General features: G+C 38.6%; 47 protein-coding genes and 1 tRNA gene (2 of these 48 running past the window's edge). 19 read left to right on the forward strand and 29 right to left on the reverse strand.

Annotation, left to right across the window (positions count from 1 at the left end; all coding sequences use genetic code 11):
- From lnb to CZ225_RS18830, 5 genes are all read left to right on the forward strand, one after another.
- A protein-coding gene (lnb, locus tag CZ225_RS18810; protein ID WP_077155008.1) for a lipoprotein N-acyltransferase Lnb crosses the window boundary here: on the forward strand, positions 1-77 show its end. The gene continues 1,108 nt to the left of window position 1, outside the view; 77 of the gene's 1,185 nt are visible here — the last part of the coding sequence; its start codon lies off the left edge, out of view; it ends in the stop codon at positions 75-77.
- Positions 77-1,651 carry an alkaline phosphatase family protein gene (locus CZ225_RS18815; RefSeq protein WP_077155009.1) on the forward strand — a complete coding sequence of 525 codons (1,575 nt, stop codon included), beginning with the start codon at positions 77-79 and terminating at the stop codon, positions 1,649-1,651. Before lnb ends, CZ225_RS18815 begins: the two co-directional genes overlap by 1 nt.
- Positions 1,652-1,756: 105 nt before the next feature.
- Positions 1,757-5,077 carry a preprotein translocase subunit SecA gene (gene secA / locus CZ225_RS18820; protein ID WP_077155010.1) on the forward strand — a complete coding sequence of 1,107 codons (3,321 nt, stop codon included), beginning with the start codon at positions 1,757-1,759 and terminating at the stop codon, positions 5,075-5,077.
- 136 nt (positions 5,078-5,213) lie between these two features.
- Positions 5,214-6,326: a DUF6340 family protein gene (locus CZ225_RS18825; protein WP_077155011.1), complete on the forward strand. Its 1,113-nt coding sequence runs from the start codon at positions 5,214-5,216 to the stop codon at positions 6,324-6,326.
- A gap of 61 nt (positions 6,327-6,387) precedes the next feature.
- The gene (locus tag CZ225_RS18830) at positions 6,388-6,834 is read left to right on the forward strand and encodes a hypothetical protein (RefSeq protein ID WP_077155012.1); all 447 of its coding nucleotides are present in this window, start codon (positions 6,388-6,390) and stop codon (positions 6,832-6,834) included.
- Between the two features lie 95 nt (positions 6,835-6,929).
- On the opposite strand, the gene CZ225_RS18835 is transcribed toward CZ225_RS18830, so the two are convergent.
- Both CZ225_RS18835 and CZ225_RS18840 read right to left on the reverse strand, forming a co-directional pair.
- A complete protein-coding gene (locus CZ225_RS18835) occupies positions 6,930-8,831 on the reverse strand; it encodes a sensor histidine kinase (RefSeq protein WP_077155013.1) in 1,902 nt (633 codons plus the stop codon).
- 113 nt (positions 8,832-8,944) lie between these two features.
- A complete protein-coding gene (locus tag CZ225_RS18840; protein ID WP_077155014.1) occupies positions 8,945-11,584 on the reverse strand; it encodes a valine--tRNA ligase in 2,640 nt (879 codons plus the stop codon).
- 311 nt (positions 11,585-11,895) lie between these two features.
- Between CZ225_RS18840 and CZ225_RS18845 the strand changes: the two genes are divergently transcribed.
- Together CZ225_RS18845 and mazG are read left to right on the forward strand one after the other, a co-directional pair.
- Positions 11,896-12,975: a DUF3810 domain-containing protein gene (locus tag CZ225_RS18845; RefSeq protein WP_077155015.1), complete on the forward strand. Its 1,080-nt coding sequence runs from the start codon at positions 11,896-11,898 to the stop codon at positions 12,973-12,975.
- An 18-nt stretch (positions 12,976-12,993) separates the two neighbouring features.
- Entirely contained in the window at positions 12,994-13,782 is a 789-nt protein-coding gene (mazG, locus tag CZ225_RS18850; protein WP_077155016.1) for a nucleoside triphosphate pyrophosphohydrolase, read from the forward strand.
- 69 nt (positions 13,783-13,851) lie between these two features.
- On the opposite strand, the gene CZ225_RS18855 is transcribed toward mazG, so the two are convergent.
- The 7 genes from CZ225_RS18855 to CZ225_RS18885 all read right to left on the reverse strand — a co-directional run bounded on the left by CZ225_RS18855 (position 13,852) and on the right by CZ225_RS18885 (position 20,986).
- Positions 13,852-14,313 carry a hypothetical protein gene (locus CZ225_RS18855; protein ID WP_077155017.1) on the reverse strand — a complete coding sequence of 154 codons (462 nt, stop codon included), beginning with the start codon at positions 14,311-14,313 and terminating at the stop codon, positions 13,852-13,854.
- Positions 14,314-14,338: 25 nt separating this feature from the next.
- Positions 14,339-14,713, reverse strand: coding sequence for a hypothetical protein (locus CZ225_RS18860; protein WP_077155018.1), 375 nt, complete (start codon positions 14,711-14,713; stop codon positions 14,339-14,341).
- Between the two features lie 47 nt (positions 14,714-14,760).
- Positions 14,761-15,309 carry an RNA polymerase sigma factor gene (locus CZ225_RS18865; RefSeq protein WP_077155019.1) on the reverse strand — a complete coding sequence of 183 codons (549 nt, stop codon included), beginning with the start codon at positions 15,307-15,309 and terminating at the stop codon, positions 14,761-14,763.
- 43 nt (positions 15,310-15,352) lie between these two features.
- Positions 15,353-16,279: a ribonuclease Z gene (locus tag CZ225_RS18870; RefSeq protein ID WP_077155020.1), complete on the reverse strand. Its 927-nt coding sequence runs from the start codon at positions 16,277-16,279 to the stop codon at positions 15,353-15,355.
- A 126-nt stretch (positions 16,280-16,405) separates the two neighbouring features.
- Positions 16,406-18,193, reverse strand: a complete 1,788-nt coding sequence (gene rpsA / locus CZ225_RS18875; RefSeq protein WP_077155021.1) for a 30S ribosomal protein S1 — start codon at positions 18,191-18,193, stop codon at positions 16,406-16,408.
- A 142-nt stretch (positions 18,194-18,335) separates the two neighbouring features.
- Positions 18,336-20,495: a DUF5686 family protein gene (locus CZ225_RS18880; RefSeq protein ID WP_077155022.1), complete on the reverse strand. Its 2,160-nt coding sequence runs from the start codon at positions 20,493-20,495 to the stop codon at positions 18,336-18,338.
- A 125-nt stretch (positions 20,496-20,620) separates the two neighbouring features.
- Positions 20,621-20,986 carry a hypothetical protein gene (locus tag CZ225_RS18885; RefSeq protein ID WP_077155023.1) on the reverse strand — a complete coding sequence of 122 codons (366 nt, stop codon included), beginning with the start codon at positions 20,984-20,986 and terminating at the stop codon, positions 20,621-20,623.
- A 147-nt stretch (positions 20,987-21,133) separates the two neighbouring features.
- On the opposite strand from CZ225_RS18885, the gene CZ225_RS18890 reads away from it, so the two are divergent.
- The 4 genes from CZ225_RS18890 (at position 21,134) to CZ225_RS18900 (ending at position 24,801) form a co-directional block, all read left to right on the forward strand.
- The gene (locus CZ225_RS18890) at positions 21,134-23,449 is read left to right on the forward strand and encodes a DUF3987 domain-containing protein (protein ID WP_077155024.1); all 2,316 of its coding nucleotides are present in this window, start codon (positions 21,134-21,136) and stop codon (positions 23,447-23,449) included.
- A 250-nt stretch (positions 23,450-23,699) separates the two neighbouring features.
- Positions 23,700-24,179, forward strand: a complete 480-nt coding sequence (locus CZ225_RS18895; RefSeq protein WP_077155025.1) for an HU family DNA-binding protein — start codon at positions 23,700-23,702, stop codon at positions 24,177-24,179.
- Positions 24,180-24,245: 66 nt separating this feature from the next.
- A complete protein-coding gene (locus tag CZ225_RS23755; protein ID WP_159106330.1) occupies positions 24,246-24,347 on the forward strand; it encodes a smalltalk protein in 102 nt (33 codons plus the stop codon).
- A gap of 10 nt (positions 24,348-24,357) precedes the next feature.
- Complete coding sequence (locus CZ225_RS18900; protein WP_077155026.1) at positions 24,358-24,801, forward strand: N-acetylmuramoyl-L-alanine amidase; 444 nt, start codon at positions 24,358-24,360, stop codon at positions 24,799-24,801.
- Between the two features lie 90 nt (positions 24,802-24,891).
- On the opposite strand, the gene CZ225_RS18905 is transcribed toward CZ225_RS18900, so the two are convergent.
- The 14 genes from CZ225_RS18905 to CZ225_RS18970 form a co-directional block, all read right to left on the reverse strand.
- Positions 24,892-25,125: a DUF4248 domain-containing protein gene (locus tag CZ225_RS18905; RefSeq protein ID WP_077155027.1), complete on the reverse strand. Its 234-nt coding sequence runs from the start codon at positions 25,123-25,125 to the stop codon at positions 24,892-24,894.
- A gap of 45 nt (positions 25,126-25,170) precedes the next feature.
- Positions 25,171-26,298, reverse strand: coding sequence for an MraY family glycosyltransferase (locus tag CZ225_RS18910; protein WP_077155028.1), 1,128 nt, complete (start codon positions 26,296-26,298; stop codon positions 25,171-25,173).
- Between the two features lie 101 nt (positions 26,299-26,399).
- The gene (locus CZ225_RS18915; protein ID WP_083714672.1) at positions 26,400-27,107 is read right to left on the reverse strand and encodes a WecB/TagA/CpsF family glycosyltransferase; all 708 of its coding nucleotides are present in this window, start codon (positions 27,105-27,107) and stop codon (positions 26,400-26,402) included.
- Between the two features lie 10 nt (positions 27,108-27,117).
- The gene (locus CZ225_RS18920) at positions 27,118-28,260 is read right to left on the reverse strand and encodes a hypothetical protein (RefSeq protein WP_077155029.1); all 1,143 of its coding nucleotides are present in this window, start codon (positions 28,258-28,260) and stop codon (positions 27,118-27,120) included.
- Between the two features lie 34 nt (positions 28,261-28,294).
- Entirely contained in the window at positions 28,295-29,332 is a 1,038-nt protein-coding gene (locus tag CZ225_RS18925) for a glycosyltransferase family 2 protein (RefSeq protein WP_083714673.1), read from the reverse strand.
- 4 nt (positions 29,333-29,336) lie between these two features.
- Positions 29,337-30,317 (reverse strand): glycosyltransferase family 2 protein, encoded by a 981-nt coding sequence (locus tag CZ225_RS18930; protein ID WP_077155031.1) that lies wholly within the window; start codon positions 30,315-30,317, stop codon positions 29,337-29,339.
- A gap of 5 nt (positions 30,318-30,322) precedes the next feature.
- Entirely contained in the window at positions 30,323-31,258 is a 936-nt protein-coding gene (locus CZ225_RS18935; RefSeq protein WP_077155032.1) for a polysaccharide pyruvyl transferase family protein, read from the reverse strand.
- Entirely contained in the window at positions 31,248-32,360 is a 1,113-nt protein-coding gene (locus CZ225_RS18940; RefSeq protein ID WP_077155033.1) for a radical SAM family protein, read from the reverse strand. The genes CZ225_RS18935 and CZ225_RS18940 overlap by 11 nt, the downstream gene beginning before the upstream one ends.
- 34 nt (positions 32,361-32,394) lie before the next feature.
- A complete protein-coding gene (locus tag CZ225_RS18945; RefSeq protein WP_234983078.1) occupies positions 32,395-33,846 on the reverse strand; it encodes an MATE family efflux transporter in 1,452 nt (483 codons plus the stop codon).
- A gap of 107 nt (positions 33,847-33,953) precedes the next feature.
- Positions 33,954-35,063, reverse strand: coding sequence for a chain-length determining protein (locus tag CZ225_RS18950; protein WP_077155035.1), 1,110 nt, complete (start codon positions 35,061-35,063; stop codon positions 33,954-33,956).
- Between the two features lie 7 nt (positions 35,064-35,070).
- Positions 35,071-37,485, reverse strand: coding sequence for an SLBB domain-containing protein (locus CZ225_RS18955; RefSeq protein WP_077155036.1), 2,415 nt, complete (start codon positions 37,483-37,485; stop codon positions 35,071-35,073).
- Positions 37,486-37,502: 17 nt separating this feature from the next.
- Positions 37,503-37,871: a UpxZ family transcription anti-terminator antagonist gene (locus CZ225_RS18960; protein ID WP_077155037.1), complete on the reverse strand. Its 369-nt coding sequence runs from the start codon at positions 37,869-37,871 to the stop codon at positions 37,503-37,505.
- Positions 37,872-37,885: 14 nt separating this feature from the next.
- Positions 37,886-38,479, reverse strand: a complete 594-nt coding sequence (locus CZ225_RS18965) for a UpxY family transcription antiterminator (protein ID WP_077155038.1) — start codon at positions 38,477-38,479, stop codon at positions 37,886-37,888.
- Positions 38,480-38,793: 314 nt separating this feature from the next.
- Positions 38,794-39,738: a tyrosine-type recombinase/integrase gene (locus tag CZ225_RS18970; protein WP_077155893.1), complete on the reverse strand. Its 945-nt coding sequence runs from the start codon at positions 39,736-39,738 to the stop codon at positions 38,794-38,796.
- A gap of 219 nt (positions 39,739-39,957) precedes the next feature.
- Between CZ225_RS18970 and CZ225_RS18975 the strand changes: the two genes are divergently transcribed.
- The 3 genes from CZ225_RS18975 to CZ225_RS18985 all read left to right on the forward strand — a co-directional run bounded on the left by CZ225_RS18975 (position 39,958) and on the right by CZ225_RS18985 (position 45,845).
- Entirely contained in the window at positions 39,958-42,147 is a 2,190-nt protein-coding gene (locus CZ225_RS18975) for a glutamine synthetase III family protein (protein ID WP_077155039.1), read from the forward strand.
- Between the two features lie 128 nt (positions 42,148-42,275).
- Positions 42,276-42,977: a Crp/Fnr family transcriptional regulator gene (locus CZ225_RS18980; protein WP_077155040.1), complete on the forward strand. Its 702-nt coding sequence runs from the start codon at positions 42,276-42,278 to the stop codon at positions 42,975-42,977.
- A 15-nt stretch (positions 42,978-42,992) separates the two neighbouring features.
- On the forward strand, positions 42,993-45,845 hold the full coding sequence (locus CZ225_RS18985) for a bifunctional fucokinase/fucose-1-phosphate guanylyltransferase (protein WP_077155041.1): 2,853 nt from the start codon (positions 42,993-42,995) through the stop codon (positions 45,843-45,845).
- Positions 45,846-45,940: 95 nt separating this feature from the next.
- Here CZ225_RS18985 and CZ225_RS18990 read toward each other — a convergent pair.
- A tRNA-Arg gene (locus tag CZ225_RS18990) sits at positions 45,941-46,012 on the reverse strand.
- Between the two features lie 466 nt (positions 46,013-46,478).
- Between CZ225_RS18990 and asnA the strand changes: the two genes are divergently transcribed.
- Complete coding sequence (gene asnA / locus CZ225_RS18995) at positions 46,479-47,516, forward strand: aspartate--ammonia ligase (protein ID WP_077155042.1); 1,038 nt, start codon at positions 46,479-46,481, stop codon at positions 47,514-47,516.
- Positions 47,517-47,521: 5 nt separating this feature from the next.
- Positions 47,522-48,184, forward strand: a complete 663-nt coding sequence (locus CZ225_RS19000) for a uracil-DNA glycosylase (protein WP_077155043.1) — start codon at positions 47,522-47,524, stop codon at positions 48,182-48,184.
- Between the two features lie 187 nt (positions 48,185-48,371).
- Here CZ225_RS19000 and CZ225_RS19005 read toward each other — a convergent pair whose 3' ends face one another.
- Together CZ225_RS19005 and CZ225_RS19010 are read right to left on the reverse strand one after the other, a co-directional pair.
- On the reverse strand, positions 48,372-51,080 hold the full coding sequence (locus CZ225_RS19005; RefSeq protein WP_077155044.1) for a putative LPS assembly protein LptD: 2,709 nt from the start codon (positions 51,078-51,080) through the stop codon (positions 48,372-48,374).
- Positions 51,081-51,169: 89 nt separating this feature from the next.
- A complete protein-coding gene (locus CZ225_RS19010; RefSeq protein WP_077155045.1) occupies positions 51,170-51,706 on the reverse strand; it encodes an HD domain-containing protein in 537 nt (178 codons plus the stop codon).
- A 75-nt stretch (positions 51,707-51,781) separates the two neighbouring features.
- Here CZ225_RS19010 and CZ225_RS19015 point away from each other — a divergent pair, with 75 nt between their 5' ends.
- Entirely contained in the window at positions 51,782-52,945 is a 1,164-nt protein-coding gene (locus CZ225_RS19015; protein ID WP_077155046.1) for an exo-beta-N-acetylmuramidase NamZ family protein, read from the forward strand.
- Here the strand turns inward: CZ225_RS19015 and CZ225_RS19020 are convergent.
- The 3 genes from CZ225_RS19020 to CZ225_RS19030 all read right to left on the reverse strand — a co-directional run bounded on the left by CZ225_RS19020 (position 52,934) and on the right by CZ225_RS19030 (position 56,250).
- A complete protein-coding gene (locus CZ225_RS19020; protein WP_077155047.1) occupies positions 52,934-54,289 on the reverse strand; it encodes a metallophosphoesterase family protein in 1,356 nt (451 codons plus the stop codon). The genes CZ225_RS19015 and CZ225_RS19020 overlap by 12 nt on opposite strands.
- Before the next feature lie 116 nt (positions 54,290-54,405).
- Complete coding sequence (locus CZ225_RS19025; RefSeq protein WP_077155048.1) at positions 54,406-54,939, reverse strand: GNAT family N-acetyltransferase; 534 nt, start codon at positions 54,937-54,939, stop codon at positions 54,406-54,408.
- Positions 54,940-55,242: 303 nt separating this feature from the next.
- The gene (locus CZ225_RS19030; RefSeq protein WP_083714674.1) at positions 55,243-56,250 is read right to left on the reverse strand and encodes a transporter; all 1,008 of its coding nucleotides are present in this window, start codon (positions 56,248-56,250) and stop codon (positions 55,243-55,245) included.
- An 80-nt stretch (positions 56,251-56,330) separates the two neighbouring features.
- Here CZ225_RS19030 and CZ225_RS19035 point away from each other — a divergent pair, with 80 nt between their 5' ends.
- Positions 56,331-57,584, forward strand: a complete 1,254-nt coding sequence (locus CZ225_RS19035) for an N-acetylmuramoyl-L-alanine amidase family protein (RefSeq protein ID WP_077155050.1) — start codon at positions 56,331-56,333, stop codon at positions 57,582-57,584.
- Positions 57,585-57,591: 7 nt separating this feature from the next.
- On the forward strand, positions 57,592-57,671 hold the beginning of the coding sequence (locus tag CZ225_RS19040; protein WP_077155894.1) for an MlaD family protein. 814 nt of this gene lie beyond the right edge of the window; only the first 80 of its 894 coding nucleotides appear in the window; the start codon lies at positions 57,592-57,594; its stop codon lies beyond the right edge, outside the window.

The raw sequence follows: 57,671 nt of genomic DNA on the forward strand, positions 1-57,671 counted from the left end.
TTGCTGTCGTACCTTTGGCACTCAGTTTGCTGATACGTTCGGCAAGCAACATGATTTTGAATTATAAAAAGAAATAATGAAAGGACTACTAACTTCTCTTATCACCGTACTCACCTTCACAGGGCTACAAGCCCAGTCTCTCCCTACTTCCCCCAAGTTAGTGGTAGGATTGACTATTGACCAATTACGTACGGACTATCTGGAAGCTTTCTCCTCACTTTACGGAGATAGAGGATTCAAACGAATCTGGAAAGAGGGAAGAGTATTCTGCAACGCTCAATTTACTTTTAACAACGTAGATCGTGCTTCTGCGATTGCTGCTATATATACCGGCACAACCCCTTCTCTCAATGGAATTATTTCCGGCCAATGGATGGACGTTTCCACTTTGAGACTGGTAAATAGTACGGATGATACTGCATATATGGGATATTACGGAGACATGACTTGTGCTCCGACAAAGCTTTTGACTTCCACCATTTCCGACGAACTGAAAATAGCCACTCAAGGTAAAGGACAGGTTTATGCCATTGCTCCTAACTGTGACGCAGCCATATTCTCCGGCGGACATGCCGCTAACGGAGCTTTTTGGCTCAACCCGAATACAGGAAAATGGAGTGGAACCACTTATTACGGAGAATTTCCATGGTGGGCAAGCCAGTATAATGATCGCCAAGCTATTGATTTCCGCATCTCCGATATTATCTGGGAACCGGTTTTTCCTAAAATGATGTACACATTCCTGCCAGATTGGCGGGATGAAACATTCAAATATAAATTTGACGACGACCGTCAAAATAAATTCAGAAGATTTATCACAAGCCCTTTTGTAAACGATGAAGTGAATATGCTGGCAGATGAAGTCATAACCAAAGCACTTCTAGGCACGGATGACATTACTGACTTACTGTCACTGACCTATTACGCGGGCAATTATGCGCATAAGTCCGTACAGGAATGTGCCATGGAGATACAGGACACCTATGTTCGCTTGGACCGTAGTATCGCCAGCCTATTGGACATGCTGGAAAAAAAAGTAGGTTTACAAAACGTGCTGATTTTCATCACTTCTACCGGATATACAGACAGTGAATCGACAGACTCGGGATTGTATAAGATTCCTACCGGAGAATTTCACCTGAATCGTTGTGCCGCTCTGCTGAACATGTTCCTGATGGCTACTTACGGTGAAGGAAAATATGTAGAAGCTTATTATGATCGACAGATTTATCTGAATCACAAACTACTGGAAGAAAAGCAACTGAATCTGATAGAAATACAGGAAAAATCTGCAGAATTCCTGATGCAGTTCAGTGGAGTGAATGAAGCTTATTCTGCCCACAGACTCCTGCTGGGAGCATGGACTCCGGAAATTTATAAGATACGTAATGGTTTTCATCGTCAACGCTCGGGAGACCTGACAATCGACGTCCTCCCGGGATGGACCATTGTCAATGAAGACACCAATTCAAGTAAGGTCGTACGTCATTCGTACATTCCTTCTCCGTTGATTTTCATCGGTCATTCGGTGAAACCAGCTATCATACAGACACCTGTAACAATAGACCATATTGCGCCAACTCTGGCAAATTTCATGCGCATACGGGCACCGAATGCTTGTACAGTAGCTCCTATTACCGACATCCGGTAAAAGTTTCTCCGCAAAAACAAGGCGTAAAGTATAAATAAATCAGCATTTTAATGTAACTTTGCGCACGTTATTTCAGTATGATAAATAATAAACATAATAATACAAATGGGATTTAATGAAATTTTAAGCTCGATTTTTGGAAATAAATCCACTCGAGACATGAAAGAAATCAAACCCTGGGTAGAGAAGATCAAAGCTGCTTACCCTGAGGTTGAAGCACTTGACAATGACGCTCTACGTGCCAAAACGCTAGAGCTCAAGCAATATATCTATGACTCGGCTAGCACTGAACGTGCGAAAGTAGAAGAATTGAAAGCAAGTATCGAAAGCATAGAACTGGAAGACCGCGAAGAAGTTTTCGCTCAAATTGACAAGATAGAAAAAGAAATTCTCGAAAAATACGAAAAGGCACTGGATGAGATACTACCGGTGGCTTTCTCTATCGTAAAAGCTACTGCCAAACGTTTCGCTGAAAATCCGGAAATCGTAGTGACTGCTACCGATTTCGACCGGGAACTGGCTGCAACCAAAGATTTTGTACGCATCGAAGGCGATAAAGCCATTTACCAAAATCACTGGATAGCCGGTGGTAACGATACATTGTGGAACATGGTCCACTATGACGTACAGTTATTTGGCGGGGTAGTTCTGCACAAAGGTAAAATTGCGGAAATGGCAACCGGTGAAGGTAAAACCCTCGTGGCTACCCTCCCTGTATTCTTGAATGCATTGACCGGAAACGGTGTACACGTGGTAACCGTAAATGACTATCTGGCAAAACGTGACTCCGAATGGATGGGACCGCTTTATATGTTCCATGGATTAAGCGTAGATTGTATCGACCGTCACCAGCCGAACTCTGATGCTCGTCGTCAGGCTTATCTGGCCGATATCACATTTGGTACTAACAACGAATTCGGTTTCGACTACTTGCGTGACAATATGGCGATCAGCCCGAAAGACCTTGTACAACGCCAGCACAACTATGCTATCGTCGATGAGGTGGACTCGGTATTGATTGACGATGCCCGTACTCCGTTGATTATTTCCGGTCCGGTCCCCAAAGGCGACGACCAATTATTCGAACAACTTCGTCCGCTGGTGGAACGACTTGTTGAAGCACAAAAAGTATTGGCAACCAAATATCTGTCTGAAGCGAAGAGGCTGATTGCTTCGGATGATAAAAAAGAGGTTGAAGAGGGATTCCTTGCATTATACCGCAGTCACAAATGTCTGCCGAAAAACAAGGCATTGATTAAGTTCCTCAGTGAACAGGGAATCAAAGCCGGAATGTTGAAGACAGAAGAAATCTACATGGAGCAAAATAACAAACGAATGCACGAGGTTACCGACCCGTTGTATTTTGTTATTGAAGAAAAGCTGAACAGCGTAGATTTGACTGATAAGGGGGTAGATTTAATTACCGGTAATTCAGAAGACCCGACTTTATTCGTACTTCCCGATATCGCAGCACAGCTTTCTGAACTGGAAAATGTGCCGGGACTGACAGAAGAACAGAAACTACAAAAGAAGGATGAGTTACTGACTAACTACGCTATCAAGTCAGAACGCGTACATACAATCAATCAGTTATTGAAAGCCTACACCATGTTCGAAAAAGACGACGAATACGTAGTAATCGACGGACAGGTGAAGATTGTAGACGAACAGACCGGACGTATCATGGAAGGTCGTCGTTACTCTGACGGATTGCATCAAGCTATCGAAGCTAAAGAACGTGTGAAAGTAGAAGCTGCAACACAAACATTTGCTACAATCACATTGCAGAATTACTTCCGTATGTACCATAAGCTTTCCGGTATGACCGGTACGGCCGAAACGGAAGCAGGTGAGCTCTGGGATATCTACAAATTGGATGTAGTCGTTATTCCAACCAACCGTCCGATTGCTCGTAAAGATATGAACGACCGCGTTTACAAGACTAAACGTGAGAAATATAAAGCTGTTATCGAAGAAATCGAGAAACTTGTCCAAGCCGGACGCCCGGTATTGGTGGGTACTACCTCGGTAGAAATCTCTGAAATGCTGAGCAAGATGCTTACAATGCGTAAGATTGAACACAACGTATTGAATGCTAAACTGCACCAAAGAGAAGCTGATATTGTTGCCACAGCCGGTATGAGCGGAACAGTAACCATTGCTACCAACATGGCTGGTCGTGGTACGGACATCAAGCTGAGCCCGGAAGTAAAAGCAGCAGGGGGTCTTGCCATTATCGGTACAGAACGTCATGAGTCACGTCGTGTAGACCGCCAGTTACGTGGTCGTGCAGGACGACAAGGTGACCCGGGTTCTTCTGTATTCTTCGTATCATTGGAAGATGATCTGATGCGTTTGTTCTCTTCCGACCGTATTGCCAGTGTGATGGATAAACTTGGTTTCCAGGAAGGTGAAATGATTGAACACAAAATGATCTCTAATTCTATTGAACGTGCACAGAAGAAAGTAGAAGAAAACAACTTCGGTATCCGTAAACGTTTGCTGGAATATGATGATGTTATGAATAAGCAACGTACAGTTGTCTATACAAAACGCCGTCATGCCTTGATGGGTGAACGTATCGGTATGGATATCGTAAACATGGTTTGGGACCGTTGCGCAAATGCTATCGAAAACAACGATTACGAAGGCTGCAAGATGGAAATGCTCCAGACATTAGCTATGGAATGTCCATTCACTGAAGATGAATTCCGTAACGAGAAGAAAGAGGCATTGGCAGAAAAGGCTTTTGCAATGGCAATGGAGAACTTCAAACGGAAAACAGAACGTTTGGCTCAGATCGCTAATCCGGTTATCAAACAGGTTTATGAGAACCAGGGACAAATGTATGAGAACATCCTGATTCCTATCACAGATGGCAAACGCATGTACAATATCTCTTGTAACCTGAAGACTGCTTATGAGACTGAATCCAAGGAAATAGTTAAGTCGTTCGAGAAATCAATTCTGTTACATGTTATCGACGAAGCATGGAAAGAGAACTTACGTGAACTGGACGAACTGAAACACTCTGTACAGAATGCTAGTTATGAACAGAAAGATCCGTTGTTGATTTACAAATTGGAGTCAGTAACATTGTTCGACGCAATGGTAAACAAGATCAATAACCAGACAGTCTCTATCTTAATGCGCGGACAAATTCCTGTGCAGGAAGCTCCTGACGAACAAGCTCCACGACGCGTGGAAGTTCGCCAGGCCACTTCGGAACAACGTCAGGACATGAGCAAATACCGCGAACAGAAACAAGATCTTAGTGATCCGAACCAACAAGCCGCCGCTAAACAGGATACCCGTGAACCACAAAAACGCGAACCGATACGTGCAGAAAAAACAGTAGGACGTAATGACCCTTGTCCATGCGGCAGTGGCAAGAAATACAAAAATTGTCACGGGAAAAATGCTTAGTTTATAAATAGCTAATTATGCCCAATTAGTAACTGGAAAAAAGAAAGCCTCGAACGGTTAAAAACTGTTTGAGGCTTTCTTTTTTTCATTTAAAATAGTATCTTTGTTTAAACTTAACTACTAAATATTCGGCACTATGGCAAAATTAGATTCATTGGCATTTGCCTGCATGTTCATACTATTCTTTGGCAGTTGCCAAAGTTTGGAACAAATTCCTATCGAATATGTACATCCTGCGGAAATATCCTTTCCACCTGAACTTCGGAAAGTGGCTATAGTGAACAACTGTAGTACTCCCCCGGACAGTGCATTGATTCTGGCAGCTTCAGCTCCGGGAAGTATATTTAAACTGATGCAAATGAGAGGTGCCTCAGCTTATGCTAACGGCGACCCCCGGATTGTCGCCGAATCTCTCGCTGCAGAAATTGCAAACCAAAACTATTTTGAAACAGTTGTTATCTGCGATTCTGCTTTACGAGCGAATGATAGAATTCCCCGTGAAAATACATTAAGCCAGGAGGAGGTTCGCACCTTAACATCAAATTTAGGAGTAGATTTCATTATTGCAGTGGAAGGTGTACAATTTATAACCGGAAGATCAGTCTATAATCTGGATGATTATGGCACTTATGATGTGGCAATAGATCTAAAAGCATTTCCTACTATAAGAACTTACCTCCCTTCATTAAAGAAACCGATGAACACTATCACAGCTACCGACAGTATTTATTGGGAAGAAATTGGCACGAAAGAACAAATAAATGCACGAATGATTTCGGAAGAACAAATACTAAAAGAAGCTGCTGAGTTTGCCGGTACGATCCCTGTTAAATATTTAATCCCGTACTGGAGGAAAGACGCTCGTTTTATTTATACAAATGGGTCCATACAAATGCGTGATGCAAGCGTTTATGTACATGAAGGCTCATGGGATGATGCCTATAAGCTTTGGCTGGAAGCATTCAATGGTACAAAAAGAAAAAAGAAAAAAATGAGAGCCGCTACCAACATCGCTGTCTATTACGAAGTGAAAGATAGCATTGCCCAAGCAGTGGAATGGGCAACCAAAGCACAAAAACTTGCGGAAAAGATTGATAAGGTAGATCAAATTAAAGATAGTACGAATGTAAACTTGAGGGATATTCCCAATTTCTATCAAACGTCACTCCATGTCACCGAATTAAAAAAAAGATATGACTCATTAACTAAGATAAAAATGCAAATGAGTCGATTTAATGATGATTTTTAAGAAAATCATGCAGCAATTATTATTTTTTTCATACCTTTGAACTAACAAAAAAAGGAATCCCATGAAATTGAGCCAACAATCACTATCTACCATTGAATCGGCTATCCAAAAGGCAGTCGGCAAATATGCATGTGGCTGTGAACAGACAGCCGTAACAGATATTCATTTGCAAACCGACCAGGCATCCGGACGGCTCAACATTTTTAATGACGATGATGAGGAACTGGCTGACGTGATGATTGAGGAATGGGCCACATATGAAGGTGACGACTTCATGGACATTGTAGAAACTACCTTGCGCAATCTTCTTTGTAGGATGAAAAATGCCGGTAATTTTGAACAGGTATCGATTCTAAAGCCTTATTCATTTGTATTGGTAGATGAAGAAAAGGAAACCGTAGCCGAATTGTTACTGGTCGATGATGATACCTTATTAATCAGTGATGAACTACTAAAAGGTCTGGACAAAGAATTGGATGATTTCCTGAAAGAATTATTGGAAAAATAGAAGAAGATCAGACAGAATATAGCGATCGCCGGAAGAAATGTTCCATTGACTTTCGGCGATTTTATTTTTCACTGATCATCCTCTGAACAAAAAGCCTAGCCCCGGCTCACTCTATAAGGCAAAGTAAACCAAAAAGTAGAACCTTTTCCCTCTTCCGACTTTACTCCGATCTTACCACCCAGCCGTTCTACAATCATACTACAAATAGAAAGCCCTAAACCCGTCCCCTGAATAAACGGGTTATATTTTACAAAACGCTCAAAAACATGCTCACATTGTTCATGTGACATTCCACAACCTGTGTCGGAAACATAAAAATAGATATTATTAGCATCCTCTTTATGATATCCCATACGAATAGAACCACTTTCTGTAAACTTGATAGCATTCACAACAAAATTAGATATCAACTGCATCAATCGATTCTTGTCTACATATAAACTACATTCCGGCAAACGTTCAGTAAAAGTAATACTCACTTTATTTCCCTTCAAACGCAATTTCATACTCTGTTCAATCTCTTCCATGACTTGGTTCACATCTATCAATGAAGGATGAAAATCAAAAGTACCCGCTTCAATCTTCGACATATCAAGAATATCGTTTATCAACTGAAGCAGTAGATTGGTGTTTGTTTCAATGATATCAGTATATTCACGCATTTCTTCTCTGTCTTCTACCTCCGGCAACATATTGGCAAAACCCACAATTGCATTCAACGGAGTACGTATCTCATGACTCATATTTGCTAAAAAGGCCGATTTCAATTTATTAGCTTGCTCTGCCTTTTCCATTGCATCTCTAAAATGATCGTATGCTTTCCGAAGAATGCGAATGTAATAAGAAATAGCAACTACCAGAATGAGTATGATCACCAGACAAGATAAGATAGCAGTCCTATATTGTTCAAAGAAAGTTTTAGGTGAGTTGATATAAACAGCGTTATCCGGATAACGATAAGAGGGAATGTTATGAGATTCAAGTACAGGATAACAAAGATACGCACTTGCCTTGCCACCTACACTTTCCGGAATATCCCGTGCTTGCTCACCCGACAATATGCGATTTAATATACCTAACAACGAATCTCCAAAAGACTCTGCCGAAACATAATAACCTCCGGCAAACGTATTATTGGACAAATCTTCGGATGAGAGAAGAAACAGAGGTGAAGGAGTGAAATTAGTAATAATATCCTGAATATGATCGAAAAGATAATTATTATCATCCTTATTATGAGACTCAAACCAAGAATAATATATAATTCCGGTATTCGCTTTATAGCTGCGCAAAGTATCCAACAATAATTCGGTAGACAATTCGGTAGTTGATAACAAATCTAATGTCAACTCAGGGAAGTTTGCCTTTACTGCATCTTTCACATCTCCACGGGTTTCCTCACTGATATAACGATCATCGGAGATAAACGCGAGACGCTCCATATCGGGTATCAACTGATATATCAGGTCTACTGTCTCCTTGACATAATAATGTTGCACTAAAGTGGTAAGATTATATCCCTGCCTCCACTTTTCAGCCGGAACGCTGTTTGTTTCGGTCAATGAAGCATGTGACAGCAGTATTTTCATTGTAGCAGGCAAACGATCGCGAGAATTGGTTATAATTACCGGTACCTCCTTCCATATATCGTCAAACAATTCCCTGCAAACAATCCACCCGGGATCTCCAATGATAACAACTGCCGTAGGAGGATGGGGATATTTTTGTCGTAAATAAGTAACCGTGGCTTTTACTTCCACTGTATCAAGCAAAGCCGGAACAGACAATGATTCAGCTTTTACCGATACACCTTTGCTTTGGAGCTTATCATGTACATACCAGTAAAAATTCTTAGACCAGGGAAGATTAAAATTGATAGAATTCAAAAAAAGTATCTCTTTCTCAGATTGTCCGTTACGAGCAGATGCAGTCAAAAAGGTTCCTTCCAGAAGAAAGAACAACCCACAAAAGACGGCAATTCTCAGTACTTGTTTCATTCGTGTCGTAATAAATAGATTACAAAGATAGTATTTTTTTAATCTAAAAAAAAAGAAAGGTGCCTCAAATTCCTGAGGCACCTCGTATTTACACATTATTAAGTATCAAATAATTATGATTTCTTTAGTGCAGCAATGCTTTCTTTCAAAGAGCTGATAATACTTTCTGCATCTGCCTGTTTCTTACGTTCCAGTTCAAGAACAGCTGCCGGAGCATTATTTACAAACTTCTCATTGCTCAATTTCTTCATAACTCCTTGCAAGAAACCTTCCTTATGCTTCAGTTCGGCTTCCATACGGGCGATTTCAGCTTCCACATCAATCATATTTCCCAATGGTACTGCATATTCGGCCGTTCCTACCATAAAAGAGGAAGCTCCTTCTGCTTTAGAGGTAACCACCTCGATAGATGACAGGTTACACATCTTCTGAATAACCGCATTGAACGCAGCAACCGGATTCTCTCCTACTACCTGCAATTCGAGTGCTTCTTTCTGTGCTATGTTCTTTTGAAGTCGGATCGTTCGGATATTACTAATCACTTCCTTCACCACTTCAAACTGTTGGACAAGCTCCGTATCTACACGAGTATCCAGAGTCAAAGCACTTACCATCAAGCTTTCGCCCTCTTCCGCATTACGTTCATACATCTGTTGCCAGATCTCTTCCGTAATGAACGGCATAAACGGATGAAGCAAATGAAGCAGATTATCTAAGAAACACAAAGTAGCATTATGAGTACAGCTATCGATACCTTGTCCATAAGCCGGTTTTATCATTTCCAGATACCAGGAAGAGAACTCATCCCAGAACAGCTTATACACAGCCATCAATGCTTCACTCAACCGGTATTTGCTGAACAGATCCGCCATCTCGGCTGCTACTTCGTTTTGCTTGGATTCGAACCATTGTGTAGCCAGATTAGCAGCCTCTGTAGGTACCAAAGTATTATCTACCTTCCAACCTTTAATCAAACGGAAAGCATTCCATATCTTATTGCAGAAGTTACGCCCTTGTTCGCAAAGCGCATCATCAAAAAGAATATCATTTCCGGCAGGCGCAGAAAGCATCATCCCCATACGTACACCATCAGCACCGTATTTTTCTATCAGTTCCAACGGATCAGGAGAGTTACCGAGTGATTTGGACATCTTCCGTCCCAATTTATCGCGAACGATACCTGTAAAGTAAACATTCTTAAACGGCATCTTTCCTTCATATTCGTAACCAGCCATAATCATACGTGCCACCCAGAAGAAGATAATATCCGGTCCCGTCACCAGGTCACTTGTCGGATAGTAATAGTTGATCTCTTCATTTCCCGGATGGTTGATTCCATCAAACAGAGAGATAGGCCACAACCAAGAAGAGAACCAAGTATCCAGGCAGTCCTCATCCTGACGGAGATCTTCCATTTTCAAGTTGGCATTGCCTGTCTTTTCTTTAGCCTTCGCCAGTGCTTCTTCAGGAGTCGAAGCTACGACATAGCCCCCTTCCGGTAAGAAGTAAGCAGGAATACGATGTCCCCACCACAACTGGCGGCTGATACACCAATCTTTGATGTTTTCCATCCAGTGCCGGTACGTGTTCTTATATTTTGCAGGATAAAACTTCAGTTCATCATTCATCACCGGAGGTAATGCCATTTCTGCAAAATGCTGCATTTTCAGGAACCACTGCATAGACAGTTTAGGTTCAATCACCACATTAGTACGCTCTGAATAACCTACTTTATTCGTATATGCTTCTGTTTTCTCCAATAAATTCGCAGCTTCCAGATCCTTCTCTATCTGCTTACGGACATCGAAACGATCCATACCGACATACATTCCGGCAGCTTCGCTCAACGTACCGTTATCATTGAAAATATCAATAGTAGGCAGATTATACTTTTCTCCCAGCATATAGTCATTCACATCATGAGCCGGAGTCACTTTCAAACAACCGGTACCGAATTCGATGTCTACATAATCATCTTCAATCACAGGAATGACACGGTTTACCAACGGAACAATCACTTTCTTGCCTTTCAGCCATTGATTCTTTGGATCGTTCGGATTGATACACATCGCCGTATCGCCCATGATCGTTTCAGGACGGGTAGTTGCTACCACTGCATAACGCCCTTCCGGATCACCTTCTACTTTATAACGGAGGTAATACAGTTTGCCATGCTCTTCTTTATAAATAACCTCCTCATCGGAAAGAGCTGTCAGTGCTTTCGGGTCCCAGTTCACCATACGGACGCCCCGATAGATCAATCCTTTATCAAATAGATCGACAAACACCTTAATTACACTTTCACTACGCTTTTCGTCCATTGTGAAAGCAGTACGTTCCCAGTCACAAGAGGCCCCGAGTTTACGAAGTTGTTTCAGAATAATGCCTCCATGTTCGTCTGTCCATTCCCATGCATGTTTCAGGAATTCATCACGAGTCAAATCCGTTTTCTTGATACCTTGGGCAGCAAGTTTATTCACCACTTTGGCTTCCGTAGCAATAGATGCATGGTCTGTTCCCGGTACCCAGCAAGCATTTTTACCTTCCATACGGGCACGACGAACTAAAATATCCTGAATGGTATTATTAAGCATGTGTCCCATGTGGAGCACACCGGTGACGTTTGGAGGCGGAATGACGATGGTGTAAGGTTCACGTCCATCGGGTTTTGAACTAAATAAACGGTGTTCCATCCAATACTGGTACCACTTTCCCTCTACGTCAGCGGGATTGTACTTACTTGCTAATTCCATGTTGTTTTATATATAATATGATAGTTTCGAAAAATAACGGGTGCAAAATTAATAATTTTAATTCAAATCCGGTCACCCTTCGGCTGATTCTGTGGACGGAAAAAGAATTTATATCCCTCATAAACAGCAATTACAAAAAATAAGGCACTCATAGAGGCCCAATTTCATTCTATTTTTCCTGTAGTAGCCATCTTTTATTCCGTTTCTGTTTAACAATCAAATTAGTATTAACAGTTTTTTTGCAAATATAGAGGTATTTTTTCGCGTTACATTTATTAATTGCATATTTTTGTTACTTCAAATCTGAATAAATGATGAAACGGAGGTTAAAAATTAGATATATCATTCTGGGAGTATTACTACTTCTGGTATGGATGACACAATATATTCCTGCTTTGGCAACTATCTATTCCCAGAAAGTTTACCCGGGGATTTCCTATGTTTTATCAGCATTTTCCAACTTATTTCCTTTTGCAATAGGCGATTTATTTATTTTTCTCAGCATTGTAGGTGTCATAGTATATCCTATATACGTCAAAATTCGAAAGAAATTATCCTGGAAGAAAATCTTGTTAAACGACATAGAATATCTGATATGGATTTACGTATGGTTCTATCTGGCATGGGGACTTAACTACTCACAAAAGAACTTTTACCAACGAACCGGAATTCCATATACGGCATATACGCCGGAAAACTTCCAGACTTTTGTAGACGAATACATCACACAGCTAAACCGTTCATATACTCCTTTAAATAACATTAGCCAAGATTTAATTCGTAAAGAAAGTGTACGGTTATACAATCAACTTAGTGACAGCCTTGCCGTTCACCGTCCACCTCACGCTCATCCCAAAGTAAAAACAATGCTGTTTACTCCAATTATTTCAATGGTAGGTGTAACCGGCAGCATGGGACCTTTCTTCTGTGAATTTACTTTAAACGGTGATTTACTTCCAATCAATTATCCAGCTACTTATGCACATGAATTGGCTCATTTACTCGGTATTACCAGCGAAGCGGAAGCCAACTTCTATGCTTATCAAGTTTGTACCCGTGCGCAAGCAACAGGAATTCGCTTCTCCGGTTATTTTTCAGTACTTGGCCATGTATTAGGCAATGCCCGAAGATTACTCTCAGAAGAAGAATATACCAAACTTGCCAAGCGTATCCGACCGGAAATTATTGAACTAGCCAAGCAAAACCAAGCCTATTGGTCAGCTAAATATAGTCCCATTATCGGGGATATCCAAGACTGGATTTACGATCTCTACCTCAAAGGGAATAAGATTGGAAGTGGAAAACAGAATTATTCCGAAGTAGTAGGATTACTGATCTCTTATCAAGAATCATTAAAAGATAAAAAGAAAAAGGTTGAACAGAAAAATTAATCATAAAATAGAAACAAAATGCCACATACCAGACAAGAACAGATGGAAGCTTTCGGACGCTTCCTGGATATTCTCGACGAATTACGTGTAAAATGTCCCTGGGATCGTAAACAGACCAATGAAAGCTTACGCCCCAACACAATAGAAGAGACGTATGAACTTTGCGATGCGATAATGAAAAATGATAAGCAAGATATTTGCAAAGAGTTGGGTGACGTACTCCTGCATGTTGCTTTCTATGCCAAAATAGGTTCAGAGACAGGAGATTTCGATATCAAAGATGTATGCGACAAACTCTGTGATAAATTGATCTTCCGCCACCCACACGTATTTGGAGAAGTGAAAGCCGAAACAGCCGGACAAGTATCCGAGAACTGGGAGCAGTTGAAACTGAAAGAAAAAGATGGCAATAAGAGTGTATTAAGCGGAGTTCCTGCCGCACTTCCTTCACTCATCAAAGCATACCGGATTCAGGACAAAGCACGCAATGTAGGTTTCGACTGGGAAGAAAGGGAGCAAGTATGGGAGAAAGTAAAAGAGGAAATCGGCGAATTTCAGGAAGAAGTTGCCAATATGGATAAAGAGAAAGCCGAAGCTGAATTTGGAGATGTGATGTTCAGCTTAATCAATGCAGCACGCCTCTACAAAATCAATCCAGATAATGCGTTGGAACTTACAAACCAAAAATTCATCCGCCGCTTTAATTATCTGGAAGAACATACCATCAAAGAAGGAAGGAATCTCAAAGATATGTCACTTGAAGAGATGGATGCCATCTGGAATGAAGCAAAAAACAAAGGATTATAACTTAACATAAACGCGTATTTTAATCCATCCGGATCAAAATACGCGTTACCCATATGCTAATATAACAATTTATCGGCCTCTCTTCGGATCATTTCCTCCACGATTCATCGTTTTCAACATTTCTCTGTGAAAACGAGTTTCCGCACGTTGCACAAGAAATATTTTTTTCCAGGACAGAATCTTTTTAAACTTATCCAAATAAGCTTTATCCAAACGATCGGCTTCGATACGGTTATCACAAATCTTTCCGATAATCTGTTCATATTGTGCTTCAGTAGCATTATCCTCTTTCCCCTTACGCATTAAATTCCAAGAATCATCATTCAACTCCTTCTTTTTATCCTGAAGTTCAAAATAAAGCGGGAAAAATTTTGTTGCCTCCTCTTTTGTCAATCCTGCTTGTTCTATAATAAATGCTTTTTGCTTTGCCCTAAATTCATCAGGAGTCAAATGCTGCTCGCATCCGTCGGCTGCCAAAAGAAAGGGAACGAAACTACATAATAAAACAACTAAAGCAATTAATTTCTTCATTTTAAATATTCAAACTTTTAATTAATCATTCTACACTTGCGTCACTCAGATAAACATACAATGAATAGTCATCCAGCATAGCACCTTCTACCGCAAAATCAATCATCTGATCGGATACCACTTCTGTTTCCGCCTCCGGTGCTACCACATCATTATTTACAGGCTTATGATCCGATGAAGCGACCCGGATAATCAGGGCAGCTCCCACAAACATAGCTGCCATATATACTAACGGTTTTAGCCTTGTCCATGTGCTAACGGGCTCTTCCTTAAAAGCAACTTTCTCTTTTTCGGGAAGTTTATCCATTACCTCTGAAGTCAAATTTTCAAAGTATCCTTCAGGAACTTTGAAGGAATGCTCCTTTCCAATCTTCTTCAATAGGATATCTTCTTCTTTCATACGTTTTTCTCCTCTCTTTTTGTTAGACGTCATGCAACTTAAAAGGTTTAATCAATCTCTTCGAAAAACTTTTCTATTTTCTTCACTGCATGGTGATAAGAAGCTTTCAATGCTCCGACTGAAGTACCAAAAATATCAGACATATCTTCATACTTCATTTCCTGATAATATTTCAAGTTAAACACCATCCGCTGTTTTTCCGGCAGAGACAACAACGCTTTCTGTAATAGCAGTTGAATCCGGTCACCGGAAAAGTAAGAATCACTTTCAAGATTTTGCACGCCAATAGCTTCGGGATCATCAATAGCAACCATATTGGCACGTTGTTTATTAAGAAAAGTAAGACACTCATTCAATGCAATGCGATAAAGCCAGGTAGAGAGTTTAGCCTCAGCACGAAAATAATCAATGTTCGTCCATGCCTTAATAAAAGTATTTTGAAGGAGGTCGTTCGCATCTTCATGCGACAACACCATCCTGCGTATCTGCCAATACAGTTGCTCACTGTATTGTGACACGATCATTTCAAATCCTTTCCGCTGCGTACTCTCCTCCTGAAGAAGTTCCAGCACTTCGCGTTCGTTATAAGGGCTCATAATTTCTCGTATTCTGTATTTTTATTTATGGTTTCAATTCTGGTTATTCGTTGTTTCCAACAGAGATACAAAGATTTTCTTTCGCTAAGATTGTCGGCGGAAAAATCTCTGACGCTTCTTTGAATAATATCTGTTCATTTTCATAACGTGCCGAAAAATGTCCGATTACTAATTGCTTGACTGCTGCTGCCCGGGCTATCTCTGCTGCTTGTGCAGCCGTTGAATGAAAAGTCTCTTTGGCTCGCGCCGCTTCATTTTGGGCAAAAGTAGCTTCATGAAACAACAAGTCTGCTCCTTTTATCTGTTCCACTATCTCTTCCCGATAACAAGTATCAGAACAATAAGCATACTTTCGTGCCGGTGATGCGGGACGTGTCAGACGCGAATTGGCAACAATCTCCCCTTCAGGAGTCACATAATCTGCTCCATTCTTAATCCGGTTCAACTCATAGACAGGTACCTGGTAGAAATCAATCATATCTCTGATAATGTGATTGGAGCGTGGCTTCTCTTCAAACAGAAAACCGCAACAAGGGATACGATGCCTCAATGGAATAGTAATCACTGTAACCGAACGGTCCTCATATATCAAAACAGGTTGGTGAGTTTCAAACTCATGAAAGAAAACCTGAAAAGTCAGCTTCTTACAAAAGAACTCCAGCATTGGAGCAAATAATTCTTCCAACCCTTTGGGAGAATGAATATGTAAGTCAGCTGTACGTCCCAGTAGCCCGAATGTAGAAATCAACCCCAACAACCCAAAACAATGGTCGCCATGTAAATGGGAAATAAAAATATGGTTCAACCGGGAGAACTTCAACCGGGATTTGCGTAACTGCATTTGCGCCCCCTCACCACAATCAATCATAAAAAGCTTTTCACGCAGATTCACGACCTGCGATGTTGCAAAGTGGCGGGTAGTAGGCAAAGCAGAGCCACACCCAAGTATATGTAATTCGAATTTTTCCATACTATGCAAATATAGGTGATTTAAACTTCACAGCACCACTAACGAAGCAAAAAAATAATAATCACAGAAAAAGGGCACCCCGAAAACCGGAGTACCCTTCCTCAACTATTAAAACAATTCTTAGAATTAATTCTTTCCTTCCAACTGCTCTTTCAATGCAGCCAAAGCGTCGATATCACCAAGTGTAGTCGAAGCAGCTTGGTTCTGAATCATCGGAGCATCTTCTTTCTTAGTAGTTTTCTTAGCAGTAGCTTTCTTTTCTGCTTTTTCTTCTGCCTTAGCAGCATCTTCGAAGATACGGCTATGAGACAAGATGATTCTCTTAGCGTCCTTGTTGAACTCGATTACTTTGAACTCAAGCTTCTCATCCAACTGTGCTTGTGTACCGTCTTCTTTTACAAGATGTTTCGGAGTTGCGAAACCTTCTACACCGTAAGGAAGAGCTACAACAGCACCTTTATCCAACATTTCGATGATTGTACCTTCGTGTACTGAACCTACAGTAAATACTGTTTCGAATACATCCCAAGGATTTTCTTCGAGTTGTTTGTGACCAAGGCTCAAACGACGGTTCTCTTTGTCGATTTCCAATACCTGAACTTCGATATCAGCACCAATCTGAGTAAATTCTGATGGGTGTTTCACTTTCTTAGTCCAAGACAAGTCAGAGATGTGGATCAGACCATCAACCCCTTCTTCGATTTCTACGAATACACCGAAGTTAGTGAAGTTGCGAACTTTAGCAGTATGCTTAGAGTTTACAGGATACTTTTCTTCGATAGTTTCCCATGGATCTTGTTTCAGCTGTTTGATACCCAAAGACATCTTACGTTCTTCACGGTCCAAAGTCAATACAACAGCTTCCACTTCGTCACCCACCTTCATAAAGTCTTGTGCAGAACGCAAGTGTTGTGACCACGACATTTCAGAAACGTGGATCAAACCTTCTACGCCCGGAGCGATTTCGATAAATGCACCGTAGTCAGCCATAACAACCACTTTACCTTTCACTTTGTCACCAACCTTCAAGTCAGTATCCAATGCATCCCATGGATGCGGAGTCAGTTGTTTCAAACCAAGAGCGATACGTTTCTTTTCGTCATCGAAGTCAAGGATAACAACGTTAAGTTTCTGATCCAATTCAACCACTTCTTTCGGATCGCTAACGCGGCCCCAAGAAAGGTCTGTGATATGGATCAAACCGTCTACGCCACCCAAGTCGATGAATACACCGTAAGATGTGATATTCTTAACAGTTCCTTCGAGAACTTGTCCTTTTTCAAGTTTACCGATAATTTCTTTCTTCTGTTGTTCCAGTTCAGCTTCGATAAGAGCTTTGTGAGAAACAACCACGTTTTTGAATTCCTGGTTGATCTTAACCACTTTGAATTCCATCGTTTTTCCAACGAATACATCATAGTCGCGGATCGGTTTAACGTCGATCTGAGAACCCGGCAAGAAAGCTTCGATTCCGAATACGTCTACGATCATACCACCCTTAGTGCGGCACTTGATGTAACCCTTGATAATTTCTTCATTTTCCAGAGCAGCATTCACGCGATCCCAAGAACGAGTAGCGCGGGCTTTTCTGTGAGACAGAACGAGTTGTCCTTTTTTGTCTTCCTGGTTTTCGATGTACACTTCTACAGTATCACCAATCTTCAAGTCAGGATTGTAACGGAATTCATTCAATGGGATGATACCGTCTGATTTGTAACCGATGTTCACAACTACTTCACGCTTGTTCATTGCAATTACGGTTCCATCCACAACCTCACGGTCGTTTACTTTGTTAAGCGTACCATCGTAAGCTTTTTCAAGATCTTCATGGCTTACATTGGTTACTGTTTCACCATTTTCATAAGCTTCCCAGTTGAAGTCTTCAATAGGAGCTACATTCTTCAAATTTTCCATTAATAAATTAAATTGTTTAATACTTTAATTAAATAAGACACTATATTGCTATAAATCGGCTGCAAAGGTAGCAACATTTTCTTGATTGACAAAAGAATACTGATGGAAAAAAGTAACGATTGTACCTTAAAAACACATAAAACTACCTGTTGAACAACTCGAATGTAAATTTGCATCCGATTTGGTCAAATTTCAGATTCTCACTACTAACAAATACCCCGACATCAAAAATATGTGTGCCAATGCCATATCCCACTTCCAGATAAGGCTGAAGATGGGGCATGGAAAGTGCACTGATATAGATACGTTCATTCTGCACATAACGGGTATATTTCATCAGGTGCTTCAATACAAGGAAAGGAGCTTCGTAGGTAAAGTGTCCGCGAATATACCGGCGGGAAGAGTTATACCAACGTCCATCGAGTAGCTGAAATACTCCGCCGATTTCATCGTTCCAACCGACCGGAAGATTCCGGCGGGAAAAGTTGGCAAAGTCAACGAAATACAACTCATTTTGATTAGTGAACATTCCGAAGCCGAAGCGATAATAAATATTTCTCATCAGCCCTAACCGGATTTGGTGCTGCAAATCGAATTCTACTTTCTCATACTCTCCCGTACTTTTGAATACACCTTTAACTCCCCGTTCGTAATCGGCAGAAAAAGTCGGATAATTCGAATAAAGGTTGATTTTACGCTTCCCGTTCATATAATAATACAGGCATGGAGTCCATTCCAAACGAAAACGAGGAGCGAAACTTATGTAAGTATTCTTAAACCGTTTCATGAATTCGGGTGGAGGCATCGGGTAATTGCCAATCATTTCAAAACGAGAAGGTTGGACTGCCGTTCTTTTATGTGCCGAGAAACCGACACTTACATCCAGTCCGTTTACAACTTCAATGCTATGGCGGAAATTAAAGTATAAGTCCTTAAAATAGTCGAGATGTATCAAATCGAAATTGAAAATGCTATCCGGCATAGCCTTCAATTCATCTAATACCTTACTACTATAAATACGGTTACCATTCCCCACATTCAACCTAAAGAATCCCCGCTTTCGAGGAAAATATTCAAAATCGGCATTCAAAGACCAATAAAACTCTTTGCGGGTAAAATTATATCCCAGTTTAGGTACGATACGAAGCCACTTATCACCACGGAAAAGACGGTTATAACGGAAATCCTGCCGGTATGACAATCCATTACTTCCGCTATAACTGAATAAAAGGGGATTGATAAATGGAGAGAAACGTACGCTTCCGATATTCGACAGGTTGAACTTGTAATCTTCCAACATCAAGTCGCCCATTGTTCCCCAGAACACCTGGCTTTTCGATTTGCTCTGCTTGGCAACCGTATCCTTTCTGACCGTATAATCCTTATACAACAACTTTTCCGCATCCGTCAACGGAATCGGGCGTAACACAGCAAACGTAGAGGCATCTGTTTTATAAGCATTCGTATCACATCGTAAAGAGAAAGATTCCGAGAGATTATACTTCTTTTTTTTCTTCACATCCGTTTCTTTCTCTTTCAATTCAATGGATTTATAGTCCAACGAAGCTGTATAATTCCCATCTATCTTATTACCGAGAAAATTAAATCGGGCATCTACTGCATAATGTACAGGCAGAAACTCATCTTTCTCTCCCTTCTCGCCCATTTTTATGTTACAAGTAAAGGTGATCAGTTCCGACCGCCCGGAAAAACGAATCTCACGTATACTCCAGCCAGTACTGCTAACAATCATATAACCTCCCACCAGCTGGTCGCTTTTGGTTTTAGGAATAAATCGTATCCGGTAATCAAAATTAGCCGGATCTCCCATAATACTATCGATGCGGTATCTATAATATTTACGGCCATTCTTTGCCAAAGGCGATAATAGACGCTCGTCATTGAGCAAAGAAGACGAGTAAATATTCACATTAAAGTACTCTAGCAAACCGGGTAATCCCCTATTTCCTCTTACAGTTCCTTGGGAAGCTTTTACTTTCTGGTCGTAAATATTAGGAGCCGTGTAATGAAGATCACTATATGTTTCCAGTAAATATTCACGAACCCCTTTCTGTAACCGGAACATAGAAGGTACATAACGAAGAATAAAATTCTTCTTCTTGATGTCCATCTTACCTTTTATATAAAGATTAGCCTTATAATCCCTGACAATTGTTTCATAAGCAGGTGCCATATCCATCACACACTCAACAATAGAATCTACAGAGATCCCTTGTCCGATTGACGGATTCACAATATTGCCAGCTGTTCCCTTTATAAAAAAGGAGAACAAGCATAGCATACATAGTATCAATATCTTACCTCTCAATAGTCCAATCTCCTTGCTAATGGGAAGCAAATATAGAAAAGAATATTGAAAAGCAAAGGAATCCAGTCCTAAAAAGAGTTATTGCCAATAGGTTCTACTCACACTTTCACTCCATCCCAGCACATAACAACCATCCACTCTTCCGGTTGGCAATTCCCGTTATTCTTATGGGGAACGACCCCAATCACCAGATCGCTGTGGGTGGTCAGTGCAATCTTCAGTTCTTTCTGGAGCACTTCCATCAAAATGACCAGATGAATCTCGTTCATGATACAGTTTATCACCCGTACATACTGATAAATGCACACATTGTGTCCGTTCTTAACCGCACTTATGTCACGTGCGGACATGTGAAGTTCCATTTCCAGATAAGGATAATTAAGCGACGCATCCACATTCATTAAACTCACCATCATGTTATTCAGAAACTCGTAAGAATCATGTTTTCCTTTTACTACATCCATTTCAGTTAATTATTTATAATTGTTTGTTATATATTTGGTTATTCAATCTGTACCGACTTATGGTACAACCCCTCCAAATAACCTTCTTACTTTTGCTCCCGCTATCCCGATAGTGGGACAGATAATCAAAAAAAATTTCAATATCGTATGAAAACATTAGAAGAAATCCAAGTTTCAGTCTACGAAAGCGTGTATTCCAAAAAGCCCCAAGTGACCTCTTTCCAGGAAGCTATTTTTATGTGTATTAAACCCACCTATGCGAGCATCATTCATTCCATCAGACGCTATCATCAGGATGGAGATCATGAAGCTGCACAACAGATGAAAATCAAACTCCCCTGTTTCACACCTGCCGGAACATTCGACGGGGCACATGCCATTAAGAACTTCCTGCAACCAAGCAATATTATTGGCCTGGACTACGATCATGTGGCCAAACGATTGGAAATCATCCGGCTCTGTGCCGAAGATCCACACACAGTAGCCGCACTCGAAAGCCCGACGGACGGTGTGAAAATCTTCGCGTATGTTGAAGGCGTCGAAGGACGATACCGGGAAGCCCAGCAAATAGTGAGCCATTATTACGACCAACTGCTCAAACTGGAAAGTGACCCTGCTTGCAAAGACGAAAGTCGCCTGTGTTATTTTACTTATTCCCCCAATGGATACATTGCCAGTCTATATCAACCGTTCGAACTGGAATATATACCGGAAACAGGGAATATGAACGCTACCGGCAACTCTTCAGTTTTCAATGAGACGACTGTCCCCGAAATTTCCGAGGAAGAGGTCGGAAGCTTCCTTTCGTCCTATATTTTCTTAAATCCGCTAGTCCCCGGAAAGCGACATAGCAACCTGTTCAAACTGGCTTGCGAAGCCGGAAAGCGACAGTATCCCCAAGAATCCGTATTACGCGGAATTATGGATTTTTTCAAAGGCACCGATTTCACTTCCGAAGAGATAAAATCCGTATTACATTCTGGTTACCAAACTGTTAGCAACGGAAGCAGGAGTTCACATCCTACTTTTCCTCCTTCCGCTCAAAACGACAAAACGACAAAAACGACATATGACGCTTTTGAAGGCAAGGCTGAAGAAGACGAAGAATATTGGCAAGGCGAAGAATATCGGAAAAACACGCCTTGTTTTCCGGAAAGTGTGTACGAAAATCTTCCCAACCTTTTGGAAGGATGTATCCTCGAAGACGAAGGAGAACGCGAAAATGATATTTCCATGTTATCCGTATTTACAGCAATAAGTGCGGCACTGCCACACACTTTCGGAATTTACAATCATAAAAAATACACTCCCCATTTCTATACTGTCATCATCGCTCCGGCAGGAAGCGGGAAAAGCGTGGCACAAACCGGACGTTATCTGCTGGATGAAATCCAACAATACATTCTCTCTCAAAGTGAACATCAGCAGAAAGCATACCAAAAGGAACATATCCGCTGGCAAAAGAGATGCATGAAAAAAGAGAATTGCGAAGAAGAGATGCCCGACGCACCGGAAAGACCGGCCTTCAAAATGTTGTTTATCCCGGCAACCACCAGCTATACACGCATGCAAATACAAATGAGAGACAACGAGGGATTGGGAGGTATCATTTTCGATACTGAAGCCGAAACCCTTACCACCGCCAACCATCTGGATTGTGGTAACTTCAATGATATGCTTCGAAAAGCATACGAGCACGAGAACATTGAATCTTCTTACAAAGCGAATGGAATGACCCCCATTATCATCAAGCATCCCAGCCTTGCCATGTTTCTGACCGGAACTCCCGGACAGCTGGAAGCCTTGTTAGGAAGTTACGAAAACGGATTAACAAGCCGGATCGGTTTCTATACTTTCAGGCTCGATCCGAATTGGAAATCAATGGATGACGACAGCGTGTCGCAGGAAGAAATATTCCACCCGTTAGCACATCAGGTATTTGAGTTATTCAATTTTTGTTTGGACCATCCGGTCTTATTTCATTTCAAGCGTTCACAATGGGATCAGTTAAACAGAATTTTTTCCGGATTATTGAAGGAAGTGGTGCTGGAAGGGAATGATGATCTGCAAGCAGTTGTGAAAAGATACGCTGTATTAGTCATGCGCATCAGTATGATACAGACTCGTATCCGCCAGTTCGAAACAAACGACCTTTCACCGGATATCTACTGTAACGACATCGATTTCCAACGTTCATTAGAAATCGTTCTTTGTTGCTACGAACATAGCCGTCTGTTGCTCTCCCCCATGACGTCCTTAGGCAGGCACCCACTAAAAGATCCTAACATAACAAGAAGATTTATCAATGAACTTTCTGATACATTTACTACGGATGAAGCCATCAAAGCCGGCGCAAATTACGGATTCAGTTCCCGCAAAATAAACAGGTTATTAAAATCACTTAATGGGGTGATAATCACGAAAATATCCCATGGTTCATATCGCAAATTGAGTGATCAATAACGTCATATGTCGTTTTTGTCGTTTTGTCGTTTTGAAACGCTGAAAAAAACATTGAGAAGTTTAAAATAATCTTCTCAATGATTGAATCCAAACATTGGGAAGATTCAATACAAACTTCCCAATGTTTTTATTTTTTTCAGCACGTCAGTGTACGTCATTGTACTTTATGCAGATTCCGTCCTATCGTATCTTTGCTATGTAATCGGTTACAAAACAATTCAAGATTTCAAAACTTAAAATTCTAAATGTTATGGCTCAGAATTATGTGATTATGGCTCGCAAGAACCTGTTGAAACCGGACGAAGCTCCCAAGTATTATGCAGTGGCACGCAGCGGAAAGAAAGTTTCCGTCAAGGAAGTCTGCAAACGCATCACCGAGCGTTCCTCCTACTCCAAAGGAGAACTCGAAGGATGTATCGGAGAGTTCCTGCTAGAGATCGTCAATGTGTTGGAAGAAGGAAACATCGTACAGATGGGTGATCTGGGAAATTTCCGGATGAGTCTCAAAACCGGTATTCCTACAGCAACGGAAAAAGAGTTCAAGGCATATTGCATTGAGAAAGGCAAAGTGCTGTTTCATCCGGGAAGTGATCTTCAGAAATTATGCAAGGCGATGGACTTCACCTTGTATAAGAGTGACAGCAAGACTGATTCGAAAGAAGAGGAACCGTTGCCTGATGGCGGTGGATCTGATCCTGATGAGGGAGAATCTCCTGATCCGACACTGTAATTAGTAAACCGGTGATTCATTATTTTAAATTCAAATGATTCATTTAAAACGTAAAATCGTATGTGTATGAAAAAGCAAGTTTGGAAGAATGTTCTTCAGTTTATCGTAACGATAGCCACGTCTATCATTTCCGCCCTGGGTGTAACCTCTTGCATGGGAAGTTTATAAACAGATGACGATGGAAAATCCAAAAGAAGAGTATCTTCCACGGGAGATTAAGTTGTTGGTGATTCATTGCAGTGCTACGCGCTGCAATGTCTCCTTCTCAGTAGAGCAACTTCGCGAATGTCATCTGCAAAGGGGGTTCAAAGATGTCGGTTATCATTTTTACATAACTCGTAACGGAGAGGTACATCAGTGCCGTCCGGTTTCAGAACCGGGAGCTCATGTGAGGGGATTCAACCGGCATAGTATTGGAATTTGTTATGAAGGAGGACTCGATGAAGAAGGTCGTCCGGCAGATACGAGAACGCAGGCACAACGCTTCGCGTTGATCGATCTGCTGGCTATTCTTAAACATCAGTATCCGGAAGCACAAGTCCTGGGACATTATCAGTTAAGTGCTAATATTCATAAAGCTTGTCCTTGCTTTGATGCAAGAAAAGAATATTCACAAATATAATTGTAGGTATAGTCCTAATACTAAATACGGGAGTCAGCGAATATGCTGTCTCCCGTAACTTTTAATATATCATTTACAATTTAGATTAGATCAGAATTCTCCTGGTTTACCTAAATAATAAGCAATTAAACGTACTTCGCGTACAGAAAAAGCCTTTGTTTTCGGATGGAAATCCGTAGCAAGTATCTCATCCATCAGAGGCTGGCAACGACGCATCCAGCGACGGAGCTTATCCACAGAAGCACGAACACTGATATCAGGAAAATACATTTGGGCAAGTTCTTGTTTGTTGTAGCATTTCACTACAAAATCAGATTGATTCATTATATCTTTAAGTTTGAATTATAGGATATAAAGATACAAAATAAATTACTGATTTACAACATTTTTCGATGATAAATTACTACTAAGTTTCTGTCGTCTTATTCTACTCCACCAAAGATTAAGTCCAATCCATGCGACAACATCTCCCACCAACATTAATGTATTATCAACGTAAGGCATCAATAATATATTCATTCCACTAAACACGCATGAAATCAATAAAATTAAAAGCATTGCTTTTCGGACAGTAAATCCCATTGCTAAAAATTGATGATGAATATGGTTCTTATCCGGTTCAAAAGGACTTTTCCCATGATAGATACGAACAATAACAACACGAACCACATCGAATGCAGGAACAATAAGTGTGCTGAAAGCTATCACAAAAGCTCCTTGCGTAACAGAAATAAATTCTGTATTCTGACTATATTTGATGGCAAGAAAACTCAGTATATACCCCAGAGTCAAACTTCCCGTATCTCCCATAAATATCTTCCGAGCATGCTCTACACTACCAAAAACATTATAATAAAAGAAAGGAACTAACACCCCGAATGTACTGAAAGCAAGCATACTGTAAATCCATAATCCTTTTTCAATAAAGAGGAATCCAAAAACCAGAAGGGATACACTGCTTAACCCCGAAGCAAGACCATCTATCCCGTCAATCAGGTTAATTGCATTTGTAATAAAGACGATAGTCAATATTGTAAAAGGTACACCAAACCAAGCAGAAACTATTCCTACTCCAAATAATCCATAGAAATCATTAATCCAAAGCCCGGCAACAGGAAATAAACTGGCACAGATAATTTGAACAATAAATTTCTGACGATACCGAACTCCTACTAAGTCATCAGCAATACCAGTCAGGTACAAAAGAACCATTCCACAAACTAATACCAAAAATTCCGGTAAAATATATGACGTCAGCATAGCAGATATTCCATAGCCTGTCAATGTACGGATAACTAATACCGAACAGCATGAAAGCAGAATTGTTGGAAAAAAAGAGACTCCACCTAATCGAGGAATAGCACGTTTGTGGACTTTCCTCTCATCTGGAATATCAAACAATTTTTTACGAAATGATATTAACAAAATACGTGGAATGATAAGCCTGGCAACATAAGCAGAAATAGCGAAAGCTATTATTATAAATAAAATGTTCATATTGATTATCTTTTTACATTCTAAACTGTTTTGAGATTAATTATTTATACAGAAACGATCAAAAATTTTAAAAAATCGAACAAATTAATAAATCAGAAGTATTATCTCATTTTCCATAAGAAAAGTGAATATCTAATTATAAAGTATGGATAATACTTCACTATGCGTTTAAAAACATAGGGCTCTTGAAAGATGCGGTACAGTGCACGCAAATTAAATTTATTCACCCAGTCTGGATAATAGTTTATTTTTTCAGTCGTTTGATGGAAAAAACCTCCACAAGTATAAATTGTCCCATTAAATCCGCTATCGTGGAGGTATACAGCAAATTGATCTTGTAAAGGTGCTCCCATCCCAATGACCACAATATCTGGATTACTTCTAATTATAGCTTTAGCTACTTCTTCAAATTGATTTTTTATATATCCATGTCGAAAGCCACTTATATTTAGCTCTGGATATTCTTCCTTTATTGTAAAAATAAACTTCTCAATATACCTTTGTTCGGAGCCTATAAAATAGATATTCAAATCCGTTTTTTCTATCTTTTCAAACAATTCTTTTGCAAACGATGACATATCAAAAGATATACGAGTAGACTTAGGATGTCTCCAGAATCTATTAAGAACAACAGGAATGATACCATCAGAAGCTATATAATCAAATTTCTGATACAATTCTGATTCACCTTTCAGGGTTTCTATATAATATGGATTTAAGAACGTCACCATTTTACAAGTATTATCCGGTAATAGAAGTTCTGACTGAAGAGGAAGTTTTTCGTAAAAAACAGAATATATAGAATACATATTCAAAGAATCAAGACTTAGAAAATATTGTGTGTTTAGAAAATATAGTAATCATTACAATGAGAAAAGGCACAGAAACAGTAGCTAATGTTAAAGATGACAATGAAATGCTTTGTATCAGAAATAATACTATCAGCTGTTTCATTGGCAGATAGCTCGTTTTCATGTATATACGAACTAACAATACAATAAGACCTATGACTAATGGTAAGCCCCAAACAATAGCAAGACGAATATATGTAGAATGAAAATAAAATGGATAACACCCCAGTATATTGTTCATATTTTCAAACTTAGAAATGTACCATTCAAATGAAGGTAAAACCTCGACAAAAGACATGGCCTGACCTGGAAAAATACCTAATAATACACTGGACCAACTACTATCTTTTACATATTCAAAGAATTGTGCAAAAAATATAAATCTATCCACATCATTGACATCCGTAATCCCTCTTCGCATAAAATAAACATAAATAAATATTACGACCAATACGGGAGGAATAATCCAACACAAAAAACGATATTTTCGATTCCGAAAATTATATAAAAATAGAAGAATGCAGATAGTAGCGATTCCAGTTTTCGACCCAGAGAGAAATACTGCAATCAAAAATAAAAAATAATCATAACGGGATTTCTTTTCTTCTTGAATGAAGCAAAAGGGTATCAAAAGTAAGAAAGAATCGTAATTAGACTCAGACAATAGTTCGAAACGAGAATACCCACCTTTCAAAACTATCATAATAAAAAAATATAATATATAAAACAAGCACAAAAAACGACCGGCTTTATACAGAAATTGAACACTTGGAGCACCCACAAACTTCACCCACATCCAACTCAATAATAAATAATAAATATACTTTGCATCAACAAAGACAGCACGCCATACTACATTTTTTTGCCAAATAACAGGAAGCAAATATTTGAAAATGAAAATCAGTAATATTACACTAGCACCTATGCACACAGAACGGCGAATAGGCTGTTGCAATGACAATAAACAAAGAATTCCCCAAAGTCCTATCCACACCACTTCATAATCCAAGTGTCCCTTCCCACCTAATATAACTGTATATATTGCAGATATTATCGGCAATATATAATACACCAAAATTATTGGAATATTTTTAACTTTAAATGTCCCCATCAAGATGTTATACGAACCTATCTGTGGTCCCCGCTCACACTCGGGAAGAAAGATGCGATATTTTGAACTTTTTCTTTATCGTTAGTAAAATGGAGTATTTTATAAACAATAATATTATCATCATCGAAAAGATCTTAAATGTAGAAATTTTGCAACCATTAATTTTTGCATATCTTTTAAAATACATAAAAGCATTTTTTCTATCTTTATTAATAGAAAATTCAATGAGTATTCTTTTATAATACAGGCTCTTATCCTTCAAATAAGGAAGAGATAGTTTCCGTATGAATTCACGATATTCCTCTTCATTCTGATTTTCTAAACAATCCGTCCCATATATAATTCTTTGTTTTGCAAGAAATATAATCACATCATGAATATGACGATCCTGAATAGAAAAATAAACTTTACGGGTTAATGAATTGGGATTAAAACGATAATAATAGCCAATAATATCTATATTGCCGACTTTAAACTGATCCATTATCCGCAAGATCCAATCAATATCTTCGCCAATACAACATCGAATAAAGAAATCACGATAGCCTCCTATTTCGTTATAAACCTCCTTCAAGATCATCACAGAAGCACAACAAAAAGGAAAATCTTCTTTCGGAAAAACAGAGACACATTTCCTTATATCTTGATCAGACAATGGTAAATTTGAGACTTTAACAATTTTACCATTTTCACTCACAGAAGCATAGTTACAACCGCACAAACCTATCTCCGGATATTGCTCCATATAATCAACCTGCTTCTCTATCTTATATTTCTCCAAATAATCATCGGCATCTAAAAAAGCAATATATTTACCTTTAGCTTCTTTAAACAACCTGCTTAAAGTTAAGACCTTTCCTTGATTTTTTTCGTTTGTAAACACTCTGATTCTTGCATCTGTTCCGGCCAGCCTTTTTATGTGCATTAAACTATCGTCAGTAGAGCAATCATCACATATTAATATATCAAGATTAGCATAGTTTTGCTCCAGCACACTTTTTATTGCTTCTTCAATATATTGAGCACAATTATATACAGGAATAAGAATTGATACTAAAGGAGTAGACATCATAAAGCTATTTTTTATTGATATACAAACTACAAATAATCAACTTAAATAAGCTGAAAGGAAGGTTTGACAATACCAACTTCATTTTTACAAATAATGAAGTTTTTTTGTTTATCACATAAGTTATAGGTAACTTTACCCTGAGTGCTGCATAAAGTTTCCGGTCGGGCCTTTGTATAACTATTTTCTTTTGAAGAGAAAGTTTTTCACTCAGCATATAATTAACTAACAATGGATAATCTGCCCACAAATTCTTCTCACTTATGAAATCCATCTTGATAAAAAAGATATCATTACAGCTTATAAAACTCTTACTATAATTTCCAAGGTCAGTCATGATCGAGTTTTTTCTAATTCGATATTTATATGTTTTTGAAAAATTTATTCTCAAATTTTCACAATAAAAAAAGAGAAAAAAAGACCATAAATTGTCTTCATGAATAAGCCCTTCCTTAAACCATAATTTATGACGCAAGAAAAAACTTCTCTGAACTAATTTATTCCAAGCCATTTCATACAGATCATGCGAGATAAAAGCATTGAAAATATCCTTTTGATTATGATAATAATCAATATGGGTATTCAGTTTAGCCACATTTATATCCTCACCTATCAATTCAAAATCGCCCATAATAACATCCGGCGAGTATCCTTCACAAGAAAGCAACAATAACTCTAATGCCTGTTCTGGCAAAATATCGTCAGAATCTAAAAAATACAGATAATCTCCTTTGGCTGCTCTGACTCCTGTATTTCTAGCTGCTGATAATCCTTTATTTTCTTGATGATGTATTATTTTAAATTGAATATTTCCATGATAAGATGACAACACTTGATTCACAATTTCGATACTATGATCTGGAGTACAATCGTCCACTATAATGCATTCAAATTGTTTTTTATAGCTTTGAGCAATTACCGAATATAGACATTCTGCAATATATTCTTCTACTTTATAAACAGGGATTATGATAGAAACACTTACCATTTTAATCAATGAAAATATAAATTATCTAAATCCTCCAACCAAGTCTCATAAAGAGCTTTATTCTTTCCATATGAGTTGTCAAAAAAGACGCAAGTCTTATTTAATAAAATAGATAAAATAGCGACATGCAATCTGGTAGTATATACTTTTTTATATTGACTAAGAAATTTTACTCCCTTTTTCAATAAATACCTTTTCAAATAATTAATAAATAAATAGTTTGCAATTTTATTTAAATGCAAACGAGTTAAGACATCAAATATTCTAAATTGGAATGGAATAGTCTCTATAGTAGGCCAGTCTCTCACTTCAACTTTACTTTTATCTTCCGTAATATAAGCATCGTCATCGCTTTTAAAAAGTTCAATGTCCGTCCGTTTTAAATATAAAATCCGATCAATACAGTTCACACTATTCTGGAGCAGAAAATTTTGATCTATATAAAAAGCCATATCAGGCACTAACAACAAGTTGTTTTTATAAAAGTATGAAGTCAGGATTTCCAACGATTTTCTATCACGAACACAAATAGTCAGATTTGAATGCCTACCCATTAATTCAGCATCTTTTACTAATATATCTTTGTCTTGATAATAAATACTTTGTGGTAAAATTATTATTTTATTATTAGGGTATAGCTCTATTATTTTCAATCTAAAATCTTGATGCATCCGCCACAAATCTCCAAAATTACCTCCTCCTTGTAATAAGATTATAGTATCTTCCGGTAACTTTTTATATTTAAAGGTCTGATACGAATATTTGGACAAACATTGAGTAGGAATATTATTCAGAAAAGACTCGGTTCCTGCCCATATCAAAGTATCACCAATATTTGTATAATAAGGTAAATCCCATAACACATAAGAACTCGAAATTAAAGGAGACAGTTTTTCCTCGATAACACTTCTTAATTGATAAACTTTTTGCCTACAATCCATTCTTTTTTGACTTTACCAATTTAATTAAAGTTTGTCTCACTCTTTGGCGAAGAAAAGGTATTCGTTGTTTACGATTAATCATTTTCTTCTCACTCTGTGTATATTCTTTATTAGATTCACAAAGCTTTGTAGACATAAAGCTTTTCATTTCCGGTCTAAGCCATTCACTTCCGTCAATACATATTCTATTTCTTAATTCTGCATATGTCGGAGCATCTAACTCAGGAATATCTCCTAATACAATGTATGAATGACCATTATAACAATGATATTCAAGACAGTTGTTACCTATTGGACAAAATTTTATAGGTTTCTCCACATCTTCAAATATATTCTGCTTAATCAATGATTTATAACATTGAGTCATCATTCCTGTACCAAGATTCAAATAAAAGGACCAGTCACCAGCATAACAAAACTCTGTTCTTTTGACTTCAAATATTTTCATTTTATATTCAAAAATAGCAGACTTGAACTTACTCCAGACCTTATAATATTCCTCTTTGTTCATATTGGTCAAAATAGGCAATCTTTCGGGGTCTCTCTCATCTCTGGCGATAGTGATATGAGGAATTGCCCCAATCTCTTCTATTGATTTTTTATTCATTTCATCAATGAAAGGGATTAACTCATCGGATGGAGTAACTTCTAAAGTAAAAGAACATCCTGCATCTCTTACTTTCTTTATATTTGAGAAGAAACGATCCAGTAAATTTTTCTCTTTAAGTTCTAAGTAATGATAGGAAAATTTAAAAAACAATCTTTTTAATAACTCAGGTGGAAAAGCAACAATCTCATCAAAACGTTTGGAAATAGTTGCATTAGTAACCACCATAACATAATGCCCTTCCTCTAAAAAAGCACGAACATATTCGAGCAAGTCCTTTGATATCAGCGTTTCACCAGCCGCACAAAAGTTAATCAAACAGGTTCCACCTAATCTTTCTTTAGACAATGCTCGCCTCACTGTTTCAACAGAATATTTCAATTCCGGTACTTTATTCGCAAATAATCCATGCTGGACTATATAACAATAATGACAACGTAATGTACAAGTAGTTATTGGAACATAACAATCAATATACCTCTTTATTTTATCCATATATTTTTAATCTTAATGTTCTGTATTTAGAGTTTTATCTTATAAACTTTTTTATCACATTAGACTTTATAAATACTTTCTCATTACTATTTAGCCCAATGAACCATATACAAAAAAGCGTACTACATATACTGCTTGCTATTACACAAAATACTCTTAATAATCCTTCATTCATGATATAATAAATCCATCCAGGCAATATAAGAGAAAGTAAACTGACGAGTATTGAAACACCTAAGACATCCACTAAAAATGTTTTTATTGATATTCTTATTAATGAACTTAGTATTGCAATCCGAATAATAATAGACATTGTTGATAGCAAAATAGCAATAATAAATACAACATAAGGTAGATACCCTAATTTCAAAAATAAATATGAAACAGGAAGATTTAATAAAAGTAATCCTCCAACAATAATTTGATATATTTTTATTCTACCTGTTGCTTGTACAGTAGTGCCTATTACGTAAGTAAAAGATTCAATTAGTGAATTTATAATAACTAAACGAGTAAACAATATTGTATATTCCGGTATCTGTCCCAACCATACATCCAATATATACTTAGTTTCGAGTATAATAGGCAGGGACAGGAATAAAAGCAGGAAATAAGAAAACTTCGCACCACTATATAATAATAAGAAAACACGCTCGTGATTTTCACAGGCATATGATTTTACTATTTGTGGGTTCATTGCCATTGTAAAATTCTGAGTAAAGCTATTCAATGCTGTATTTACCTGATAGGCAATACCACGTGCAGCATTCACCACAGGACCAAAGAATATATTTAATGTCATATTCACGCCTTGATCTTTTAGCATATATGCCATACTTCCCCATAAACTCCATCCTGAATAACTGAGCATATTCCTGAAAATATTTTTATCATAAAGAACTGCAAGGTTATATTCGTCAAAATTACTTTTACAATAAATGTGATAAACAATAAATAAAATTATTGTTACCGCAAATAAAAGTGAACCATAAATAATAAGTCTATCACTCCCACAAGAACTAATAACAAAAGCTATGACCAACTTACTAATTGCATCAAATATTCCTATATATGCATAAATACCCATTTTTTCATGAGCTATAATCTCCGCATTTAATGGAACCTGCATTATAGTTACCGCACAACTAAGAATGGAGAATTGATAAATTACATTAGCTGCAAATAATCTTTCCACAGGTATAAGTAGCTTATAATTTACAAACCATAATCCTACTGTTTCAGCTAATATAAGAACAAATACCGATAATATTAAGTGTATAGTAAAAGCCGTACGAAAGTTTTTCTTTAATTCTACTGTGTTCTCCCTTCCCAATTCATAAGTTATAAAACGGGAAGTTGCCGAACTTAAAGCACTATTAAAAAAGGAAAATAACGTAATAACTCCAGCTACAACATTATAAATTCCATAATCCTCTATACCTAAAGCTTTAAGAACAACCCTAGAAGTGTATAAATATACAACCATAATGATACTTAATCTAAAATAAAGTATCATTGTGTTCTTGGCTATAAGTTTATTGTTAGAATTAGTCATAAAATAGTATCCTACGCTCTACGTTTTTAGTTCACTTTTTAAAATTTTTTCCAAATATCTTTTATGACTAACAACCAAACTAATGTACCAAATACAGCTATTAAAGGAAATAATAAAGCATATACTTTCAATCCCCATCCAGATGGCTTCAATGGTACTACCGCAGGCTCAACTATAGCTAATACAGGCTTTACCTCTTGCACTTTCGCTCTAGCTACTTGCAACTGATTAGCTACCTGACTATACACCTGATAGGCCAGTCCCATATCATTTTGCAAACGCTCCTGCTCGGCACGAACTACTTGAAGAATAAGGTTATCATGGGTATCCACATAATCCGCATATTTTTTCTGAGCGATATAATATTCCTGACGACGCTCATTAAAAAGTTTCTCTAAATAAGTGCAATCATCTTTTGCCTTAGAAGTACGATAGTTAATGATGTACTCTTGTAATTTACATACGACAGAATCTGCCACCACTGCAGCCACTTTAGGATCTTGTAAGGTAACAGATATGTTTGTGATTGCAGTCTTCTTATCTACTATAGCAAATATATTTTTTTTCAAGAAGTTGATTTTACGGTTTTCTTCAGAAGTCAGTTCTATAATACTTTCCCTTCCGTTGTTATTATTACTTTCATCTTTATTATCTACAAACCAAAGTTTGATCGCTCCCAAAGTCATACCAGGGAATTCAATAATATAATTCCACCAAGGAGAGGATTGTTTATCCAAATAGGACTCCAAAGTCAATGTATCTACCTCAGAATATGGAACTTTCATATTAAACAATTCCAATAAAAAAGGAGTGGAAGAAACAATGTCAGTAGATAAAGAAATATTCAGTGCATCTGCACTTTCTCCAGTAGCATTAGCTCCTAAAAAAGAAGCTGCCAATCCTGCCAAACCATTCCCTTCTTTAGAACTACCCATTTCTGGAGAAAGAGTAACATTGACTGTATATTGTCTGGGAATACTCAATGCTATAATAATACCAATAATTAATCCTACTCCAGCTGCTTTATATAATATCTTACGAATAGCAAAAATTTTATGGAAGACTTCCATCAAGTCAATCTCCATTTCTCCACTCTGAGTTTCACTTGATTCGGAAATTACTTTCTTATCTACTTGTTTTTCAGACATAAGAATATTATTTCTTTATTAAATTAGCAATAGAAGCAATCATCATACCCATTGTGCTGAAAGAGGTAGCATATCCCAAAATTTCTCCTATATTGGTTCGCTTCTTTGATTTACTTGGAACAATGATCTCACACCCAGGCTCAATCTGCTTCTTTCCATTTCCTTTTACCTTGGTTATCTGCCCATTCATATACACAATAAACTTCTTACTCTTCTTCGCATTCTCTGAATAACCACCAGACTGATTCAAATAATAATCAATATCCTTACCTTCCAGATAAGAGACTGTATTCGGCATCATCACAGCACCATCGATAGTAACCGTATTTGTATTTTTCGGAATAGAAATAACATCGCCTTCGCGTAAAACAATATCAGCAGAACTTTTAGGTTTAGCCAACGCTTTTTCCAAGTCAATACCAACAGTAAAAGTATTCTCTACTTCAATTCCTAATGAATCAATCATAGCTTCACCTAACTGACGACGCATCAAACGAATGACATCCCCCATACGTTTTTTCTCACTCGCATTGGCCACACGGGTCAATTTTGCACCACGCAAATAAGCGTAATTAGTAGTGCCACCGGCTTTGTTGATTAAATCTGATAAACGCTCTTCACGGCTAGTCAATGCATAATTACCACTAAATAAGATTTGCCCCTCTATCGCTACATTCTGTTGAGGTTGGTAACCCGGGCTACGACGTACATAAACCTCATCATAAGGTTGGAGTACAAATCCGGGCTGTCCGTCCACCACAAAGCCATCTTTTAAAGAAAAAGTATACATCTGTCCGATAGTATCATTGTTTACAATACTACGGGGATTCTTGATTCGTCTTGTCACATCCACACGAACGGTAGAAGCAGCTTCACGTAACCCTCCTGCCTGAATGATCAGATCTTCCAAAGTCATATTATCAGCATAAGGATAAGAATCTGGTTTAGCGACTTCACCATGAACCGTTATATTACCGCGATCTTCCAGATCGTGAATGCTAGGGATATAAAGAATATCATTCTTCATCAAGGCGATATTGGGAACTGTACCATCCATGATAGATTTTATATCTATAGGCATTACTTCTGTAGTTAGGTCTTCACGCTGACGATACAAAACAGAACGGTTTAGAAAAGCGTCACCGGTTAAACCTTGAGCTTCATTTACCAATTCACGTATAGTATTGAGTTTTCCACTTAGTTGATAGATACCGGGGCGATAAACAGCACCACGAATTTCCAGTTTATTAGTGAAACGGTTCAGAATGGCTTCGGCAGTAACAACATCACCGTTACGCATCTGATAAACACTATAATCTATATCTTTCACAGTATTTACTTCGTATTCCTGCCCATTCTGACGAACAACACGCAAAGAACGAGTATAAGAATCGGCTTCAAAACCACCAGCGTATTTAATTAATGTAGAAAGTGTTTCATCTTTCTTCATCTCAAAACGCATAGGACGTTTTACTTTACCACTGATTTTAACCAAGACTTCATAAGCCGGGACAATAATGACATCACTTTCCTGAAGACGAATATCGTCCTGAATATTTCCTTTCATGATAAACTCATAAACATCAACAGTAGCAATCTTCTTTCCATTCCTTACCAGTTGAACATTACGCAAACTTCCGATATTACTTACTCCACCGGCACGATATAACGCATGAAAGACGGTAGAGAAGGAAGAAAGCGCATAAGTACCGGGCTGAACGACTTCTCCCATAATATTAATCTGGATAGTACGAATATTGCCTAGTGTCAAACGGATATCAGAACTTGGGTCGGTGCTGTTATTCAAGCCATTATAGATTTTATTCAGGGATTTCTTTAAATAATCGTTCGCTTCGGAAACCGTTAATCCACTTAGAGAAACAGGACCAATCTTTTGAATATTAATAGTACCTTCCGGAGATATAGCTTGCCGAATAGTATTTTGGCTGGCTCCCCAAATATCAATGATCACTTCGTCTCCGGGACCCAAACGATAGTTTGAAGGAGTAGCCAGATTGACACTAGGTTCGAAAGTCAGGTTTCTGGTATTGAAGATATTACGACCAAACACTTGATCTTCACGAGCCAAATCTTGAGTGGTAGGCTGATCTTCCAACATATCGGAAGTGTTCTCCTTCATCTCTTCACGCAATCGGGATTCATTGACATCCGTTCCGGTAGATTTGGAAGTATTTACATTATTCTGCTTCTCATACAATTCTTTAACGCGAATCGCTTGTTCTTTGGTCACACCTTTGCGTGCCAATTCAGAAGCTATCTGTTTTTGCTCCTTTCCTTGTTTGATGCCCTCTTTTACATATTCAAGTACTTGCTGATCGCTCATGTTTTGAGCCATTAATGCAGAGGTACTCCCTAACATCAAAATGAAAAGAAATAAACTAAATTGTTTTTGTATTTTCATTTACTAATTAATAAATATCAATTGATTTCAAATGAGTTATTCAATTCAGTACAAAATATAAGTAATTGTTCTTTTACAGAAGAAGGGGGAAGGGTTGGAAGAATTTTCCGAGAACGCTTCAAAACTGATTGTTTTTTGAATTCATCATCTAGGTTAGCGTACATTGAGACACTATATCCCATTAAAAGGGCTAAGCACAAAGCCGCTTCCTGCTCCACGTTTTTACCTTGCTGAAAAACCAATTCATTTATCAGATTATGAATGCTTTTATTAAGAAGAGAAAGGTCATCAGCATATACATAACCATTCTGATCACCAATGTGAAGAAAACGATCTGCCAAACTGTACAGACTGTCTATTTTTTCTTGTAATAGCATATTCCCCATATCCCCAATAACTACTACTTTATTCCATGTTCATTTTCCATTTCAATAGATTCCACGCAACCTACGGGTATATCGACAAAAGCACATCCCAACATCGTTAAACGGACGGCAACTTTAGACTTACCATTAACCGTTACCAACTCACCTTCCAATCCAGCCAATGGACCTTTAATTACACGAATCTTTTCACCCGGTGACAACGGCGAGGAACTCATACTGATCGTTTCTTCCGAATAATCGAGCATGAACTTAAAACGTAACATTTGTTCATCGGGAATCACAGCCGGAGCACTTTCACCACGTAATACCATATAGCGGGTCACAGCTGACAGAGTCAGGACTTCTTTCTGCTCCTGAAGATCGACATGGACAAAAATCATCATCGGGAGTAAAACACGATCGATCACTTTACGACGGTCACTCCATTGATGGTATTCTTGTTGAATAGGAAGGAAATTTTCAATTCCCATTTTCGTTAGACGTTCGCTCGTCTTTTTCTCGTGGTAAATACGCACTACAGCCACTAACCAACGTTTTGAGCGTGCTACGCTTCTGCCAGTCACATTTGCCGGCAGAACTTGAGAATCGTCATTTTTGTTAAGAATCATCTATTTTTACCCCATGTTTATCCGTTACTTCATAGGTAACGGATAAGCATGGCTAGTATCAGATGTCAGAAGAGTCTTAGCTGATACATAGCAGATCTCATCAACATTCAAACAATGGAAGATTCTTTGACACGAACAGTATTCTTCGCGTCTGGGGTATTTCTTATTATATATTTTAAGAAAAAAGAAAAAAAGATTTTTTTTATTTGTTTTCTATTTACTATTTTATCTATCTTTGCAGCGAATTCTTATCCGTTACCTATGAAGTAACGGACAGCATATATTATTATTATTCAGACACTTACGCACGCTTTCTACATTACCTTACAATTTATTACATAAGAATAATTCATGCGATTTATTTTTGTTCTTTCTTCTAATTCAAATCCCTTTAAATAGATCTGTGTAGTTTTAATCGATTTATGACCTAATGACTCACTTATCATTTCAATAGAAGCTCCCCGGTACTTGGCAGTAGTAGCCCAAGAATGGCGGAAGGTATACGAAGAAACAGAGGAATAAATGCATAACCGCTTTGCCAAACGCTTCAATTGGTTATTAAAACAACGCAATGCAGATTGATACTCAATATAACCTCTTACATCATTTCTTTTGTAATTACCACTCAACACGCATAAAAGATAATCGGGATAATCAGAATGACGAGTATATTGTTTATTGCGAAGCAGTGTAATAGCCTCTGTCGCAGTATCCAAAATCTCAAGACACATAGGAGTGCCTGTTTTCATACGGTTATATTTAAGGATGCCTTGTTTCAAGTCCGTTTTCTCCAAATGCACAAGATCACTAAAAGGCATACCACAGAATTGAAACAATAGGCTGGCAATAGCTTGAGTACGACGGAGAGACTCGGATTGAGGATCCTTATATAACAAGGTATGAAGTTCGTGTACAGGAAGTGCTTTCTTTTGCCGAGTCTCCACTCCTGTAAAGACGTCATGAAATAAACGATATATATAAGGAGCCTGACCTGCATCGACTCCCTGATTGTAAATACATCGCAGCATACGCATATAAGTGGAAATTGTATTAAGTTTCAATTTACGGGTAATGAGATAATTGTTATATCGTTTCAAATTCTCACGATTTATCTGATAAAACGCAACGGAAGGTGTTCCGCAAAACTGAGTAAAAGAACGAATAGCATTTTTGTATACGTGTGCTGTGGAGTATCGACCTTCTTTTATTAAAGAAGCAATATAATTACGCGCACAAATGGTAAATCTATTATTTTCCATCATTTAATTCTTTATTGGTTTTATAATTACATGGGGATATTAGAATAACTTATCACTGTAGACGGACAAATTTAAATAAATAAGTTTCTGTTTTTATATCAGGGAGGGGGTAGTTCTCAAGAAAAACAAGTTTTTTTCAAATTACCCCCTAAAAAACAGGGGTACTTTCAGAAAAAACATATAATTTTGCGCCATCAACCGATAAAAGTTAGACTATTTATGTCCAAATTGAGATTTTTTGCTTTGCAACAACTTTCCAATCGGAAAGCTCTGGAAGTAACTGCCCCTTCCAACAAACTCTCAGATTATTATGGTAGCCATGTGTTCGATCGCAAGAAGATGCAGGAGTATCTTCCGAAAGAAGCTTACAGGGCTGTAATTGATGCCATTGAAAAAGGTACACCTATCAGTCGGGAAGTAGCGGACCTGGTTGCCAACGGTATGAAGAGTTGGGCTAAATCACTTAATGTGACTCACTACACACACTGGTTCCAACCTCTGACAGACGGGACGGCCGAAAAGCACGATGGCTTCATTGAGTTCAGTGAAGAAGGTGGAGTGATTGAACGTTTTTCCGGAAAGCTTCTTATACAGCAAGAACCGGATGCTTCTTCTTTCCCGAACGGTGGTATCCGTAATACTTTCGAAGCTCGCGGATATACAGCATGGGATGTTTCGTCTCCTGCATTCGTTGTAGATACAACTCTTTGTATCCCAACCATTTTTATTTCTTATACCGGTGAAGCACTCGACTACAAAACTCCTTTGTTGAAAGCACTTGCAGCCGTAGATAAAGCTGCTACTGAAGTCTGTCAGTTATTCGATAAGAACGTAACACGTGTATATACTAATCTTGGTTGGGAACAGGAATATTTCCTTGTAGACTCTTCCTTATATAATGCACGCCCTGATCTCTGCCTGACAGGAAGAACATTAATGGGGCATTCATCTGCCAAAGACCAGCAATTGGAAGACCATTATTTCGGTTCAATCCCTCCACGCGTCACTGCCTTTATGAAGGAGCTGGAAATAGAATGTCATAAACTGGGAATCCCTGCCAAAACCCGACACAATGAAGTAGCTCCCAATCAATTTGAATTAGCTCCTATTTTCGAGAACTGTAATTTGGCGAACGACCATAATCAGCTCGTTATGGATCTGATGAAACGAATCGCACGCAAACATCATTTTAATGTATTGTTACACGAAAAGCCATACAGTGGTGTAAATGGTTCCGGCAAACACAATAACTGGTCACTTTGTACCGATACCGGCATCAACTTGTTTGCTCCGGGCAAGAACCCGAAAGGTAATATGTTATTCCTTACCTTCTTGGTGAATGCATTGATGATGGTATATAAAAATCAGGATTTACTACGTGCCTCTATCATGAGTGCCAGTAATAGCTACCGGTTAGGAGCTAACGAAGCTCCTCCTGCCATCCTTTCCTGCTTTTTGGGAAAACAACTTTCGGCTACATTGGACGAAATTGTCCGCCAGGTAGGAAACGAGAAGATGACTCCGGAAGAGAAAACAACATTGAAACTCGGTATCGGACGTATTCCTGAAATTCTACTCGATACTACAGACCGTAACCGTACTTCTCCTTTCGCTTTCACCGGAAATCGTTTCGAATTCCGTGCTGCCGGTTCTTCTTCAAACTGTGCTGCTGCCATGATAACCATCAATGCAGCTATGGCAAACCAACTGAATGAATTCCGCGCTTCGGTAGAAAAACTGATGGAAGAAGGGGTAGGTAAAGACGAAGCGATTTTCCGTCTGCTGAAAGAAACAATTATTGCTTCCGAACCCATCCGTTTTGAAGGGGATGGTTATTCGGAAGAATGGAAACAAGAAGCTGCACGTCGCGGGCTAACTAATATTTGTCACGTACCACAAGCTCTGATGCACTATGTCGATAACCAGTCAAAAGCTGTTCTTATCGGTGAACGTATCTTCAATGAAACGGAATTGAATTGCCGTCTGGAAGTGGAACTGGAGAAATATACGATGAAGGTACAGATAGAAAGTCGTGTATTAGGGGATCTTGCTATCAATCATATTGTTCCGACAGCTGTCGCATACCAGAATCGTTTGCTCGAGAATTTAAGAGGACTGAAAGAAATCTTCTCTCCTGAGGAGTTTGAGGTATTAAGTGCCGACCGCAAAGAATTGATACGTGAGATTTCTCACCGTGTAACTGCTATAAAAGTATTAGTACATGATATGACTGAGGCACGTAAAGTTGCCAACCATAAAGAGAACTACAAGGAAAAGGCATTTGAATATGAAGAAAAGGTACGTCCGTACCTCGACAAAATCCGCGATCATATTGATCATCTTGAAATGGAAGTGGACGACGAAATATGGCCTTTACCTAAATATAGGGAACTTTTATTCACTAAATAAGTAAACAAGAAAGAGAAAAATAAGATTGCACGAAAGAGGTCCCTTTTGTGCAATCTTTTTATAGATTCGTTCATTTTCTCATTTTTTCTTTCTACTTTTGTGCTGTATAACACAGTTTTGTAGCACCAATGGTAAAAATAAACATATCAGACATCAATATTTCGGAGCCTTTGTCCGATTTGTTAGCTCCTTTGAACAATGAGCAGAAGGAGTATCTGATGAACAATTACACAATTCAGACCTACAAAAAAAACGAAACCATCTATTGCGAAGGAGAAAGACCCACCCATCTGATGTGTCTCATTAAAGGTAAAGTCAAAATCTTTATAAACGGTGTAGGAGGTAGATGCCAGATCATCCGCATGATCAAACCCAGAGAATACTTTGCTTACCGCGCTTATTTCGCCAAAGAAGATTTCGTTACCGCTGCCGCCGCTTTTGAACCCTCGATAGTTTGTCTGATTCCCTTGAATGCTATTACCGTTTTAATTTCCCTGAATAATGATCTGGCAATGTTCTTTATCCGCCAACTTTCTATTGATTTAGGTATTGCTGATGAACGTACAGTCAATCTTACTCAAAAACATATTCGTGGACGACTCGCAGAATCTTTACTCTTCCTGAGAGAGAATTATGGTTTGGAAGAGGATGGTTCTACTTTAAGTATCTATCTTTCACGCGAAGATCTTGCTAGTCTATCCAATATGACTGCATCTAATGCTATCCGTACCCTTTCTCAATTTGCAACGGAACACTTGATCACCGTCGATGGAAGGAAAATCAAGATTATAGATGAAGACAGACTAAAGAAAATAAGCAAGATCGGATAACAACCCAACATTACTATGCAAAAGTTACTATCCTTGCCTCCGAACTTAATCAATTGTTTTCATGAACTGGAAAATGTTGATCACACAGATTGGTTTTGCACATCGGATCCGATAGGAAGTAAATTAGGTTCGGGCGGTGGAACTACTTGGTTATTACAGACCTGTCATCAGGAATCTGCTCCGCAAGAATCTTTTAGCCAGTGGATAGGAAAAGAGAAAAGAATATTACTCCATGCGGGAGGACAAAGTCGTCGTCTACCCGGATATGCACCTTCAGGAAAGATATTAACTCCAATACCGGTTTTTAGTTGGGAACGAGGTCAGAAGCTTAGTCAGAACTTGCTTTCATTACAACTTCCTCTTTATGAGAAAATCATGCAACAGACACCGGATAGTCTCAATACTCTGATTGCAAGTGGAGACGTATACATCCGTTCGGAGAAACCTTTGCAAAAGATTCCTGATGTAGATGTCGTATGCTATGGCTTATGGGTAAATCCTTCGTTAGCAACCCACCATGGTGTATTTGTGTCCGATCGAAAAAATCCGGATGTGCTCGATTTCATGTTACAAAAACCTTCATTGGTAGAATTAGAGAACTTATCCAAATCACATCTTTTCCTGATGGATATCGGTATATGGATATTGAGTGACCGAGCCATAGAATTGTTAATGAAACGTTCCTTCAAAGAAGGAACAGAAGAAATCAATTATTACGATTTATATTCGGATTATGGACTGGCTTTAGGGAAACACCCTAAAATCGCAGATAAAGAGATAAATGAGCTCTCAGTAGCTATACTTCCTCTCCCAGGCGGAGAATTTTATCATTATGGAACAAGTCGGGAGCTAATTTCTTCGACTCTAACCATACAAGATAAAGTACGCGACCAAAGGCAGATTATGCACCGGAAAGTGAAGCCCAATCCGGCCATCTTCATACAAAACTCTATCACACAAATATCCTTGTCAGTTGATAATGCGAATTTATGGATAGAAAACAGCCATATAGGAGAAGGATGGAGGATCGGTTCCTGTCAAATTATCACCGGTATCCCTGAGAATCATTGGAATATCAGCCTACCGGATGGAGTCTGTATCGATATTGTTCCGATAGAAGAGAGTGACTTCGTGGCAAGACCTTACGGACTGGATGATGTTTTCAAAGGATTACTTGCCTGCAAAACAACTACATTTCTCGGTAAGTCCTTCCTGCAATGGATGAAAGAAAGAGGATTATCTTTAGATTATCTGAAAGGACGTAAAGATGACTTACAGGCCGCTTCTATCTTTCCCGTTACAAATTCAATAGAAGAACTCGGCATCTTAGTGCGTTGGATGACTTCCGAACCTCAACTTGAAGAGGGAAAAAGGCTTTGGATGCAAGCAGAAAAGTTATCTGCTGACGAGATATCAGCAAAAGCAAATTTAAAGCGTCTTTATGAACAACGTGCTGCTTACCGACGAAACAACTGGCAAGGACTGGCTGCCAACTATGAGAAAAGTATCTTCTACCAACTGGATTTACAAGATGCTGCCACAGAGTTTGCAAACCAGAATCTGCCAACTCCCGACATTTTAAAGGAAACAACAGCACCAATGATACGCATCCATAACCGAATGCTACGGGCACGTATCATGAAACTGCATAATGACATCAATTATAAGGAAGAAGAACAAGCTGCTTTCCAACTTCTTCGGGACAGCCTGTTAGGAGCAGTTGCAGAGCGAAAGAACCAACCGAAACTCAATGTGTATTCCGATCAAATAGTATGGGGGCGCAGCCCGGTAAGAATTGACATTGCAGGAGGATGGACAGATACTCCTCCCTACTCTCTTTATTCAGGAGGAAATGTAGTCAATCTTGCTATCGAGTTGAACGGACAACCGCCGTTACAGGTATATATCAAACCATGCAACGATTTTCATATTGTTCTCCGTTCCATTGATATGGGGGCTATGGAGATTATCAGAAACTATGAAGAATTGCAGGATTACAAGAAAGTAGGTTCTCCTTTTTCCATTCCTAAGGCAGCACTTACATTAGCCGGTTTCGCGCCGATATTTTCAGCAGAGTCTTATGTTTCTTTAGAAGATCAACTAAAATCTTTTGGTTCAGGACTTGAAATTACTCTATTAGCTGCTATACCGGCGGGATCAGGTTTAGGCACTAGTTCTATTCTAGCCTCTACCGTACTTGGAGCTATCAATGACTTCTGCGGTTTGGCATGGGACAAAAATGACATTTGCAATTATACGCTAGTATTAGAACAATTATTAACCACAGGAGGCGGATGGCAAGATCAATACGGAGGAGTCTTTCCAGGAGTAAAATTACTTCAATCGGAAACAGGTTTTGAACAAACTCCATTAGTACGCTGGCTTCCCGACCAACTTTTCGTTCGGCCCGACTACCGGAACTGCCACTTACTCTATTACACAGGAATCACTCGTACAGCCAAAGGAATTCTATCAGAGATAGTCAGCTCTATGTTTCTGAATTCAGGCATACATCTTGGATTACTTGCAGAAATGAAAGCACATGCACTGGATATGAGTGAAGCTATTTTACGGGGAGACTTCAACAACTTCGGACGTTTAATCAACAAGACTTGGATACAAAACCAAGCTTTGGACAGTGGTACCAATCCTCCGGCAGTGAAAGCTATTATCGACCAGATCAAAGATTATACGTCTGGATGCAAACTTCCCGGTGCAGGAGGTGGTGGATATTTATATATGGTAGCCAAAGATCCGGAAGCAGCCGGCAAGATCCGACGAATACTTACCGAACAAGCTCCTAACCCACGTGCACGTTTTGTAGAAATGTCATTATCAGACGAAGGGTTGCAAGTGTCAAGAAGTTAATTCTTGTAAGCAATATAAACTTTAGAAACGCAAATTATATAACAACATGTGTATAAACAACAAAAGCCAACTTTTACAAGTTAGCTTTTGCGTTGTACACCCGGAGGGAATCGAACCCTCATCTCAAGAACCGGAATCTTGTATTCTATCCATTGAACTACAGGTGCCTATATCGTTTTTACACCAGTTACCTTAATCCATATTTTGAGCTCACAAATTGTACTCTCACAACCCAACTCTAAATATTTTCTTGCATCGGAGTCTGACACTCTATTCACTAAGTTACGAGATCATTTCCTAAATGTGTGGGCAAAAGTATAAAAAATCTTCGCATCTTCCTAATAAAATCTTCATTTTATCAGCATACCTTTATTTCTCAAATACATAGGAATAAAACCTATCAATGTTCCTATCTTTCACAATTTATCTCACTCTCCCAACAAACTATTAACCCAAAAACGATGATCAGATGCTATTTATTACATTTATCATAAGTTTATCTTATACATCATATTGTTATTTTGAATACATATATGGTAGATACTTTATCAAATTGACAATATTTTAGAGAATATGCAATACATATATCAATATTATTTCTATCTTTGCCGACAATTAACATTCAATAAACCTATGAGTTACTTGATAAAACCTAAGAACTATAAACCATTGCTCGACCTAAAGCAGACCGAGTTAGGAATAAAACAGATAAAAGAGTTCTTCCAATTGAACTTGTCATCCGAGCTACGCTTAAGACGTGTGACCGCTCCCCTCTTTGTACTGAAAGGAATGGGGATCAATGATGACCTAAACGGAATAGAACGTCCGGTTTCATTCCCAATCAAGGATCTTGGAGATGCACAAGCTGAAGTAGTGCATTCATTGGCAAAATGGAAAAGGCTCACCTTAGCAGATTACCGCATCGAGCCGGGATATGGTATCTATACCGACATGAACGCTATTCGTTCGGACGAAGAATTAGGAAACCTTCACTCTCTTTACGTGGATCAATGGGATTGGGAACGCGTTATCACCAATGAGGATAGAAATATTGATTTCCTGAAGGAGATTGTTAATCGCATCTATGCAGCTATGATTCGTACAGAATACATGGTTTATGAGATGTATCCGCAAATCAAACCTTGCTTACCACAAAAATTGCATTTTATACACTCTGAAGAGTTACGCCAGCTTTATCCGAATTTAGAACCTAAATGTCGGGAACATGCCATTTGCCAGAAATATGGAGCTGTATTTATTATCGGCATCGGTTGCAAACTAAGCGATGGAAAGAAGCATGATGGACGTGCTCCGGATTATGACGACTATACTTCTACCGGTCTGAATGACCTGCCCGGCCTTAATGGTGACCTCTTACTTTGGGACGAGGTTCTACAGCGTTCCATCGAATTGTCTTCCATGGGGATTCGTGTGGATAAAGAGGCATTGCAACGCCAGCTAAAAGAAGAAAATGAAGAAAAACGATTAGAACTTTATTTCCACAAACGATTGATGAGCGATACTCTTCCTTTATCTATCGGTGGCGGTATCGGACAGTCCCGTTTGTGTATGTTCTACCTTCGTAAAGCTCATATCGGAGAAATACAGGCTAGCATTTGGCCCGAAGATATGCGTAAAGAATGTGAAGAACTTGATATACACCTTATATAATAACCATGAATGTACAGATAGAAGAAAGTTGGAAAACACATTTACAACCTGAATTTGAAAAAGATTATTTTCGAACATTAACAGAATTCGTTAGAAACGAATACAGTCAATATCAAATATTTCCTCCGGGAAAACTCATTTTCAATGCTTTTAATCTTTGTCCCTTCGACAAAGTAAAAGTGGTTATTATCGGTCAGGATCCTTATCACGGACCGGGACAAGCTCACGGGCTCTGCTTCTCGGTAAATGATGGCGTACCTTTCCCTCCTTCTCTGATTAATATTTTTAAAGAGATAAAGGCAGATTTGGGAACTGAAACACCTGCTACTGGAAACTTAACTCGCTGGGCCCAACAAGGCGTATTATTGCTCAATGCTACTTTAACAGTACGTGCCCATCAGGCCGGTTCACATCAAAACCGCGGCTGGGAAGCATTTACTGATGCAGCTATCCGCGCATTAGCAGAAGAAAGAGAGCATATCGTATTTATCTTGTGGGGAGCGTATGCCCAACGAAAAGGTGCATTTATTGACCGTAATAAACATTTAGTACTTAGTTCAGCACATCCTTCTCCCCTGTCAGCCTATAATGGCTTTTTCGGGAATAAACACTTTAGCCGGACAAATGAATACTTGAAATCACATGGAGAAACAGAAATCGTTTGGTAAAAGCACCACTCTTTAAGATAATATATAATATAAAAACGAAGCTGGATTCTATTCTAGCTTCGTTTTTTATTTAAAGGTAGGTTTGCATTTTCAGTCCTTTAATTGGTGTCCGTCGTTATCATCAAAGATCTATTGCTTACCTGATATAATCTCTCTTATTTATTAGAAAAGACTGATCTAGAATGTACTAATACCACTGGATATTACTTTGAGTCTGACTTCTCTGTTCGTATTTCAAATCCTGCAAAATACTTGCATTGGCACGAATAGTAACGTTATAGTATTTCCAACGTCCAAACGGAGACAGGCTCGCCTGTATATTAAAACAGTGTAAGTCACGTGAGATTGTACATGAAGTTTGTGTTATTTCTTTCGCTTGGAAATCATAACCTGTATTGAACGAAAGTGACCAGTTATTGGAGATCTTTACATTTCCATTCGCATTGATATTATGAGTATAAGTAAACGGATACCGCATAGAATAACGGTTAATGGGTTTCGTACGATCTTCACGAATATTAAAAGAGTAGCTAAGACTTAAAGACCATGGCATTTTAAATACCTGATAACCATCTGGGTCCGCTTGTGCTTTTTCAACCTTCTTTTCTTTCTTTCCTCCTTCTATACCCTCCGATTCTTCATCATCATCTTCAGTATCCTTGTTCTTGTCCTTTTCCACATCATCTTTCGGGCCAAACCATTTCTTCCAAGAATCATTATTCAAGGTATAGTTGAAAGAAGAGCCATATCCTTGGAAACGACCAAAACGTCCATAAGACCATTCCGTACGATTACCAGTGACTACGTTACCATTTTTATCGAAAGTGTAGGCATAGGTAGCAAACGATGCGTTCATATTAAAAGTATAGTTCTTAGTCAGCTTCAAACGGATGTTCATACTCAGATCACTCCAAGGCCTTTCCTTTGCAGCCATATTGTATGACATGCCCATACCGAACTCATCAATCAAACTCACTTTCTTTAATGTATCCTTTTTCGCATCGTAATACTTCATTTCCAAGTTATTCGATACAGAGAAGCTCACAGTTCCGGAACCTTCGCGTGAAGGAACTCCATAAGGTTGTCCACTGAAAGGAGAATAGTACTGTGTCACCCCATTATAATCTGTATACTCTTCCCAATATTTACTAAAACCAGGAGCACCACTAAGACTTACCTGCGGAGTAAAAACATGGCGAAGTTGTATTTCCTTCTTCTTCATAAAAAGAGGTTTATACATACCGTACAACTTAGTACTCAAACTCAAACTGGCCGAATAGTTGGACACACGATAGAAACCATTGATAGTATCATTCATTAACGGATCTAACCGATGTTTTTCCATATCATACACCTGATCTACCTTACGGGTATACCAACGTTCTGTATAATTCACCGAAGGAGAAACCTGAAAATATTTGAATAAGGTAAAAGTAGCACTAACTGGAATGTTATGGTTCATCGAATGCTCCCATTCACTAAATCCGGCTTTGAACAAACGATCATCTTTAGTACGGATACTATTTGTCATACGTCCGGTATAGCTAACAGAAATCTTTTCATACCAACGTTCGGCTCCCGCTGCTTTTTTCCGCTTGAACGGAAACAAACGACTTAATGAGATATTAAGATCCGGCAGAGTCACTGCAATAGAAGAGTCACGCATGGTCTGCGCAATATTACTGGTTCCTGACAACGTCAAACCCAAATCGGGGAAACTACGTGAATAACTGATACTTGATGTTTTAGTATTCTGAGTCAGCAACTGAGAGTTATAAAGGTTGTTGATATTGGAACGTTCATAACTACTCGTTGAGAAGTTTACACTCGCCGAGAACGTACTGTTAGGACTAGCCTTTGCATCCTGACGATGGTTCCATACAATTTTAAAGTCTTTGGCAACAGCATAATCGGGCATTCCTTTGTCTCCAGTCTTTGTAACCTGATAATCGGCCTGCAAGGTACCGGAATATTTATAACGTCGGTTATAATTAGTCAATCCCGACAATCGCCATGAACCTTTTGTGAATATATCTCCCGTTAACTTCAAGTCCATCATATCGCTGATTGCAAAGTAATATCCTCCTTCAGCCAAACCAAATCCACGACTGGAGTCATCCATATAGGTCGGCATAATAAAGCCTGAAGAATAACTACTGGAAAATGGAAAGAAGAAAAAGGGGACCGCCAAAGGCAAAGGAACATCTTCAACTACCAGATAAGCCGGTCCTGTTACTACATTCTTCTTAGGACGAACTTTTGCTTTAGTCAGCTGCATGTAAAAGTGCGGATGATCATGGTGGTCACAAGTCGTATACCGACCATCCTGCATGAAGATTTCATCATTAGCACCTTTCTTTGCCTTATTACCCGTCACATAGCCTTCTCCCTGTTGAGTAACAATATCTGTGATACCAGCTTTTTTAGACTTGAAATTATAACGAATCGTTTCTGTATCATATGCCGTATCTCCATCCTTAAATACAGGTTTCCCCTTTATCACCCCGGCAGAGTCGTTAATACCATAGGCATGAACCGTACTACTATCCAGATTCATGGAAATTACTTCTGCAGTAAGCTCAATATTCTGATAATTAACTTTTCCACCACCATACAATGTAGCGGCACCTCCTAAAGTAAAGACAGTAGAGTCATTAGATTCATAAACAACCGGCGCATCGAGCGGTTGTTTCTTCTGTGCTGGTGGCAAAGAGTCAATTTGCACCGTCACTGTATCTGCTTTCAGGGAATCATTCCCCTGTAAGGAGTCCTTTTGTGCAGTGTTGGAGTCAATCATCCCCCTTCTTCGACGTTGGGACATAGCCTCGTCGGGAAGCATCAGTAAGACAATCAGCAGTATGAATGATATAATTATTTTTACTTTCAATGGCGCCATTAACTAATAGTTTACGCTTGAAGTGGCAAAAGTACACAATCTTCATCAATTATACGTGCGAATCTTCGTTATTTAATTATTTTTTAGTGCTATAAAAAGAGAGAGCACCATCTATTGAAGCGTATAAGGCCTTCTTCACCATACTTTGCAATACTCTTCCGGGCTTTTTCTACAGATTTCTCTTCATCAAGGCGCGTTTTCGAAAAGAACTTATCAGCAAAACAGATCAATTGCTCTTCTAAACTGATGGGAAGCATATCACGATGAGGAATCGGAAGTTGCTGTTCAATAATTTCCTCCAAGGACAGTCCGGCACCCGTATGACGTTCACAAACTAATGCATGACGCGGAAATCCTTCACTACGCAAGAGGTCAGCACCTAAATAACCATGGCAAATATAAGGATGGGACCCTAAACAATGAATAGCAGGAGCATCGGTCTGAAAAATACCTATATCATGCAAAAGTGCTGCTTCGCGCACAAAATTACGATCTAAAGAAAGTTCCGGATGAGCATCTATTATTTTCATTGCTTTATGGACTACAGCATAACTATGTATCAATAAAACTGATCTCAGTGCACTATCTTGCGGATAATATTTATCTATGATTTCATTTGGATTCATATTCTTTACTACTTATAACTTGTTTTCCTATGGATAAATGAATATTTTTGTGCAATATTACAAAAATTTACTGATATGCAAACCAGATTCTTCCTCATTCTTTCAATACTGGCATTCACAGCCTTTCCAGCGTCGATCTTTGGAAAAGTGATTACAGGTGCCGAACGTACCGAGCAATATTTGCCGCTGCTCAAAGGTAAACGAGTAGGAATGGTTGTAAATCACACATCTATCGTTGGTTCAAAACAGACTCACTTACTCGATACTCTTTTGAAATTAAATATTCAAGTAGTTCAGGTATTTGCACCAGAACATGGCTTTCGGGGGAATGCAGATGCAGGAGAAGAGGTAAAAGATGGAAAAGACAGCTGCACCGGGATACCAATCGTTTCGCTTTACGGAAACAATAAAAAACCTACTAGCGCACAATTAAAGAATGTGGATGTTATTTTATTCGATATACAAGATGTAGGAGCACGATTTTATACCTATATAAGTACTATGTTCTATGTAATGGAAGCTTGTGCCGAAAATCAAAAAGAACTGATTGTGCTCGATCGTCCAAATCCATGCGACTATGTAGAAGGTCCGATATTAAAGCCTGCTTATCGAAGCTTCGTAGGCATGTTGCCAATCCCTGTTCTCCATGGTTGCACGATAGGAGAACTGGCGCAAATGATTAATGGAGAAAGTTGGATAACAACAACTAAGTCCCCTTGTCCGCTTACTGTTATTCCGATGAAAGGATGGAAACATGGGCAACCTTATATACTTCCCGTAAAACCATCTCCCAATTTACCTAATGCACAATCCATTCGGTTATATGCTTCTCTTTGCCCTTTCGAAGCAACTCAGATAAGTGTAGGGCGTGGAACAACCTTTCCTTTTCAGGTATTGGGCGCACCTGATAAAAAATACGGTAGCTTCACTTTTACTCCTGAATCTTTGCCCGGATTCGACAAAAACCCAATGCATAAAGGGATGCTTTGTTACGGAGAAGATTTACGCAATGTGACAGATGTACATGGGTTTACTCTTCGTTATTTTTTAGATTTCTATCAACTATCCGGCGAAGGAGAAGCTTTTTTCTCACGTGCACGGTGGTTCGATTTACTTATGGGAACAAATTCCGTTCGCAAAGCCATCCTAAATGGTGATTCAGAACAAGACATCCGTAATAGTTGGCAAAAGGAACTACAAACGTATCAAAATATGAGAAAGAAATATTTATTGTACTAAAGAACGTTTACGCCATTTTTCTGCATTTTGTTCAAATTCCTTTGCTTTTTTACCAGTCAGCCAAGGCATTTCTAATATTTCGGGGATGTTCTGTGCACGATCTGTTACCTGAACACCCGAAGCATTTTTCACAATCTGCATATCATCATACAGGGAGTCATTCTCCAAAAATGCTTGTATACGAAGAGTGTCTCCCTTTACATCTATATACTGATAAAAACGGTGGTTAGTTCCGAAACGGTCATATTTATCATTGAACTCCAATCGATATCCTTTCGGAGAAGCATGACTAACCAGATAAACAGGTGTAGTCATTTTGCCATCACCTTCTTCGTTTGTCATACGTGCATAGTTATGTTCATGTCCTTGAAGCACCAAATCAACTCCATATTCTTTAAACAAAGGATCGAACATCCAGCGCACCGGCAGGTTATTTGTCTTACCCTTAATAGAATATACAGGATGATGTAACATTACAATTTTCCATTTTTTATCAGAGTTCCTCAATGTTTTCTCTAACCATTCACGTTGTGAAAATAAAAACCAAGGATCACGATTACTGTCAAGGGTAATAATAGTAGCATCCTTATAGTCAATAGAATACACATTATTATCTTTAGATTCGGATTCCAACAAGTATGAAAAGGAATATTTGAAACGTTGTTCCAAAGTTCTTACAATCCCTTTTACATATTCATGATTCCCAGGAGAAACTAATAAAGGCTTGCTGGGAGCAATGGAATCAATACTCTGATATGCTTCTTCCCAATAACAATTCATCGGACGTTCAATAAAATCACCGGCAAGCATATAGAAATCGACCTGCGGAAAACGATAACGCACTTTTTCCATAAAGTCACGTGTCTTTCCATGTAGTGTATCCTGTACGTCACCTACAAAAATAAAAGAAAAGTGATCCGTAGAATCTGGTTGCATAGTAAATGAATACCAGCTAGAAGCCCGGTCATCGTTCCAAACTCGATAAGAATAAGAATCCCCGTAAGCAAGATCCTTAAACTTTGCCCAATTAGCATAGCTAAACCCTCCTAACGTTTTAAGGAATTTAGAAGAGCCATCGATTAAAAGAGTATCTCCAGAGCCTATTTTTGTATATTCCAGTTTTGCCTGTTTAGAAACTCCCCCGCATACCCAACTTACATTACGGGAAAGTTCACCATCATTTCCAAAAGTCAGAATCACTCGCTGAGGTTCATTAGTAAGCACATAACTTATTTCCGGTCTATTATAGAACCAGACTTTCCAACGTATTTTACAAATAATACCTCCTGCTATTAATATAAGGAACATAAATCCCCAGAATATTTTTTTCTTGCTCACTCTCATTGTATTCAGTTTTTTATAACTAGAACAAAGATAAAAATAGTGTCTCAAAAATCTGAGAAAATGTTCTTTTTTTAACCATTTAAATGGAAGAAATACAGTATAGTCTCCTATGAACGTTATTCATTAATAAATGGTTTTGAGTATTTAACCACACCTTGTACGTTTTTTAGAGCATTCGGCAACAATTCAATCGCCATACAATATTCGTAAGGAACCTCAAATGGAAATTCAATGCCGAAATCTATCGCTTTTTTATATCCAAACTTAGGATAATAATCTTTGTGGCCCAGTAAAACAGCAGACCCATACCCTAACTCAGCAGCACGTTTATGAATTTCACAAATCAGTGTACCACCAACCCCTTGCCTCTGATATTTAGGTAACACAGCCACCGGGGCCAAAGCTAAAGAAGTAGTAGTTTTAACATCCGACACGATTTCCACTTTGGTCATCAGAATATGCCCAATAATTTCACCATTCTTTTCTGCCACTAAAGAAAGCTCTGGTATAAACGCTTCTGATTTACGCAAGCACTCCACCAGCAAATGTTCACGATGATCGCTTTCTTCCATATTTCTAAAAGCAAGTTCTATTAATTCACATACAACTTTATAATCGTTCTCTTGTTCTTGTCTAATTTTAATCTCCATATTCTTAATTATTATTTGTTTATAACCAATTCCATATTCGATCTCGAAGTTATCTTTAAAACAAAATACAAAAACTTCTTCATCATTATCTGATTTTCCCTTTTGTAAAGCACCTTAAAATATAACACTTTCTTATTCGAAATAGAATATAATCTTCTTGTTCGGCAAACAAGCTGAGATTTATCGAGAAGCTAAGTCTATACACTAGATTATTATCTTTCGATATCCGAATTGGTTGAAGTAATTTCAAAAATAAAAATATATTATTTCGGTAATTAGGAACAAATATATAAAATAGAATTTCTAATTTTCCTTTTTTCTTTTCTTCCACAACTGCCAAGAATTGATTATGTTCTGCCACAAGACATAAGAACCAGGACCAACCGAAGATAGCGGATTGAGATATGTATAAGCCATCCAAATAGCCAACACTGTATTTTTTTGCCCTAATGCCTGTCCACCACTAATACGTTCCTGATAATGCCCACCAATACGCTTTCCATAATAAAACTGAATGCAACAAGTTATTAAACCAGCCAGAGCAATTAAAAGTTTCACATACCCGGACGCGTCACTATTAACTAAAGAACGAACGGTCTGACCGGAAACAATTGCCAAAGCAACTCCCCATAGATAAAAAGCCAGATTACTAAAATTAGCCAAATATGTCCGTAATTTTGGCAAAAAGACACGAATTAAGCAAGCTGCTATAAAAGGACAAAGCAACAATGGGAAGACTTTAATAAGAATACGCGAACAGGCCGTCAAAAAACTAACATTTGAATGTACTTCAACAATAGGAAATAACAAAGGAACGATGATTGCTGCTAAAATATTAGACAGCAATGTATAAGTAGTTAAACTTCCCGCATTTCCACCTAGTTTTCCAGTTATCACAGCTGCAGCCGTAGCCGTAGGGCAAATCAGACAAACCATCGCTCCCTCAAACACGTCACGGTATACTTCAGGCATAGGGACATAAACTAATACCACAGCTACAAGCAAACAAGATATCAGTTGAAACAACAGTAACCACCAATGCCACAAAACAGGTTTCAATTCTTTAGGCTCAACCTTGCAAAATGTCAGCAACAACTGAGCAAAAATCAAGAAAGGAGTTAAAACAGAAACACTTACCCACACAGCCGTTTTTGCCGGGGCTAGAAACGAAACGTGGGCAAACAGGAAATAAACAACTGTCCCAACCAGCATTGCAACTGGTAATGTCCAATTTTTCAAAAACTTAAGCATGGCTGCATATTTTATCTTCGGGGCGCAAAGTAACGGAGTTTTCAGGAAAAAAGCTACCATTAAACCGAAAAAAACACAAAACTTAATAGCAAATCATAAGTTTTCTGCAAATTTCTACTACATTTGCATCGTATTAAAATATGAAACTAGATAGATCATACATATTATATATATCAGCTTGCCTCTGGCTACTTATTTCTCCCCTATGTACCTGCAATCTATGGGGGCAGAGCTTTACTGTAGTTATTGATGCCGGACATGGCGGACACGACCCTGGTGCCATAGGAAAAATATCTAAGGAGAAAAATATCAATCTGAATGTTGCTCTGAAACTAGGTAATCTGATAAAAAAGAACTGTGACGACGTAAAATTAGTCTATACACGAACAAAGGATGTCTTCATTCCATTGGATCGTCGAGCAGAAATCGCTAACAATGCCAAAGCGGATCTTTTTATCTCTATCCACACCAATGCTTTAGCCAATAACCGTACTGCAAAAGGTGCTTCTACCTGGACATTAGGTTTAGCTAAATCGGACGCCAACTTAGAGGTAGCGAAACGGGAAAACTCTGTAATCCTTTATGAAAGTGATTATCAAACCAGGTATGCAGGCTTTAATCCGAACTCCGCAGAATCATACATTATCTTTGAGTTCATGCAGGACAAATATATGGAACAAAGTGTACATCTAGCCTCATTGGTTCAGAAACAATTCCGACATACTTGCAGCCGGGTAGATCGAGGAGTACATCAGGCTGGCTTTCTCGTTCTAAAAGCCAGTGCAATGCCAAGCATCCTAGTGGAATTAGGATTTATCTCAACACCGGAAGAAGAACGTTATCTGAACTCAGAGAATGGTACGAGTACACTAGCAAAAGGTATTTATAATGCTTTCTTGAATTACAAAAGAGAACATGAGCTACGTCTTACCGGAAGTAGTAAAACCATTATTCCAACTGAACAGGAAGAAACAGAAAACGATCCTGTTATTGTTCAAACAGATAATGATTCAGAAAATGCTGTTTTAACAGAGGAACTTTTGGCTGAAGCAAAGCCTCGTACTATTGAGTCTAAACCAACCACACGCCCCATTGTATCAGAGAGTACAACAAATGACAGTGAGATAACGTTTAAAGTACAAATACTTACTTCTTCAAAGCCTTTATCAAAAAACGACAAACAGTTGAAAGGGCTAAAAGGAGTTGATTATTACAAAGAAAAAGGAATTTATAAATATACTTATGGTGCTTCTACTGATTATAACAAAGTATTGCGCACCAGACGTACAATCACTCCACAATTCAAGGATGCATTCATCATTGCTTTCCGGAATGGTGAGAAAATGAATATCAACGAGGCAATTGCCGAATTTAAAAAGAAAAGAAATAAATAAAAATAAAATGAAGTACATTACAAAAGAAGTCAGAATAGGTATTGCAGGTATTGTAGCTCTATGTGTGCTTGTTTATGGAATCAATTG

Origin of the sequence: Bacteroides bouchesdurhonensis, assembly GCF_900155865.1 — a bacterium.
Taxonomy (GTDB): domain Bacteria; phylum Bacteroidota; class Bacteroidia; order Bacteroidales; family Bacteroidaceae; genus Bacteroides; species Bacteroides bouchesdurhonensis.

Bases quoted from the DNA above. Each gene is read 5' to 3' on its own strand.
- CZ225_RS18815 (WP_077155009.1), top strand. From the start codon at position 77: ATGAAAGGACTACTAACTTCTCTTATCACCGTACTCACCTTCACAGGG.
- secA (WP_077155010.1), top strand. From the start codon at position 1,757: ATGGGATTTAATGAAATTTTAAGCTCGATTTTTGGAAATAAATCCACT.
- CZ225_RS18825 (WP_077155011.1), top strand. From the start codon at position 5,214: ATGGCAAAATTAGATTCATTGGCATTTGCCTGCATGTTCATACTATTC.
- CZ225_RS18830 (WP_077155012.1), top strand. From the start codon at position 6,388: ATGAAATTGAGCCAACAATCACTATCTACCATTGAATCGGCTATCCAA.
- CZ225_RS18835 (WP_077155013.1), bottom strand. From the start codon at position 8,831: ATGAAACAAGTACTGAGAATTGCCGTCTTTTGTGGGTTGTTCTTTCTT.
- CZ225_RS18840 (WP_077155014.1), bottom strand. From the start codon at position 11,584: ATGGAATTAGCAAGTAAGTACAATCCCGCTGACGTAGAGGGAAAGTGG.
- CZ225_RS18845 (WP_077155015.1), top strand. From the start codon at position 11,896: ATGATGAAACGGAGGTTAAAAATTAGATATATCATTCTGGGAGTATTA.
- mazG (WP_077155016.1), top strand. From the start codon at position 12,994: ATGCCACATACCAGACAAGAACAGATGGAAGCTTTCGGACGCTTCCTG.
- CZ225_RS18855 (WP_077155017.1), bottom strand. From the start codon at position 14,313: ATGAAGAAATTAATTGCTTTAGTTGTTTTATTATGTAGTTTCGTTCCC.
- CZ225_RS18860 (WP_077155018.1), bottom strand. From the start codon at position 14,713: ATGAAAGAAGAAGATATCCTATTGAAGAAGATTGGAAAGGAGCATTCC.
- CZ225_RS18865 (WP_077155019.1), bottom strand. From the start codon at position 15,309: ATGAGCCCTTATAACGAACGCGAAGTGCTGGAACTTCTTCAGGAGGAG.
- CZ225_RS18870 (WP_077155020.1), bottom strand. From the start codon at position 16,279: ATGGAAAAATTCGAATTACATATACTTGGGTGTGGCTCTGCTTTGCCT.
- rpsA (WP_077155021.1), bottom strand. From the start codon at position 18,193: ATGGAAAATTTGAAGAATGTAGCTCCTATTGAAGACTTCAACTGGGAA.
- CZ225_RS18880 (WP_077155022.1), bottom strand. From the start codon at position 20,495: ATGCTATGCTTGTTCTCCTTTTTTATAAAGGGAACAGCTGGCAATATT.
- CZ225_RS18885 (WP_077155023.1), bottom strand. From the start codon at position 20,986: ATGGATGTAGTAAAAGGAAAACATGATTCTTACGAGTTTCTGAATAAC.
- CZ225_RS18890 (WP_077155024.1), top strand. From the start codon at position 21,134: ATGAAAACATTAGAAGAAATCCAAGTTTCAGTCTACGAAAGCGTGTAT.
- CZ225_RS18895 (WP_077155025.1), top strand. From the start codon at position 23,700: ATGGCTCAGAATTATGTGATTATGGCTCGCAAGAACCTGTTGAAACCG.
- CZ225_RS23755 (WP_159106330.1), top strand. From the start codon at position 24,246: ATGAAAAAGCAAGTTTGGAAGAATGTTCTTCAGTTTATCGTAACGATA.
- CZ225_RS18900 (WP_077155026.1), top strand. From the start codon at position 24,358: ATGGAAAATCCAAAAGAAGAGTATCTTCCACGGGAGATTAAGTTGTTG.
- CZ225_RS18905 (WP_077155027.1), bottom strand. From the start codon at position 25,125: ATGAATCAATCTGATTTTGTAGTGAAATGCTACAACAAACAAGAACTT.
- CZ225_RS18910 (WP_077155028.1), bottom strand. From the start codon at position 26,298: ATGAACATTTTATTTATAATAATAGCTTTCGCTATTTCTGCTTATGTT.
- CZ225_RS18915 (WP_083714672.1), bottom strand. From the start codon at position 27,107: ATGTATTCTATATATTCTGTTTTTTACGAAAAACTTCCTCTTCAGTCA.
- CZ225_RS18920 (WP_077155029.1), bottom strand. From the start codon at position 28,260: ATGGGGACATTTAAAGTTAAAAATATTCCAATAATTTTGGTGTATTAT.
- CZ225_RS18925 (WP_083714673.1), bottom strand. From the start codon at position 29,332: ATGATGTCTACTCCTTTAGTATCAATTCTTATTCCTGTATATAATTGT.
- CZ225_RS18930 (WP_077155031.1), bottom strand. From the start codon at position 30,317: ATGGTAAGTGTTTCTATCATAATCCCTGTTTATAAAGTAGAAGAATAT.
- CZ225_RS18935 (WP_077155032.1), bottom strand. From the start codon at position 31,258: ATGGATTGTAGGCAAAAAGTTTATCAATTAAGAAGTGTTATCGAGGAA.
- CZ225_RS18940 (WP_077155033.1), bottom strand. From the start codon at position 32,360: ATGGATAAAATAAAGAGGTATATTGATTGTTATGTTCCAATAACTACT.
- CZ225_RS18945 (WP_234983078.1), bottom strand. From the start codon at position 33,846: ATGGTTGTATATTTATACACTTCTAGGGTTGTTCTTAAAGCTTTAGGT.
- CZ225_RS18950 (WP_077155035.1), bottom strand. From the start codon at position 35,063: ATGTCTGAAAAACAAGTAGATAAGAAAGTAATTTCCGAATCAAGTGAA.
- CZ225_RS18955 (WP_077155036.1), bottom strand. From the start codon at position 37,485: ATGAAAATACAAAAACAATTTAGTTTATTTCTTTTCATTTTGATGTTA.
- CZ225_RS18960 (WP_077155037.1), bottom strand. From the start codon at position 37,871: ATGGGGAATATGCTATTACAAGAAAAAATAGACAGTCTGTACAGTTTG.
- CZ225_RS18965 (WP_077155038.1), bottom strand. From the start codon at position 38,479: ATGATTCTTAACAAAAATGACGATTCTCAAGTTCTGCCGGCAAATGTG.
- CZ225_RS18970 (WP_077155893.1), bottom strand. From the start codon at position 39,738: ATGGAAAATAATAGATTTACCATTTGTGCGCGTAATTATATTGCTTCT.
- CZ225_RS18975 (WP_077155039.1), top strand. From the start codon at position 39,958: ATGTCCAAATTGAGATTTTTTGCTTTGCAACAACTTTCCAATCGGAAA.
- CZ225_RS18980 (WP_077155040.1), top strand. From the start codon at position 42,276: ATGGTAAAAATAAACATATCAGACATCAATATTTCGGAGCCTTTGTCC.
- CZ225_RS18985 (WP_077155041.1), top strand. From the start codon at position 42,993: ATGCAAAAGTTACTATCCTTGCCTCCGAACTTAATCAATTGTTTTCAT.
- asnA (WP_077155042.1), top strand. From the start codon at position 46,479: ATGAGTTACTTGATAAAACCTAAGAACTATAAACCATTGCTCGACCTA.
- CZ225_RS19000 (WP_077155043.1), top strand. From the start codon at position 47,522: ATGAATGTACAGATAGAAGAAAGTTGGAAAACACATTTACAACCTGAA.
- CZ225_RS19005 (WP_077155044.1), bottom strand. From the start codon at position 51,080: ATGGCGCCATTGAAAGTAAAAATAATTATATCATTCATACTGCTGATT.
- CZ225_RS19010 (WP_077155045.1), bottom strand. From the start codon at position 51,706: ATGAATCCAAATGAAATCATAGATAAATATTATCCGCAAGATAGTGCA.
- CZ225_RS19015 (WP_077155046.1), top strand. From the start codon at position 51,782: ATGCAAACCAGATTCTTCCTCATTCTTTCAATACTGGCATTCACAGCC.
- CZ225_RS19020 (WP_077155047.1), bottom strand. From the start codon at position 54,289: ATGAGAGTGAGCAAGAAAAAAATATTCTGGGGATTTATGTTCCTTATA.
- CZ225_RS19025 (WP_077155048.1), bottom strand. From the start codon at position 54,939: ATGGAGATTAAAATTAGACAAGAACAAGAGAACGATTATAAAGTTGTA.
- CZ225_RS19030 (WP_083714674.1), bottom strand. From the start codon at position 56,250: ATGGTAGCTTTTTTCCTGAAAACTCCGTTACTTTGCGCCCCGAAGATA.
- CZ225_RS19035 (WP_077155050.1), top strand. From the start codon at position 56,331: ATGAAACTAGATAGATCATACATATTATATATATCAGCTTGCCTCTGG.